The organism is Paraburkholderia gardini, assembly GCF_907164575.1.
Taxonomy (GTDB): Bacteria; Pseudomonadota; Gammaproteobacteria; order Burkholderiales; family Burkholderiaceae; genus Paraburkholderia; species Paraburkholderia gardini.
The window spans coordinates 1-56126 of the sequence record NZ_CAJQYY010000020.1 but is presented as its reverse complement, the minus strand read 5'-3'; the positions used below and the strand labels follow the sequence as shown (position 1 = coordinate 56126).

Here is a 56126-nt window from a genome sequence, read left to right as displayed (position 1 = left end):
GCTTGTACCACGCCGGCGCCGCCGTCTGCTTGACGCGCCAGTTCTTGCGTTTGGGTGTGGATGTGATCGTGCTGCGCCATGACGTGCCGTCGGTGGAAGCAGCGTCGTATCCGGTCGCGCCGCCGGCAATGCTCGACGATACCGACGTGCCGGCGTTCCACGCGTCGTTCAGCTCGGATTCGTGCTTGCGCAGATTGTCGTGAATCGTGCTCTCGACGCCACTGGCAGCCGACTCGAACTCCGTCTTCATGCGGCGCAGTTCGTCCAGCTCGATCTCACGCGTGACTTCGGACTTCACGTCGTTGATATAACGCTGCGCGCGCCCGAACAGCGCGCCAGCCGTGCGTGCGACGCGCGGCAGGCGCTCCGGCCCGAGCACGACCAGCGCGACGACGCCGATCAGCGCCATCTTGGTTAGACCGAGGTCCAGCATGGGATGAGCTTTCCGTCAGTGCGGGGCTGCCGCGGATTTAGCGGGAGTCGCCGGAATGCGGCGCTTTTTCCTTCGCGTCGACATCGACGGTGCCCGCGCGCGGCAGTTCGCGCGCCTGCGCATCGGCGGGCGTTTCGGCTTCCTTCATGCCTTCCTTGAAACCCTTCACCGCGCCGCCCAGATCGGTACCGATGTTGCGCAGTTTCTTCGTGCCGAACACCAGCGCCACAATCAGCAACACGATCAGCCAGTGCCAAATACTCAACGAACCCATGAAAACTCTCCTTAACCCCGTCGCCGCTTCTGTACGCTCATCCGCGGCGAACACCGTCTGCCTTGCGGCATGATTCGAAGCGTTCGCGCCCCATGTCTACGATACCGCCGAAAACCGCCGGCAACACGTACGCTTCATTATGAATGGATCAACACGCCCGCGTTATTACATTGCAACATGTTGATCGCCACTTTTGCCCATCCGCCATTGTGCGCGGTCAAAATCCCGCCGCGCAGCGCGATTGCAGCCGCGCTTGCGCCGCACCGGCTTCACCCCATGCGCTGCCACGGGCGCGGCCCCGCCAGAATGTGCGCGTGCAGGTGATACACCTCCTGCCCGCCGCCAGGCCCGGTATTGATGACCGTGCGAAAGCCGGTTTCGCCGCCGGTGTACGCCACGCCCAGTTTGTCGGCGAGACGCGCGACCAGTACAAGCATTCTACCAAGCAGGGCTGAGTCTTCCTGCGTGCAGTTCGACAGCGTGTCGATGTGCTTGCGGGGAATGACGAGCACATGGGTTTCGGCCGCCGGACGGATATCGCGAAACGCGACGAATTCGTCGTCCTCGTGCACTTTGGTCGACGGAATATCGCCAGCGGCGATCTTGCAGAACAGGCAACTAGAAGTGTCGTGGCTCATGGTCTCAGTGAAACGCTGACGCGGGTGGCCTCAAGACAGATACAGTCAGAACCACGCGCGCGGATTCATCAATGGCTTGTTGTCGTACAGATAAAGCCAGCCTTTGATAATACGGTACAACATCCAGATCGCGACAGCCCACAGGATCGGCACGCCGATCAGCACGATGAAAAGCGCTATTCCGATCACGTGACCGAGCAAACCCCACCAGAAGGTGCGGATCTGCCAGTTGAAGTGCGCTTCGAAGGGCGTTCCGGCCACATCGGGTCGTTTTACATAGTTAATGATGATCGCGACCAGCGCGGTCAGACCGCCGGTCAGCCAGTAGATCGCGTAGAGGCCGTACAGGATATGCGTGAGCGTGCGAAGACTCCGCTGCCGATCGATTTCGGTCGTGCTCTGGTAAGACGGAGGCGGGTATCCGCCCTGCGACTGTTCCATCTCTGCGTCTCCTTCTCAGTCCAACTGGCCAGCGCCGGCAATACCGCACGCGTGCTGCGGGTCTGACCGCGCCCCGCCTGCGGCTCCGTTGCCGCCCTAGTCGCCGTTCTGCTCGCGCTCGCGGCTTTTCCGCAGTGCTTTTTCCTCGATGCCCGAGGTGCCTTCCCGACGCTCGAGTTCAGCGAGCACTTCCGCCGGGCCCAGATCGAAGTGCGACAGCATCACAAGGCAATGAAACCACAGATCGGCCACTTCGCCGACCAGCGCCGTCGGCGCGCCGCCGTGACGCGTGTCCTTGGCCGCGAGCACGACTTCGGTCGCTTCCTCGCCGATTTTCTTCAGCACCGCGTCGTCGCCCTTGTGGAAGAGGCGTGAGACATACGACGTATCCGGGTCGCCGCCCTTGCGGCTGTCGATGATGGCAGCGAGGCGCAACAGCGTATCGGTCGTCGTGGGAGAGGATTGCGTGGATTGCGTCATTTGTAGATGTGTTCGGGGTCTTTCAGCACCGGTTCGACGGCAACCCATTCGCCGTCGTCAGCGGAGCCTTCGAATTTCTGGAAAAAACACGAGTGGCGGCCGGTGTGGCAAGCGATGCCCGACACCTGCTCGACCTTCAGCAGCACGACGTCTTCGTCGCAGTCGAGCCGCACTTCGTGCACGTTCTGGACGTGGCCGGACTCCTCACCCTTGAACCACAGGCGCTGGCGCGAGCGCGAGAAATACACGGCACGACCCAGTTCGATGGTTTTGGCGAGCGCTTCGCGATTCATCCACGCGAACATCAGCACGTCGTTCGTCGTGGCTTCCTGCGCGATGACCGGCACGAGGCCGTTCGCGTCCCATTTGACCCTGTCCAGCCAGTTTTTCGCAGACGCGTTCACGTCAACCTCACCGAAATGCCCTGATCGGCCATGAAGCGCTTGGCTTCACCGACAGTGTGCTCGCCATAATGAAAGATGCTGGCGGCCAGCACGGCGTCCGCGTGGCCTTCCGTGATGCCGTCGGCCAGATGCTGCAGCGAGCCGACGCCGCCCGAAGCGATCACCGAAACCGGCACCGCGTCCGATACCGCGCGTGTGAGCGCCAGATCGAAGCCGCTTTTCGTGCCGTCGCGATCCATGCTGGTCAGCAGGATCTCGCCCGCACCGAATTCGGCCATCTTGCGGGCCCATTCGATCGCGTCGAGCCCGGTGGCCTTGCGCCCGCCGTGTGTGAACACTTCCCAGCGCGGCGCCTCGCCTTCCGCCGACACGCGCTTCGCGTCGATCGCGACGACGATGCACTGCGAGCCGTATTTGTCCGTCGCATCGCGCACGAGCTGCGGGTTCGCGACCGCCGACGAATTCATGCCAATCTTGTCCGCGCCCGCGTTGAGCAGCCGCCGCACGTCCTCGACCGCGCGCACGCCGCCGCCGACCGTCAGCGGAATGAACACCTGCGACGCGACCGCCTCGATGATCGGCAGGATCAGGTCGCGCTGATCGGAGGTCGCGGTGATGTCGAGGAAGGTGAGTTCGTCGGCGCCCTGATCGTCGTAGCGACGCGCGATTTCGACCGGGTCGCCCGCATCGCGCAGCTCGACAAAATTGACGCCCTTGACCACGCGTCCAGCCGTGACGTCGAGACAGGGGATGATGCGTTTAGCTAGAGCCATGATCTTGCAAATTCTTGCCAGTGTCGCTGATGAAGCCGCTCGCCCCGAGCGGCTGGGTGCCCCGTTGCCGGATGCCGCGGCCGCGTGTTTCCGCCGTCCGCGCAGGCAGCGGCGCACGAAAGACGACGCGCCGCGTTTCAGGCGTCGTCGGATTCGCGCAGCCGGTCTGCATGCGTCTGCGCGGCCGTGAAATCGAGGTCGCCCGAGTAGATCGCACGCCCGCAGATCACGCCTTCGATGCCCTCGCCTTCAACTTCGCACAGCGATTCGATATCGGTGAGATTCGACAGGCCGCCGCTTGCGATCACCGGAATCTTCACTGCGCGCGCGAGGCGCACCGTCGCTTCGATATTGATGCCCTGGAGCATGCCGTCGCGGCCGATATCGGTGTAGATGATCGATTCGCAGCCGTAGTCTTCGAACTTGCGGCCCAGATCCACCACTTCGTGGCCGGTCAGTTTGCTCCAGCCGTCGGTGGCGACCTTGCCGTCCTTCGCATCCAGCCCGACGATGATATGGCCGCCGAACGCCGTGCAGGCGTCCTGCAGGAAGCCCGGATTCTTCACGGCCGCCGTACCGATGATGACGTAGGACAGACCGTCGTCGAGATAGCGTTCAATCGTATTCAGGTCGCGGATACCGCCGCCCAGCTGGACGGGAATCTCGCCGCCGACTTCCTCGATGATCGCGCGGATCGCGTCTTCGTTTCGCGGCTTGCCGGCGAACGCGCCGTTCAGGTCGACGAGATGCAGGCGCCGCGCGCCACGGTCGACCCAATGTCGGGCCATCGCCGCCGGCTCTTCGGAGAAAATCGTCGCCTGGTCCATATCGCCTTGTTTGAGGCGTACACACTGACCGTCTTTCAGGTCGATGGCCGGAATCAGCAGCATAGCAATCGGGTGTTATCAGGGAAGAAGTGGAATGTCAGCACCGGCCTGCAGGCAGGCATCAGCGCCGTCTCGCTAGTTTAGTACAAGTCTTTCGGCGCCCTTGCCGGCATCTGTGGGGTCCGCCCGATGCCGTGACGTCCGTGCCGCGTAAGGCGCAATGGACGGCCAGGAAGCCAGAACGCGTTCACGGGTTCCAGTGCACGAAGTTGCGGTACATGCGCAGACCCGCGTCGGCGCTCTTTTCCGGGTGAAACTGGGTCGCGAAAATGTTGTCCCGCGCCACCGCCGACGTAAAAGACACACCGTACACGGTTTCGCCCGACGTATGTGCGGCATCGTCCGGCACGACGTAATAGCTGTGCACGAAGTAGAAGAAGCTGTTGTCCGGCACGCCGTCCCACAACGGATGTGGCTGCGCCTGGCGCACGCGGTTCCAGCCCATCTGCGGCACCTTGAAGCGCGAGCCGTCGTCCTGCAGCTGGCCGTCCAGTTCGAAGCGCACGACCTTGCCCGGCATCAGCCCGAGCCCGCGCGTATCGCCCTCGGCGCTCCAGTCGAACAGCATCTGCTCGCCGACGCATACGCCCATCAACGGCTTCGCGCGCGACGCCTCGATCACGGCTTCCTGCAGGCCGGATTCTCCGAGCGAGCGCATGCAGTCGCGCATCGCGCCCTGGCCTGGCAGCACGACGCGGTCGGCCGAACGGATCGCTTCCGGCCGCTCGACGATCGCCACGTCCGCTTCGGGCGCGGCCTGTTTCAGCGCCTGCGCCACCGAGCGCAGGTTGCCCATGCCGTAATCCACAATTGCAATTGAAGTCTTCATCTCAAGTTCGGCAGCAATGCCTTTAATCCGTCGACGATGAATTCCACCGCCAGTGCCGACAACATCAACCCCATCAGCCGCGTACCGATATTGATGCCGGTGCGACCGACCCAGCGCGCGATCGGTTCGGCAAGCCGCAGCGAAAAGAAGCAGATCGCCGCGAGAACCGCGCCGATAGCCACCAGACTAACCCGGTCGTACCAGTGATGTGAACTGGCCGAATAGACGATGACCGTGCTGATTGCCCCCGGCCCGGTCAAGAGCGGAATCGCCAGCGGCACGACCGCGACGTTGTCCTTCTGCTCGGCTTCGTCGCGCTCTTCCGGTGTCGAGCGGCTGTTGCCGATCTGCGCGTTCAGCATGTTGATCGCCATCAGCAACATGATGATGCCGCCGCCCACTTCGAGCGAACCCACCGAGATTCCAAAAAAGCTGATGATCTGCTGCCCGAGCATCGTCGTCACGCCGATCACGCAGAACACCGAAATCGATGCGATACGGATCGTCCGACGCCGCTCGGCGTCCGACTGCTGCGACGTGAGGCTCAGAAAAAACGGGATGGCGCCGACCGGATTGATCAGCGCCAGCAGCGAAATAAACGACTTGGTGATATCCATCGCTAGCCGGCGCGCGGGGGCGCTGCCGGTCCGGTATGTCTTTTACAGACTTCCCTTGGTCGACGGAATCTGCCCCGCCGCGCGTTCGTCCATCTCGACGGCCATCCGCAGCGCCCGGCCAAAGGCCTTGAACACGGTTTCCATCTGATGATGGGCGTTCAGGCCGCGGAGGTTATCGATATGAAGTGTCACGCCCGCGTGGTTCACGAAGCCGCGGAAGAATTCGATGGAGAGATCGACGTCGAACGTGCCAATGCGCGCCCGCGTGAACGGCACGTGGAATTCGAGGCCGGGACGACCGGAAAAGTCGATCACGACACGCGACAGCGCTTCGTCGAGCGGCACGTACGCATGGCCGTAGCGGCGGATGCCCTTGCGGTCGCCGATCGCCTTCGCGACGGCCTGGCCGAGCGTGATGCCGGTATCTTCGACGGTGTGATGGTCGTCAATATGCAGGTCGCCATGCGCCTCGATGTCGAGATCGAACAACCCATGCCGCGCGATCTGGTCGAGCATGTGGTCGAGAAACGGGACGCCGGTGGCGAGCTTCTGCACGCCGGTGCCGTCCAGATCGATCTTCACACGGATCTGCGTTTCGCTGGTATTGCGAACGACTTCCGCCTGGCGCATGGGAATTCCTTGAATCGAGCTAGAAAAATGGATGCTGAAAATGCGTGCGCTGGACGCTGGCGGTCAATGCAGCACGAGCTTCAATGCGGCGAGCAACTGGGCGTTTTCTTCGGCCGATCCGACCGTCAAACGCACACAATTGGCCAGCAATGGGTGCATTTTACTCACGTTTTTGATCAATACCCGCGCTGTCAGCAGCGTCTCGAACAGGATTGACGCGTCCGGCACACGCACCAGCAGGAAATTGCCGGCGCTCGGGAACACTTCGGCGCCCGGCAGCGCGGCCACGGCCTCGGCCAGTTTCGTGCGCTGCGCGCGCAGTTCGGCGGCCTGCGAATCGAGCACGTCGATGTGATCGAGCAGGAAGCTCGCGGCCGCCTGCGTCAGCACGTTCACGTTATACGGCGGGCGCACCTTGTCGATCTCGTTCAACCACGTGGAGCGGCCAGCCAGGTAGCCCAGACGGATTCCGGCGAGACCGAGTTTCGATACCGTGCGCATCACGACGACGTTGTCGAACTGGTCCGCGCGCGGCAGCCAGCTTTGCTGCGCGAACGGCTGATAGGCCTCGTCGATCACCACGAGGCTTTTGTTCGCCGCCGTGATGATGCGCTCCATGTCGGCGTCGTCGTAGAGCGTGCCGGTCGGGTTGTTCGGGTAGGCCAGATAGACGATGGCCGGCTGATGTTCGGCGATGGCCGCGATCATCGCGTCGGCGTCGAGCGTGAAATCCGACTTCAACGGCACGCCGATGAAGTCCAGGTGCGCGAGTTTCGCCGACATCTGGTACATGACGAAGCCCGGCACCGGCGCCAGCACTTTCGCGCCGGGATTCGCGCACGCCATCGAGATCATGCTGATGATCTCGTCGGAACCGTTGCCGAGCAGCACGTCGCACGCAGCAGGCACGTTCATCACGCGCTTGATCTTTTCGATCAGCGCTTCCGGACGCGGCGCCGGATAACGGTTCAGCGCGACGCCTGCCAGATGCTCGCCGAGATGCGCAGCCAGCACCGGTGGCAATGGAAACGGGTTTTCCATCGCGTCCAGCTTGATGAAGCCGGCCGCGTCGGGCACGGGATAGCTTGTCATCGCGAGCACGTCGCGGCGGATGATGTCTTGTGGTGTCGTCATGATGGGGTGGGCCGGCGCGCACGGCGCGTCTGCCTGACACGGGCGGCATGTGCGCCGCCCTGGTTGGCCAGTGTTCTTGTTGTGTTACACGCGATTAATACGGTGTTGCGCTCAGCCGTTCTGCCTCATCCGGTACTCGGCGCTACGCGCATGGGCTGGAAGGCCTTCGCCGTATGCCAGTTCCGCCGCGATCTCGCCGAGCGTCTGCGCGCCTTCGGCGCTGACCTCGATCACGCTCGACCGCTTGAAGAAATCATAGACGCCGAGCGGCGACGAGAACCGTGCGGTACGAGACGTAGGCAGCACGTGATTGGGGCCCGCGCAGTAGTCGCCGAGACTTTCGCTGGTGTAGCGGCCAAGGAAAATCGCGCCGGCGTGGCGAATCAGCTTGCCCCATTGATGCGGTTCGAGCGCGGAGATTTCGAGATGCTCCGGCGCGATGTCGTTGGCGATCGCGCAGGCTTCCGCCATGTCGCGTACCTTGATCAGCGCGCCGCGCCCTTCGAGCGAAGCGCGAATCACGTCCTGACGCGGCATCGTGGGCAGGAGTTCCTCGATCGCTTCCTGCACACGGCGGATGAACGCGTCGTCCGGGCACAGCAGGATCGACTGCGCGAGCTCGTCGTGCTCGGCCTGCGAGAACAGGTCCATCGCGATCCAGCGCGGGTCGGTGGTGCCGTCGCACAGCACGAGGATTTCCGAGGGGCCGGCGATCATGTCGATGCCGACCGTGCCGAACACGCGACGCTTCGCCGAAGCGACGTACGCGTTGCCCGGGCCGCAGATCTTGTCGACGGCCGGCACGGTTTCGGTGCCGTACGCGAGTGCGGCCACGGCCTGCGCGCCACCGATCGTGAACACGCGATCGACGCCGCCCAGCAGCGCTGCCGCCAGTACAAGCGGATTTTTCACGCCGTCCGGCGTCGGCACGACCATGACAATCTCGCGCACGCCGGCGACGCGCGCCGGAATCGCGTTCATCAGCACCGACGACGGATACGCCGCCTTGCCGCCCGGCACATAGATACCCGCGCGATCGAGCGGCGTGATCTTCTGGCCGAGCACGGTGCCGTCGGCTTCCGTGTACTGCCAGCTATGGCTGCCGCATTCGATTTTCTGCTTCTCGTGATACCCGCGCACCCGGGCGGCGGCGGCTTCGAGCGCCGCGCGGCGCTTCGGCTCGAGGCCTTCGAGCGCTGCTTCGAGTTCCGACATCGGCAGTTCCAGCGCGTCGACGCTCTTCGCCTCCAGCCGGTCGAAGCGGTTCGTATAGTCGAGCACGGCGGCGTCGCCGCGCGACTTCACGTCGGCCAGAATCTGCGCGACCGAGCGCTCGATCGCTTCGTCCTCGCTCGCCTCGAACGCGAGCACCGCGTGCAGCGCCTGGCGGAAATCGGCGGCGCTGGAATCGAGTTTGCGAATCTTGATAGACATACGGGTATCCGTTTCGGTAAAGCGCGTACTGCTCGTGCGGGTTCTTCAGATGCTGCGCGGTGTTGCTCGTTACGTCATGTGTTGCGTGATGCGGTAACCGCCTGCCTCACGCGGCCGCGTGATGACTGCGCGACGCGCGTTCGAACGCATCGAGAATCGGACGCAGTGCCGCGCGCTTCAACTTGAGCGCGGCCTGATTCACAACGAGCCGCGACGAGATCTGCATGATCTCCTCGACTTCGACCAGGTTGTTCGCGCGCAACGTGCCGCCCGAACTCACCAGATCGACGATCGCATCGGCGAGGCCGACGAGCGGCGCCAGCTCCATCGACCCATACAGCTTGATCAGGTCGACGTGCACGCCCTTCGCCGCGAAATGCTCGCGCGCGGTTTCCACGTACTTCGTCGCGACGCGCAGCCGCGCGCCCTGGCGCACGGCGCTCGCGTAATCGAAGCCGCCCTTCACCGCGACCGACATCCGGCAACGCGCGATATCGAGATCGATCGGCTGGTACAGGCCGCCGCCGCCGTGTTCGAGCAGCACGTCCTTGCCGGCCACGCCGAAATCAGCGGCGCCGTATTCGACGTACGTCGGCACGTCGGTGGCGCGCACGACGATGACGCGCACGTTCGGATCGTTCGTCGGCAGGATCAGCTTGCGTGACGTTTCAGGATCCTCGGTGACCTCGATACCCGCTGCGGCAAGCAGCGGCACGGTTTCCTCGAAGATACGCCCTTTCGACAGCGCGAGCGTCAGCGGCGCGTTCACCGCCGGCGAAGACGACGTCTGCGGCACCGAACTCATGCCTGGCTCCCGTGAATACGGCTCACCTTCGCGCCGACGGCCGTCAGCTTCGTTTCCATCCGGTCGTAGCCGCGATCCAGGTGGTAAATGCGGTCGATCAGTGTTTCGCCATCGGCGCACAGGCCCGCGATCACGAGACTCGCCGACGCGCGCAGATCGGTCGCCATCACCTTCGCGCCCGACAGTTGCGTGACGCCGTTCACGAGCGCCGTGTTGCCGTCGATCGTGATGTTCGCGCCGAGGCGGTTCAGTTCCTGCACGTGCATGAAGCGGTTCTCGAAGATCGTTTCGACGACCTGCGAAGTGCCGTTCGCGATCGTATTGAGCGCCATGAACTGCGCCTGCATGTCGGTCGGGAACGCCGGGTATTCCGACGTGCGCACGCTCACGGCATGCGGCCGCTGGCTCATCTTCACGCGCATCCAGTCCTCGCCTTCCTCGATCGTGACGCCGGCTTCGCGCAGCTTGTCCGTCACCGCCTCGAGAATCAGCGGACGCACGTGGCGCAGCACCACATCGCCGCCCGCCGCCGCGACCGCGCACAGGAACGTGCCGGCTTCGATGCGGTCTGGAATGACCGTGTGCTTCGCGCCGTGCAGCTTCTCGACGCCCTGGATCACCAGACGGTCCGTACCGATGCCTTCGATCCGCGCGCCCATCGCGACGAGCAGTTGCGCGAGATCGCCGACTTCCGGTTCACGCGCGGCGTTTTCGATCACCGTTTCGCCTTCGGCCAGCACGGCGGCCATCAGCAGGTTTTCCGTGCCGGTGACCGTGATCATGTCCGTGACGATACGCGCGCCCTTCAGACGCTTCGCGCGCGCTTCGATAAAGCCGTGTTCGATGTTGATCTCGGCGCCCATCGCCTGCAGACCCTTGATGTGCTGGTCGACCGGACGCGCGCCGATGGCGCAGCCTCCCGGCAGCGACACCTTCGCTTCGCCGAAGCGCGCGAGCAGCGGCCCGAGCACGAGAATCGACGCACGCATCGTCTTCACGAGTTCGTACGGCGCGACCAGGTTGTCGACCTTCGATGCGTCGAGCGCGACCCGGCTGCCGCTCTCCTCGGTGCGCATGCCCATCTGGCGCAGCAGCTTCAGCATCGTGCGCACGTCCTGCAGGTCGGGCACGTTGTCGAGATGAACCGGATCGGCGCTCAGCAAGCCAGCGCACAGGATCGGCAACGCCGCGTTCTTTGCACCGGAGACAACGATCTCACCCGCGAGCCGCTGGCCCCCAACGATAACGAGTTTGTCCATGCCTGTCTGTTCCTGATCTGCCCGATTGAGGATGGCGGCGCTGCTACCGGCGCTGCGTGTTTCTTGAGTAATTCGCACTGATTTTCCAGATTACGCGTTTTGCCATTCGGCGGGCGTCAGCGTCTTCATGCTGAGCGCGTGAATTTCCTGTTTCATGCGATCGCCGAGCGCCGCATAAACGAGTTGATGGCGCTGGATCAGACGCTTGCCTTCGAAGCTGGGCGAAACGATCGTCGCAAAAAAATGCTGACCGTCGCCTTCGACTTCGAGGTGCTCGCACACGAGCCCATTGGCGATGTAGTTCTTGATCTGTTCGGGAGTCGGCAACATGGGATGCTCCTCGTCAGTGGCGCAGCTTGTAGCCGGTTGCGAGCATGCGCATCGCCAGCACGGCCAGCACCACAAAGAAACCGGTGACAATCGCAAGGCTCACGAGCGGATCGATATCCGACATCCCGAAGAAACCGAAGCGAAAGCCGTCGATCATGTAGAAAAAAGGATTCAGCCGCGATACTTCGCGCCACACCGGCGGCAGTGAATGCGTCGAGTAGAACACGCCCGAAAGGAACGTGAGCGGCGTGATCAGGAAATTCTGGAACGTCGCGAGCTGGTCGAATTTCTCCGCCCAGATGCCGGCGATCAGGCCGAGCGTGGCGAGAATCGCCGCGCCGAGCAACGCAAACGCAACGATATAGAACGGCGCCACGAAGCTGACCGGAATGAAACACACCGTCACGACGAATACGCCGAAGCCAACCGCGAGACCGCGCACGAGCGCGGCCAGCACGTAGGCGCCGAACATCTCGCCGTGCGAGAGCGGCGGGAGCAGCACGAACACGAGATTGCCGGTGATCTTCGACTGGATCAGCGAGGACGAACTGTTCGCGAACGCGTTCTGCAACACGCTCATCATCACGAGACCGGGAATCAGGAAGCTCGTGTAGCCGACGCCCGGATACACCTGCACGTGGCTGCTCAGCGCATGACCGAAGATCGTCAGATACAGCAGCGCGGTCACGACCGGCGCGAGCACGGTCTGAAACGCCACCTTCCAGAACCGCAGGATTTCCTTGTAGAACAAGGTACCGAATCCGCTATAGCCGCTCATGCCAGTCCCTCGATCACTTCCGGACCGTTCATCACCTGAACGAATACGTCTTCGAGATCGGCCTTGCGGACCTCGATTTCCTCGAACGTGCAGCCTGCCGCGCGGCACTGCGCGAGAATCTTCTCGACGTCGTCATAGCTCGCGAGCCGCAGCAGATGCTGGCGGCCCTGCACGTTGAGCGGATCGACTTCGAGCGACCGGAGGTCGGCCGGCAACACGCCCGCGGCAAACCGCACGAACAGTTGCAGGCCGGCGAACCGCTGCAGCAGCGTGCTCGTGCGATCGAGCGCCACTACCTCGCCGCGACGCAGCATCGCGATGCGGTCGCACAGCGATTCGGCTTCTTCCAGATAGTGCGTGGTGAGCACGATCGTGTGGCCATCGCGATTCAGGCGGGAGATGAACTTCCACAGCGTCTGACGCAGCTCGACGTCGACGCCGGCGGTCGGCTCGTCGAGGACGATCACGGGCGGACGGTGCACCAGCGCCTGCGCAACGAGGACGCGCCGCTTCATGCCGCCCGACAGCGCGCGCATGTTGGCGTCGGCTTTTTCGGTGAGATCGAGATTGGCCATCACCTCGTCGATCCACGCGTCGTTGTTGCGCAGGCCGTAGTAGCCAGACTGGATGCGCAGCGTCTCGCGCACGGTGAAGAACGGATCGAACACGAGTTCCTGCGGCACGACGCCGAGCGCGCGACGCGCTTCGCGGAAGTCGTCGACCACGTCGTGGCCGCGCACCGCGATGTTGCCTTCGTCGGCCCGGGCGAGGCCCGCGAGGATGCTGATGAGCGTCGTCTTGCCCGCGCCGTTCGGGCCGAGCAGCCCGAAAAACTCACCTTCTTCGACTGTGAAGTTGACGCCCTTGAGCGCCTGCAAATCCTTGTAGCGTTTCTTGACGTTACGAATTTCTATGGCTGGCATGACTGTGCGCCGCTTGAGTAACGGCGCCGTATAGGTGCTAAAGGATGCGGGGAGATGCGGAAATGGGGCCGGTTGAAAGCCCCAAAAAACGTTTGATTATAGGGCAAAGTCCGACCGGCCAACCTGGCCCTGCAGATGGGGATGCGACGCGTGGAGCGTCAATGTCGCGCGGACAGGAGGGTATCGACGCCGTAGGCTTGCGCGAGACTGGCGAGACCAGCCGGCAGATTGATGATGTCGAGCGGCGCGCCACGCTCGCTCGCCGCACGCTGCCATGCGAGCAGCACGGCAAGCGCGGAGGAGTCGAACTGGGCAAGCGGCGCGCAATCGACGCCAGTCGCGCCGCCCGCGATGCGGGCGAGGCCCGCCGCGAGCGCGGCTTTCGCGCTCGCGTGGGTCAGCGTCGTGCCGGTTTCGAAGCGGCTCGCCGTGCGGTTCGCGACGTCGCTCACGAGGTCTTGCCCGCGGCCAGTTGCTGGTTACGTTGCGTGAGGAACTGGATCAGGCCGTCCACGCCGTGCTGCTGGATCTGCTCGTTGAACTGCTGCTGGTACGCCTGGATCAGCCACGCGCCGAGCACGTTGATGTCATAGACGCGCCAGCCTTGCGGCGTCTTGTACAGACGATAGTCGAGTTCGATCGGCTGGCCGTTGTTCATCACGACCGAGCGCACCACGACGTCGGTATCCTCAGGATTGGCGCGGAACGGCTTGTACTGGATCTGCTGGTCCTTCACCTGGGCAAGTGCGCCCGAGTACGTGCGGATCAGCAGCATCTTGAACTGCTCGACTACCTGCGCCTGCTGCTCGGGCGTTGCCGTGCGCCAGTTGCGGCCCATCGCGAGTTGCGTCGTGCGGCGGAAGTCGGTGTACGGCAGGATCTTCTCGTTGACGAGCTTCGTGATGTGGCTGATATCGCCCGACTGGATCGACTTGTCGCTCCGCACGGCGTCGATCACCTGGTCGGTGACGGTCTTGATCATGCCGTCCGGCGAGCTGGTATCGACCGCTTGCGCAAACGCGCCCGTACTGAACGAAAAGAATGCGGCAAACAACGGAATCAGAAAGAATTTTTTCATTTCAAGCCCTGCGTTAAAAATTACGGCAACCTTTTGAGCCGACGATAGCACGCGAGTTCATCCGCAATCCATCGCGAAACTGCGAGAGTCGTTTCCAGGTGTTACGGGACTCGACTCGCACGGCCCGGCGCAACTCAGTGCAGCCGGAACGACGGGAAATTGAATTTCGGCGGCACGATCTGGTCGGCCGGCACCTGGGTTTCCTGACCGCCCGGCCCCTGATCTTCACCTTCCGCGCCAGACGCCGGCACAGCCGGCACAGGGCCCGGCGCGAGGCCGTTGAGCGCCGCGCCGCCTGCCGCTGCCGGCACACCCGATGACGGCGCAGCAGCACCGCTCGCCGGCGCCGGCGCCGGCGCCGCTGCGGCACCTGCCGCCGCACCTCCATCGACATCCTCGTATTTCGGCAGCGGCGCGCTGTCGCCATAATCCGGCAAGCCTGCACCTGCCGCCGATGAACCGTCCGAAATCTGATACCGGCGGCGCTGCAGATACGCATTACGCACGAACGAATACTTGTCGAGCGCGGCGCCCTCAAGCACGTCGCTCGCGCCCAGCAGGTTCGCACGCGTGCTGATGATGTTCAGACCGTACAGCGCCCAGCTCAGGCCATCCGGTTGAATGTACGACAGCGGATTCACATAGTAGTTACCAACCGTGCCGACCGCGTCACGCACTGTGCTCGGACCGAACAGCGGCAGCACCAGATACGGCCCCGGCGGCACGCCGTAGTGCCCCATCGTGAGCCCGAGGTCCTGGTTGTGCTTCGGCAGCTTCGCGAGCGTTGCCACGTCGAACAGGCCGCCGACGCCGAAAATCGTGTTGATCACGATCCGCATGATGTCTTCGACACCATCGGTGATCTTCAGCTGCAGCAGGTTGTTCGCAGCGGTGTACACATCGCCGATATTCGAGAAGAAGTTGGTGACGCTGTCGCGCACCGGCTGCGGCGTGATGTACACATAACCCTGTGCCACCGGCTTCAGCGCGTACTGGTCGACCTTGTCGTTGAACGTGAAGATCGTCCGGTTGAATCCTTCCAGCGGGTCTTCCTTCGTCGGCGTCTGAACAGTTGCACACCCCGTCAGCGTCGCCGCCGTCAGCGCAAGCGTGAGGGTGCGAGCGCGCATGGTCTTCATTTTTATTCTCCTTATTGGCCTGCGGCGCCGGAGGCGGGCAATGTCGGTGCCGCAGCAGGTCCGGGCACCGGCGCCGGAACAGCAGGGGCGGCGGGCATCGCCGGTGCGGGAGCCGCGGACGAACCGGCTTTCGACGCGCCGGAATCCGCTGCCTTGCTATACAGGAACTGTCCGATCAGGTTTTCCAGCACGATGGCCGACTGCGTCATCGTGATCGTATCGCCCGCCTTCAGCATTTCGCTGTCGCCGCCCGGTTCGAGCCCGATGTACTGCTCACCGAGCAGGCCCGACGTCAGGATCTTGGCGGAACTGTCCTTCGGAAACTGGTATTGACGGTCGATATCGATCGTGACGACGGCCTGATACGTGTTGCTGTCGAAGCCGATCGACTCCACCCGGCCGACGGTCACGCCCGCGCTTTTCACCGGCGCGCGCGGCTTCAATCCGCCGATATTGTCGAACTTGAGCTTGACGGGGTAAGTCGCCTGAAACGACAGCGAGCTCATGTTGCCGGCCTTCAGCGCGAGAAACAGCAGCGCCACGAAACCCAGCACCACGAACAGGCCGACCCAGAAGTCGATAGCAGTTTTTTTCATCGTCATCCCAAAGAGAATCCGCCGCTGCGTGGCGCATCCGCGCGGCACGGCGAACGCGCGCCGCCCCGCGGATGCAACCCGCGCGGTCTTAGCTGAACATCAGTGCGGTCAGCAGGAAATCGAGGCCGAGTACGGCGAGCGACCCGTACACGACGGTTTTTGTCGTCGCGCGGGAGACGCCTTCCGGAGTGGGCTGTGCTTCATAGCCCTGGAACAGCGCGATGAACGTCACCGCGAAACCGAACACGATACTCTTGATCACGCCATTGCCGACATCACGCCACACATCGACGCCGCCCTGCATCTGCGACCAGAACGCGCCGGAATCGACGCCGATCATCAGCACACCCACCACGTACCCGCCGATCACGCCAACCGCGCTGAAAATCGCGGCCAGCACCGGCATCGCGATGATGCCGGCCCACAGGCGCGGCGCGATGACGACCTTGAGCGGATCGACCGCCATCATTTCCATCGCGGTCAGTTGCTCACCGGCTTTCATGAGCCCGATCTCGGCGGTCAGCGACGTGCCCGCGCGCCCGGCGAACAGCAACGCGGTCACCACCGGTCCGAGTTCGCGCACGAGCGAAAGTGCGACGAGGAGCCCGAGCGCCTGCTCGGAGCCATAACGGTTCAGCGTGTAATAGCCCTGCAATCCCAGCACGAAGCCGACGAACAGCCCCGACACGCCAATGATCACCAGCGAATAGTTGCCGACGAAGTGGATCTGCTTCGTGACAAGCCGCGGACGACGCAGCAGCGGGAACAATTCGAGCACGAGACGCAGGAACATGCGCGTCGCGTAACCCGCGGTGCCAAGCCCGCCGATTACCGAGCGCCCAATCGCACTGATCATGGCTGACCTCCGCCGATGCCGAAGTCCGCCGCGAGGGGCGTTGTGCTCGGGTAGTGGAATTTGAACGGGCCGTCGGGCGCGCCGTCGATGAACTGGCGCACGGTCGGATCGTTCGACGCGCGCAGCTCGGCGGGCGTGCCTTCGGCATGCACGCCGCCGTTGGCGAGGAAGTAGACGTAATCGGCGATGGCGAACGATTCGGGCACGTCGTGCGTGACAAGAATCGACGTGGCGCCGAGCGCGCTGTTGAGTGCGCGAATCAGGTTGGCGGTGATGCCGAGCGAGATCGGATCGAGTCCGGCGAACGGCTCGTCGTACATCATCAGTTGTGGATCGAGCGCAATGGCGCGGGCAAGCGCGACGCGGCGCGCCATGCCGCCCGAAATCTCCGAAGGCGCGAGATCGCGTGCGCCGCGCAGGCCGACGGCATTGAGCTTCATCAGCACGAGGTCGCGAATCAGTTCGTCGGGGAGATCGGTGTGTTCGCGCAGCGCGAACGCGACGTTTTCGAACACCGACATGTCGGTGAAGAGCGCGCCGAACTGGAACAGCATGCCCATCTTGCGGCGCAGGGCGTACAGGCCGTCGCGCGTCTGCGCGCCGATATCCTGCCCGTGGAACAAAACCTGGCCGCGCGTCGCGCGTACGAGGCCGCCGATCAGGCGCAGCACCGTGGTCTTGCCGCACCCGGAGCCGCCCATGACTGCAACCACCTGACCGCGCTGAAAGCGCAGGTTCAGGCCGGACAGGACGAGCCGGTCGCCATAGCCGAAGTCGACGTCGCGAAGCTCGAGGAGGTTCCCGGAAGCGGAAAATGCGGAAAATGCGGAAGGCACGGAAGGCACGGAAGGCACGAAGCTGACAGTCCTTTTACGGGTATACAGAACGCCGGATTATAGGGCCATCGTGAAAAACCTGCCTTGACGTGCCCGGTCCCCGCTAAGGGTATCCCCGGATTATTGCAGAAAGGCGCGTTGCAGCGCAGAAACGGCCGCAGCCGGGTCGGCGGCGTCCGTGACGGCGCGCACGACGGCGGCGCTGCCGACGCCCGTCGCCAGCACGTCCGGCAGCACCTGTGCGTCGATGCCGCCAATCGCCACCAGCGGCACGACGCCGTCCAGCAGCTTCACGTAGCGCGCGAGCCGCGCAAGGCCTTGTGGCGCGGTCGGCAGGGTTTTGGTCGTGGTCGCGAACACCGCGCCGAACGCAAGATAGCTCGGGCGGAAATGCAGCGCGACCAGCATCTCGTAATAGCCGTGCGTCGACAGACCGACGCGGATGCCGGCGGCATTCAGCTTGTGCAGGTCGGCGGTGTGGAGATCCTCCTGACCGAGGTGAACGCCGTACGCGCCCGCGTCGATCGCGGCCTGCCAGTGATCGTTGACGAACATCTGCGCGTCGTGTTTGCGTCCCGCCGCGACGCTGCGGGCGATTTCGTCCGCGAGGCCGGCGTCGGCGGCCTTGTGACGCAACTGGACCGTCTTCACGCCGAAATCGAGCACGCGCTCGACCCATTCGGCGTCCGGCAGCACCGCATACAGGCCGAGCCGGTCGGGACAGCGCGGGAATGGCTGCGCCGGTGCCCGCGGCAGGCCCGGCACGCGAGGGAAACGCGACAGATCGACCGGCCACGCATCGGCGCTCGCTGTTTCGTCGCCGTCGCGCCATGCCATTGCAAGCACCAGCGCGTTGTGCGGCTCGAAACCGCAATCAAGGAATGCAGCGAGCGCGGCGATCCAGTCGTCAGAAAGATGGCCTTCGAGCGGATAGCGCTCGCCGCCCAGGTGCAGCGTGGCCGCGCTGTCGGACGCCTCGATCACGCCTGCGCCCCGCACCAGCCATTTCGCGACGTGCTCGCCGTGATGCTGGAGATCGGCGACGATGATCAGGTCGCCGCCGTTCGGCGCGTCCGGCGCTGTCAGGCAGAGGCGCCACGGCGCGTGAGTCGGCGGCCAGTCGCCGAGACGGGCACGGATACGTTCGGCCGCTTCGGTGAGTTCATCGGCCGGCGGCCAGAAAAGATCCCGGCCCGAGAGCGGCAGCGTCCGCGTCATGCGGCGCTCCCGTCCTGATGCCAGAACGGCATGCCGACGACCGGCGTGCTCGCGTGCGCCGTTTCGCGCTCAGCCATCGGACCCGCGACGTACGCGCCGCGCCCCGCTTCGACGCCAAGCGCGAACGCGCGCGCCATCGCTTCGGGATGCGTCGCCTGAGACACCGCCGTGTTGAGCAGCACGCCGTCGAAGCCCCACTCCATCACCTGGCACGCATGCGACGGCACGCCGAGCCCCGCGTCGACGATCAGCGGCACATCGGGCAGCCGTTCGCGCAGCACGCGCAGACCGTACGGATTCACGACGCCCTTGCCGGTGCCGATCGGCGCGCCCCACGGCATCAACGCCTCGCAGCCGGCGTCGAGCAGACGGCGGCCGATCACGAGATCCTCCGTGCAGTACGGCAGCACCTTGAAGCCATCCTTCACGAGCTGCGCGGCCGCTTCGATCAGACCGACCGGATCCGGCTGCAGCGTGTAGTCGTCGCCGATCAGTTCGAGCTTGATCCAGTCGGTCTCGAAGATTTCGCGCGCCATGTGCGCGGTCGCGATCGCCTCGCCGACCGTCTGGCAGCCGGCCGTGTTGGGCAAAAGCGGCACGCCGTGGCGCTTCAGCAGGTCGAAGAAGCCAGCTTCCGCACTGCCTTCATTCATTTGCCGGCGCAGCGCGACAGTGACCATGCCGGGCCGCGCAGCGTCAATCGAGTCCGACAGCGACTGCAGCGACGGATAGCGCGACGTGCCGAGCAGCACGCGGCTTGCGAAGGTCTGACCGTAGAGCGTGAGCGCGTCGACGGGTGCGGGAGCGAGAGAAAGCGAAGTCATGATGAAATCCTTGCGTCTGACGGATTGCGCGTGCGTTTGGCGCGTTTCGGGCGGCAGCACTGGCCAGCCGCCGGGCGACCCACTCAGCCGCCCGCGACCGGTTGCACGACGTCGAGCCGGTCGCCCGGCTGCAATGCGCGGGCCGCGTGCTGCGTACGCGCGACGAAATCGCCGTTCAGCGCCACCGCGAAGGGCGGCCGCGCGCCAAAGGCGGACAGCGCGTCAGCAACAGTTGCGCCTTCGGGCAACGAGAGCGGCTTCTGGTTGATGTGTATATCCATGATGTTCAGCGTCAGTCAGTGGCAGCGCGGCGTCGTTCACGCCAGCGCCTGCCGGGTATCCAGATGGAAAAGCTCGGTCCAGCGCTCGTCGCGCCGCCAGTCCTCGAAGGCATCGGTATCGGCGACGCGTCCGTCGAGCAGCGCGCCGGCGAAGCGCACGGCTTCTTCCGCGACTTCGGGCGCGATCATATAGCCGTGCCGGTACAGGCCGTTCACGCGCAGCATGCTGGCGCCGTCCCAGAGAAGCGCCGGACGGTGATCCGGCAAGGTCGGCCGGCATTGCGAATTCAGCTCCAGAATGCGCGCCTCGCCGAAGCCCGGATGCACCGAAAATGCGGCGCTCAGCAACTCCAGCGCCGAGCGCACGGTCACGGGCGACATGTCCTCGCCTTCGATCTCCGTTGCGCCGATCACATAGAGATCGTGCTCTTTCGGCGCGATATAAAGCGGGTAACGCGGATGCAGCAGCCGCACCGGACGCGTCAGCGCGATGCCCGGCGCGTGGATCCGCGCCACTTCGCCGCGAATGCCGCGCAGCGTCGACCATGCGGGCTTCGCGCCGAGCCCGCGGCAATCGATCGTCACGCGCGCGGCCGGCAAGGCATGATCGTCGACCGATGTATTCCAGTGCGTCTCGACGCCCCGTTCGGCGAGCCCGGCAGCGAGCGCCGACAGCACCTGGCGATTATCGAGTTGCCCTTCATGCGGCAGCAGCCAGCCCTGCGTGAAACGGCCAGCCAGCGCAGGTTCGGCCTCGCCGATCTGTGCGCCCGACAGCTTCACGAATCCGCCGTCGACGAGCTCCGCAGGCGCGTTCGCCCGCACGCGGCGCTCGAACAGCGGCGCCTCGTTACGATCCGAGTGATGCCAGACCACGAGCGTGCCGTTACGCTGGAAAAACACCGGCTCGGGCAATTCGGCCAGCAGGCGCGGCCACGCCGCCAGCGATGCCTCGCCGAGCCGGGTAATCAGCAATTCAGCACTGGCGGCTTCGGCGAGCGGCGCGAGCATCGCTGCCGCCACCCATGCGGCAGCACGCGTGCCTGCCGCATCGCCGCGTTCGTACAGCGCCACGCGATGCCCGGCGCCGGCCAGCCGCCACGCGACGAGGCGCCCGCACAGGCCGCCGCCGATGACGGCGAAATCGGGTTGTTGCGCGCGCGCGTTCATTGCCACACTCCCGGCGCGCACGAAGCGATGCCTTCAGGTGTGACGCGAATGAAGCTAAAAACTGAAGAATGAGCGGTCATCGAATCCTTTTCCGTACGGCAAAAAGCGCACGTACCCAAGGACGAAACCGGCGGGCGAGCCGGCCGGGCGTAAAGCCCATCCAGTGACGGATGGCGCCCGGCGGGGAATGGAAGAAATGGCAACTTCCGGAAACTTCCCGCGCCGGTATTACCCGGATCGGGTGCGAAGGGTGTCTCTCAGCCTCGCCACAACTCCATGGAAACCCATGCAGCCCGCACGCGAAGCACCCCTGTTTCGTCAAAAGTCATTAGACCATAAAAGGCGCGGCAGCCGCAAACCGGCCGGGCGGCCCGCAATCGCGGCAAATCCATACGGCCACGGGCACCGGTCTGGCACAATGGCGCGTCAACGGGGATGCGTGGTGCGTCACTACACGCCCTGCCCGCAGGGCTTACGTCAGGCAGCAGCGCCCCCGATCATTTAAGTTCAGGTTAAGCCAGGGTCAGGACAATCCGGCCCGGGAGCGAACGTGCGCGCTTCTCGTCACTGGACGTGCCCGCGCGTTGCGCCATTCCGTTTTAAAGGACGCTTATGACTGAAAAACCGACAGGCTCCGCGGATACCGATATCACCGCATGGGGTCTCATCAAGCCATACTGGGTGTCCGAGGATCGATGGCGCGCGCGCGGCCTTCTCGCGCTCGTGATCGCGATGAACATGACGATGGTCGCGGCCAACGTCTGGTTCAACAGCTGGCAGCGCACCTTCTTCGATGCGATCCAGCAATACGACTTCCCCGTCTTCAAACATTCGCTGCTGCAGTTCACCGTCATCGCGATGGCGCTGATCCTGCTCGGCTCGTACCGCACGTACTTCAGGCAGATGCTCGAGTTCCGCTGGCGACAGTGGCTCACCACGAAGTACCTGAACGACTGGCTCGGCGACCGCGCGTTTTACCGCATCGAGCGCGACCGTCTCGCGGACAACCCCGACCAGCGGGTATCCGTCGACCTGCAGGCGCTCGCGAGCGCAACGCTGAATCTCGCGCTCGGCCTGCTCTCCACCACGGTCACGCTGTTCTCGTTCATCGTGATCCTGTGGAACCTGTCGGGCGCGCTGGCGTTTCATCTGTTCGGCATCGGGTTCAACATTCCGGGCTATATGGTGTGGGCGGCGCTGGTCTATGCGGCGGTCGGCTCGTACGTGACGCACAAGGTCAACCATCCGCTGGTGTCGATCAACTACCAGCAGCAGCGCGTCGAAGCAGACTTCCGTTTCTCGCTGATCCGCATCCGCGAAAACGCCGACCAGATCGCGCTGTATCAGGGCGAGCCCGCGGAAGAGCGGGCGTTGAATGGCGTGTTCGGACACATCCGCGACAACTGGCGCCTCATCATGCGTTTCACGCGGCGCTTCAATATCGTCGTGATCAGTTACTCGCAACTGGCGATCGTGTTTCCGTATATCGCCGCTGCGCCCAAGTATTTCTCGAAGAGCATATCGCTTGGCGTCTACCAGCAGGTGACGGGCGCGTTCGGCACCGTCAGCGATTCGTTTTCGTGGTTCATCAACAATTACGATTCGCTCGCCGAATGGCGCGCTACCGTGAACCGTCTGCGGGAATTCCATCGCGTGATGGGCGACCAGCATCTGCGCGAATCGGTATCGGGCGGCACGTATCACGGCGGCATCAACGTTCACATGACGGACACGCAGACGCTCACCGTCGACGATCTGCAACTGCAGCATCCCGATGGCACGCCGCTGTCGAACATCGGCTCGTTCCGCATCGCGCCGAAGTCGCGCTGGCTCGTGCGCGGTCCTTCGGGTTCGGGCAAGAGCACGTTGATGCGCTCGCTCGCCGGCCTCTGGCCGTTCGGAGAAGGCACGATCGAAGCGCCCGCCGGCGCGAAGCTGATGTTCGTGCCGCAACGCAGCTATCTGCCGATCGGCACACTGAAGGCAGCGCTCACCTATCCGTCCGACGAGTCCGTTTTCACCGACGAAGCCTGTCGCGAAGCGCTCACGGTCTGCAACCTGCCGGAACTCGCCGGGCGTCTCGCCGAACATGGGCACTGGGAACGCACGCTGTCGCCGGGTGAGCAGCAGCGTCTCGCGGCCGCGCGCGTGCTGCTGCAGAAACCCGATTACCTGTTCCTCGACGAAGCCACGAGCGCGCTCGACCCCGACAACGAAACGTTAATCTACACCGTGCTCAACGAGCGTCTGCCTGAGACGGCGATTGTCAGCGTCGCGCACCGCAAGTCCCTCGAGGCGTTCCACAGCCAGACGATCCTCGTCGAGCGCGCGATGGAGCGGGCTGCGGCGTAAGAACCGCATCGTTCGATCGCGTCGTGCCGATCACCGGCACCGGTTCGGGTATCGGCACGACGCTCGCCACGGCGTGGCGGTTGCCCTAAGCCAGCGGCACGCTCGCGAGCGCGCTATACCGCGCGCCGTGTCGCGCGAGCGTGCTGGAGTACAACACCAGCGACTCGAAACGCGCGATGATCGCAGGCGCCACCGTGTGTACGTCGTCGATCGCCGCAGCCTCGCGACCGAAACGGGCCAGCGTGAGGTGCGGCCGGAATGCGCGGGCGTCGACGGATAAGCCCAGCTCCAGCATCAACGACCGGATGCGCCAGTCCAGCGCGACGAATTCATCCGACATCGCGAGCGTCGCCACGGTCAACCGCGGCCGGTTCGCGTTCGGCCAATGCTCCACACGCTCGATCGCAGCCGGCGCGAGCGGTACGGCTCGGGCCGTCAACGCACGGGCAAGCGCCTCGCCGTGCGCAGCCGACAGCGCGCCGATGAACGTCACCGTCAGATGCAACTGCTCGTACGGCACGCGCCGTGCCGTCGACGCGACCGGCACGGCCGCGAGCGCTTCGCGCGTCGCGGCGCTGGGCGCAAGTGCGATGAAGCAGCGTTGCCAGCCGTCGGTCATGGCGTGATCCGGTGTCAGGTATCGGGTGTCGTTGCAGCCAGGCGGGTCAGGTGCATTTTCCACTTTATCCCGCGCCGCCGCCGAACCTCCGGACGTAAAAAAACCGGGTCGCCCTTTCGGGCGCCCGGCTTTCCGTTACCGCTTTGTCGTCTCCACCTCTTCCTGCATAAACGCTGCGTCGACGCGATACCGCAGCATACCAGCCGCGCCGAAGTGGAAAAACTTAACGCGGCAGTTCCGAATGGCCCATCAGGAACGCGTCGACCGAACGCGCGCACTGACGGCCTTCACGGATCGCCCAGACGACGAGCGACTGGCCACGACGCATATCGCCCGCCGTGAACACCTTGTCCACCGACGTGTAATAGGCCTTGTCGCCTTCGGTCGAGGCACGCACGTTGCCGCGCGCATCCTTGTCGACGCCGAACGCCTCGAGCACCGGCGAAACCGGCTGCGTGAAGCCCATCGCGAGCAGCACGAGGTCGGCCTTCATTTCGAACTCGGAACCCGGCACTTCCTGCATCTTGCCGTCCCTCCATTCGACGCGCGCCGCGACGAGCTTCTCGATCTTGCCGTTCTTGCCTTCGAGACGCTTGGTGGCGACTGCCCAGTCGCGCTCGCAGCCTTCGTCATGCGACGACGACGTGCGCAGCTTGACCGGCCAGTACGGCCACACGAGCGGCTTGTTCTCTTCTTCCGGCGGCTGCGGCAGCAGTTCGAACTGCGTGACGCTCTTCGCGCCATGCCGGTTCGACGTACCGACGCAGTCCGAACCCGTATCGCCACCACCGATCACGATCACATGCTTGCCCTTCGCGAGCAGCTGGTTGGGAACCTTGTCGCCGGCGTTGACCTTGTTCTGCTGCGGCAGGAATTCCATCGCGTAATGAATGCCTTCGAGCTCGCGGCCCGGCACCGGCAAGTCGCGCGGCGTTTCCGAGCCGCCAGCGATCACGACCGCGTCGAACTGTTCTTTCAGCTCGTCCGGCGTAATGGTTTCTTTTGCCGTGTTGCCGATCCAGGCCGGCAGCGAGTCTTTCTTGCCGACGAACACGTTCGCGCGGAACGTCACGCCTTCGGCTTCCATCTGGCGCATGCGGCGGTCGATCAGCCACTTTTCCAGCTTGAAGTCAGGAATGCCGTAACGCAGCAGACCGCCGACGCGATCGTTCTTTTCGAACACGGTGACATCGTGCCCCGCACGCGCGAGCTGTTGCGCAACCGCCAGACCCGCGGGGCCGGAACCGACCACCGCGACCTTCTTGCCAGTCTTGTGCCTCGGCGGCTGCGGTGCGACCCAGCCTTCCGTCCAGGCCTTGTCGATGATCGCGTGTTCGATCGATTTGATGCCGACCGGATCGTCGTTGATACCGAGCGTGCACGCCGCCTCACACGGCGCCGGGCAGATGCGGCCCGTGAACTCCGGGAAGTTGTTCGTCGAGTGCAGCACTTCGATCGCGTTCTTCCAGTCCTGATGGAACACCAGGTCGTTGAAGTCCGGGATGATGTTGTTCACCGGGCAGCCGTTGTTGCAAAACGGAATGCCGCAGTCCATGCAACGTGCGCCCTGGATTTTGGCTTCATCGTCGGTCAAAGCCGCGACGAATTCCTTGTAGTGCTTCACACGCGTGAGCGGAGCTTCGTACGCCTCATGGCGGCGTTCGAACTCGAGAAAACCGGTTGCCTTGCCCATATGGTTCTCTTCTCTATCTTTATCAGGTGGGGTGATCCGCGTCCGCCACATCGAAGCGGCGGACGCCTGTTGCTGCTTTCGCAGTGCTGCTGGCCGTAACGCGGAAAGCTTTACGCGGCGAGTACTTCCTTCGCTGCCTTCTTCGCGCCCATTTCGCCCAGCGCGCGCTTGTATTCCGTCGGGAATACCTTCACGAACTGGCGTCGCGCGGCGTCCCAGTTTTCGAGCAGCGCCTTTGCACGCGGCGAGCCCGTGAACTGGAAGTGACGCTCGATGAGGCCCTTCAGCAATGCTTCGTCGGTCTGGTTCGCGTGCCACAGCGCACGGTCGACTGTGCGTTCCTGTTCGGCTGTTTGCAGCACCGGTTCGAGCGCGACCATCGACTTGTTGCACTTGCCGGCGAACAGGTTGTCCGGATCGAACACATACGCGATACCGCCCGACATGCCGGCCGCGAAGTTACGGCCCGTTTCGCCGAGCACGACCACCGTGCCGCCCGTCATGTATTCGCAGCCGTGGTCGCCCGTGCCTTCGACAACCGCCGTCGCACCCGAGTTACGCACGCAGAAGCGCTCGCCCGCGACGCCCCGGAAGAACGATTCGCCTTCGATCGCGCCGTACATCACCGTGTTGCCGCAGATGATGTTTTCCTCGGACTTGCCGCGGAAATCGTTCGTCGGACGGATGATGATGCGGCCACCCGACAGACCCTTGCCGACGTAGTCGTTGCCATCGCCAACGAGGTCCAGCGTGACACCCTTCGCGAGGAACGCGCCGAAGCTCTGGCCGGCCGTGCCCTTCAGCTGGATGTGAATCGTGTCGTCGGGCAGACCGTCGTGGCCGTACTTCTTCGCGATCATGCCGGAGAGCATCGCGCCGACCGTACGGTTCACGTTGCGCACCGGCTGGATGAACGAGACGTGCTCGCCCGTCTCGATCGCGGCCTTCGCCTTCTCGATCAGCGTGTGGTCGAGCGCGCGCTCAAGACCGTGGTCCTGAACGTCGACGTGCTTGCGCGCCACTTGCGCGGGGACCTGCGGCTGATAGAACACCCGCGAGAAATCGAGACCCTTCGCCTTCCAGTGCTCGACGCCCTTCTTCATGTCGAGCAGTTCGGCGTGACCGATCAGGTCGTCGAACTTGCGGATGCCCAGTTGCGCCATGATTTCGCGCGCTTCTTCAGCAACGAAGAAGAAAAAGTTGACGACGTGTTCCGGCTGGCCCTTGAACTTCGCGCGCAGCACCGGATCCTGCGTCGCAACGCCGACCGGGCACGTGTTCAGATGACACTTGCGCATCATGATGCAACCTTCGACGACGAGTGGCGCCGTCGCGAAGCCGAATTCGTCCGCGCCGAGCAGCGCGCCGATCACGACGTCGCGGCCGGTCTTCATCTGGCCGTCGGCCTGCACGCGGATACGGCCGCGCAACTGGTTCAGCACCAGCGTTTGCTGCGTTTCGGCGAGACCGAGTTCCCACGGCGTGCCAGCGTGCTTGATCGACGACAGCGGTGAAGCGCCCGTGCCGCCATCATGGCCCGCGATCACGACGTGATCGGCCTTCGCCTTGGCAACACCCGCCGCGACCGTACCGACGCCGGATTCCGACACCAGCTTCACCGAGATGCTTGCGGCGGAATTGGCGTTCTTCAGATCGTGGATCAGTTGCGCCAGATCTTCGATCGAGTAGATGTCGTGGTGCGGCGGCGGCGAGATCAAGCCCACGCCCGGCACCGAGTAACGCAGCTTGCCGATGTACTCGGACACCTTGTGACCCGGCAACTGGCCGCCTTCGCCCGGCTTCGCGCCCTGCGCCATCTTGATCTGGATCTGGTCGGCCGAGGCGAGGTATTCCGCCGTCACGCCGAAGCGGCCGGACGCCACCTGCTTGATCTTCGAGCGCAGCGAATCACCATCCTTCAACGGGATGTCGACGATCACTTCATCGCCGATCACGGACCTCATGGTGTCGCCGTTCCTGATCGGAATGCCGCGCAGTTCGTTGCGGTAACGGTTCACGTCCTCGCCGCCTTCGCCCGTGTTCGACTTGCCGCCGATGCGGTTCATCGCAACCGCCAGCGTGGCGTGCGCTTCCGTCGAGATCGAGCCGAGCGACATCGCACCCGTCGCGAAGCGCTTGACGATGTCTTTCGCGGATTCGACTTCGTCGAGCGGAATCGCTCTGGTCGGATCGAACTTGAATTCGAACAGGCCGCGGAACGTCATGTGACGCTTCGTCTGATCGTTGATCAGATGCGCGTATTCCTTGTACGTCTGGTACGAGTTGCTGCGCGCCGAGTGTTGCAGCTTGGCGATCGCATCCGGCGTCCACATGTGCTCTTCGCCGCGCACGCGATACGCGTATTCGCCGCCGGCGTCGAGCATCGTCGACAGCACCGGGTTGTCGCCGAACGCCTCGCGATGCAGGCGGATCGCTTCTTCAGCGACGTCAAAGAGGCCGATACCGCCGACCTTCGACGACGTGCCCTTGAAGTACTTCGCGACCAGATCCTCAGCCAGACCGACGGCTTCAAAAATCTGCGCGCCGGTGTAGGACATGTACGTCGAAATGCCCATCTTCGACATGACCTTCTGCAGGCCCTTGCCGACTGCCTTCGTGAAGTTGTAGATCGCCTTGTCCGCCGACAGGTCGCCCTTCATGCCAGCCGCGAGCTGCGCGAGCGTTTCCATCGCGAGGTACGGGTGCACGGCTTCCGCGCCGTAGCCCGCGAGCAGCGCGAAGTGATGCGTTTCACGCGCCGAACCCGTTTCGACGACCAGCCCCGTGCTCGTGCGCAAACCTTGCTGCACAAGGTGCGTGTGGATCGCCGACGTGGCCAGCAATGCGGGAATCGCGACGTTGTCGCGGTCGGTGCGGCGGTCGGACACGATCAGCATGTTGTAGCCGGACTTCACGGCGTCGACGGCTTCCGCGCACAGCGACGCGAGACGCGCCTCGATACCTTCCTTGCCCCAGGCCACCGGATAGCAGATGTTCAGTTCATACGAGCTGAACTTGCCGCCCGTGTACTGATCGATCGTGCGGATCTTCGCGATGTCGCGGAAGTCGAGCACCGGCTGCGACACTTCGAGACGCATCGGCGGGTTGATGTTGTTCGTGTCGAGCAGGTTCGGCTTCGGGCCGACGAACGACACCAGCGACATCACCATGTTTTCGCGGATCGGATCGATCGGCGGGTTCGTGACCTGCGCGAACAGCTGCTTGAAGTAGTGATAGAGCGTCTTGTTCTTGCTGGACATGACCGCCAGCGGCGAGTCGTTGCCCATCGAGCCGATCGCTTCCTCGCCCGCCTGCGCCATCGGCGCCATCAGGAACTTGAGGTCTTCCTGCGTGTAGCCGAACGCCTGCTGGCGATCGAGCAGCGCAGCCGCTTCGCGGCGTTCCGTGACGACGTCTTCCGCCTTCGGCTCGATCTCGTCGAGCTTGATGCGCACGGCGTCGATCCAGCTCTTGTACGGCTTCGCGTTCGCGAGGTTGTCCTTCAGTTCCTTGTCGTCGATGATGCGGCCGTGTTCCATGTCGATCAGGAACATCTTGCCCGGCTGCAGACGCCACTTCTTGACGATCTTCGACTCGGGAACAGGCAGCACGCCCGATTCCGACGCCATGATGACGAGGTCGTCGTCGGTGATCAGATAGCGCGCCGGACGCAGACCGTTACGGTCGAGCGTCGCGCCGATCTGACGGCCGTCGGTGAACGCGATGGCGGCGGGGCCGTCCCACGGCTCCATCATCGCGGCGTGATATTCGTAGAACGCGCGGCGATTGTCGTCCATCAGCGTGTGCTGTTCCCACGCTTCCGGAATCATCATCATCATCGCGTGGACGAGCGGGTAGCCGGCCATCACGAGCAGTTCGAGACAGTTGTCGAACGAGGCCGTATCCGATTGACCCGGGTAGATCAGCGGCCACAGCTTCGGCAGGTCGTCGCCGAGCACGTGCGACGCGATCGCGCCGGTACGGGCGTTCAGCCAGTTGACATTGCCCTTCACCGTGTTGATTTCGCCGTTGTGGGCGATCATCCGGTACGGGTGAGCCAGCTCCCATGCCGGGAACGTGTTCGTCGAGAAGCGCTGGTGCACGAGCGCGAGCGCCGACACCGTGCGGTCATCCTGCAGGTCGCGGTAGTACACGCCGACCTGCCCCGCCAGCAGCAGCCCCTTGTAGACGACCGTGCGCGCCGACATCGACGGCACGAAGTATTCCTTGCCGTGCTTGAGCTTGAGCGCCTGGATGCGGTGGCTCGCGGTCTTGCGGATCACGTACAGCTTCCGTTCGAGCGCGTCGGTGACCATGATGTCCTTGCCACGGCCGATGAAGATCTGGCGGATCAGCGGCTCGCTCGCCTTCACCGTGGGCGAAATCGGCATCGTGTGGTCGATCGGCACGTCGCGCCAGCCCAGCACGACCTGGCCTTCCGCTTTCACCGTACGTTCGAGTTCCTGCTCGCACGCGAGACGCGATGCATGTTCCTTCGGCAGGAAAATCATGCCGACGCCGTACTCGCCTTCCGGCGGCAGCGTCACGCCCTGCTTCGCCATTTCCTCGCGGTAGAAGCCGTCCGGCACCTGAATCAGGATGCCCGCGCCGTCGCCCATCAGCGGATCGGCGCCGACGGCGCCCCGGTGATCGAGGTTCTCGAGGATTTTCAGGCCCTGCTGGATGATCTCGTGGCTTTTCTTGCCCTTGATGTGGGCGACGAAGCCGACGCCACAGGCGTCATGTTCGTTTTGCGGGTCGTAGAGCCCTTGCTCGGCGGGAACCGAAGACATCGGTTGCAGGTGGTCGTTCATGGGGACACCGTCTGTAGGGGGCCGATCGGCCGTTGAACCATTTTTCTGTTGCCTGCGGCCAGCACTGCAACCGCGGGCAGGTCGAGTTTCCAGAATGCTGCACGCTCGGGAATCGCCGGAAATCGAAATATACGCGACGAATCAAATGAATAGCAAATAAAACACGATGGTACGACCCCGATTATCAGATTGGTGCATCGCGGTGAATTTTTATTAGTGCCGCATCAAATCGATGCAAAAGAAAACGGCATGCGAAGATGCCGTCGGTTTTGCAGCGCGTTGATCCGAAAAGGCTTATTGCGTCTGCGGCGTTTCACGGACCTTGCGCGGGCGGCCTCGCGGCAACGGCGACACGCGCCGGTTCGCGGCACGCGCCGCCCACTCGCGATAGGTCTCGCTACCGAGCACCCAGCCTTTCAGGGTGGCTTGCTGAAGCTGGTTTGTCTCGCGTTCGTCGAGCGGTTGTTCACAGAGTTCGCGATAGGCACGTTGCCGTTCGAACGGCGTGTTGCCGAGCGACCAGTACAACGGATGATCGGTGATGAGGCTGTCGAGCGTCAGGCCGATGTGATGCCGGTAACTCGACCAGCGATAGTCCTCCGGTGTGCTCACGAGCTGCATGCGCACCGGGCACATCTCCACGACGCGGCTCGCGAGCAGAAAGTACCGCTCGCCTTCGATCACGGTCGCGCGATAGCGCCCTTCCCACAGCGTGCCGCGTCGCGCATAGCGACGGTTGAAGTGCGCCACATAGCGACGCCCGACGGCCTGCATCGCCTTGGGCAGACTCGACTCTTCGGAGGGCGTGACAAGCAGTTGCACCGCGCCCGGCATCAGCACGTACGCGTGTATCGCCAGACGATGATCACGCGATGCTGCCTTGAGGCAATCGATGAAGAGCTCGTAGTCCTGGTCGTCGACAAATGCGGGCTGCTGGTCGAGTCCGCGCAGGATCACGTGCTGCGGCTGGTCGGGGACATAAAGACGTGCTAGCCGTGCCATGCTGGATTATCCAATAGACGCGTTAGTGATTACCCGAGGGGTCCGTAAAGCCATGCGGGCGCGAGGTCCGGTGCCGCCTGGCTTCGCCAGAAACCGCGCGGAGCTTAGGGAGAAGCCTCTAACTGGCGCGTGTGTTTGTTTGAAACGTTCTGGTCATAATGAGCGGGCTTTTTCAGGAGGAGCACAGATGAAATTAAAACAAGCCATTACAGGGATGGCTGCGCTGGCTTGCATCACGACAGCACATGCCCAGTCGGCCGGCACTTTTTACGTTACAACGGGCTGGTTTCACCTCGCCCCTCAAGACAGCAGTCATCCGCTTAAGGAAACAAGCGTCGGCGGCTCGCCCGTCAACATCGAAATTCCGAACACAGGCGCCAGTCTGAGCGACGCCGACACGGCAGGCTTCACCGCTGGTTACTTCGTCACCGACCACATCGCGACCGAACTCGTGATGGGCATTCCGCCCAAGTTCGACCTCAACGGTACCGGTCAGTTTGCATCGTTCGGCAAGCTCGGTGAAGCAAGACAGTGGAGCCCGACATTGCTTTTCAAGTACTACTTCCGCGCGCCTGAATCGAGGTTTCGTCCGTACCTCGGGCTCGGCGTGACCCGTACGTGGTTCACCGACGAGCAGATCACGAACAGCCAGTTCGAACAAGGCGTGCTGCATGGTCCGACATCGGTAACCACGGATAGTTCGTGGGCACCCGTGTTCAATCTCGGCTTTACGTTCGCCATCGACCAGCACTGGTTCGCAGGCGTGTCAGTGTCGTACGTGCCGCTGAGTACCACGGCCAAGCTCAATACTCAGGCGAACACGCCGGTCGGCACGCTCACGGTCGCTTCGGAAACGAAGATCAAGTTGAACCCGATCGTCACGTACATCAATGTCGGTTACCGCTTCTAGGCTAAGCGTAGTCGAGATTTGGGGGCTTGAACAAGAAACGCCGTCATGATTTATTCATCACGGCGTTTTGTTTTGTCCGGCGGACGGCCTGAGGGGTGCCCGATCAAGGTTTGTAATTTTGACCACCGCCGTGCAACGTCGCCGTGCTCGCTGGTACGGCAAATCGCTGCAATCGTCTGCGGGAAGGCGTTCCTGGGTTTGGCACCGAAGTTGCATGAGAACGTGTTTCCCGCACGATGACGCGGGATTTTTGCCAATCCATCATCGACGGAGCCACCATGAACGCACTACCGAATACACGCGACGCCATTGGAGATTCGCTGAATTCGACAGGCCGCCGGGCACGCCGCATTGCACGGCACGGTCGTCACGCTGCCGAAGACATTGGCACTGAATTGCGCTCGCTGATGTCGGAGCTTGAGGAAACACTGGCCGACGGCACGTCGGCGGATGCGGCCGCGCTGCGCGCACAGTTGCGCAAACGCCTCGACGCGGCACGCGCGCGGCTCGACGACACGCGCGTAGCCGTACGCGAACGCGCCGAAGTGGCGATGGCCGATGCCGATGACTACGTGCACGACAATCCGTGGAAAACCATCGCCATCGTTGGCGGGATCGCGCTCGTCGCCGGGGCGTTGCTTGGGCGGAACAATATGCGCTAGAGGCCGGTTTCGTGCCCGGCCGGAAGGCTCGCGGCGCTTGCTGGCGCGGGAGATGGCCCTGAGGGGAGGCGGTGCGTTTCGGCGCACTCGCCGTTTTGCCTTGCGTTGACGATTGAGGCGCCTCACGTGCTGATGGCTGCCCGACGTCATGGGGTGACGCTATGAGACGGGCGATACCCCTAGTTGTCGTCAATGACGAACAGTCGCCGGTATTCCTTCAATGCATACCGGTCCGTCATGCCAGCGATGTAGTGCGCGATCAGCCGTGGCTGCTGCGCTTCCTGATTCGACTGATAGCCTGGCGGCAGCAGACGCGGATCATCGGTGAACGCATCGAACAGACCCACGACAACGCGGCGCGCCTTGTTCGCCATCCGCATCACGCGATAGTGGCGATACAGGTTCTTGAAGAGGAAGCGCTTGAGCACCGCCGCCTGTGCGGCGACGTGTTCGCTGTGCGCAACGAGCGGCGGTGCGCCGCGCACGTCGTCGAGCGAACGGGGCGCATGTTCCGCGAGATTACGCGTCGTGGTGTCGATCAGATCGACAATCAGCGTGTTGATGATGCGCCGGACCGTTTCGTGGACGAGCCGTCGCCCTTCGATATCCGGATACTCGTCACGCGCCGCTTCGTGATGCGTTTGCCATAGCTCGACTTCGGCGAGTTGCGCGATCGTCAGGAGACCGGAGCGCAGACCATCGTCGACATCGTGATTGTTGTACGCGATCTCGTCGGCGACATTCGCGATCTGGGCTTCGAGCGACGGCTGACGCCCTTCGAGAAAACGTTCGCCGAGCGCGCCGAGCTTGCGCGCGTTCTCACGCGAACAGTGCTTCAGGATACCTTCGCGCGTTTCAAAGCAGAGGTTGAGTCCGTCGAAGCCGCCATAGTGCTCCTCCAGATCGTCGACAACGGTGAGGCTTTGCAGATTGTGTTCAAAGCCGCCGTGCTCACGCATGCATTCGTTGAGCGCATCCTGGCCCGCATGGCCAAACGGTGTATGCCCGAGGTCGTGCGCGAGCGAGATGGCTTCGACCAGATCCTCATTCACGCGCAGATTGCGCGCGACGGAGCGCGCGATCTGCGCGACTTCGAGACTGTGCGTGAGACGCGTGCGAAACAGGTCGCCTTCGTGGTTCACGAAAACCTGCGTCTTGTACTCGAGACGACGAAACGCCGTGGAATGAACGATGCGGTCCCGGTCGCGCTGAAATTCCGTGCGTGCGCTGGGCGGCCGCTCCGGATAACGGCGCCCGCGCGACTGCGCCGAATGCGCCGCGTAGGGCGCGAGATGCTGCTCGAGTGCGGCAAGCGGAGAAAGCGTCGCCACGCCCGGCGCCTGGCTACCGCGTGGATCGGTCGACATGTCGCTGCGCGTTTCGCTCACCGGTCTCTCCAGTTCATGGGCGACGCCGACGCAAGCACGCGCGGGCTGTGCTCAGACTGCCGCCGCGAGGGTTGCGCGAACGACGTCGTCAGGTGCCTCGCTGATCAGCGTGTCGCCGAAACGCTTCAACAGGATGAATTTGATTGCGCCGGCCTGTGCTTTCTTGTCGACCTTCATCAAGTCGATGTACCGCGAATCACCCAGCGTGGGCGCGCGCGTGGGCAGGTGTGCAGCCACGATGACGTCCACCAGACGCGTGCGCGCCGCCTCGTCGAGATGACCGAGACGCACCGACAGATCCGCCGCCATCACCATGCCGCAACCGACGGCTTCACCGTGCAGCCATTCGCCGTAACCGAGGCCCGCCTCGATCGCGTGTCCGAACGTGTGACCGAAATTGAGGATCGCCCGCAGTCCGCCTTCGCGCTCGTCAGCCGCGACCACCGACGCCTTGATCTCGCACGAACGCTTGACCGCCTCGGTGAGCGCCTGCGGCTCACAACGGTTGAGCGCTTCGATGTTTGCTTCGATCCAGTCGAAGAAAGCGGCATCGGCAATGGCGCCCGTCTTGATGACTTCGGCGACACCGGCCGAGAGTTCGCGCGCAGGAAGTGTACGTAACGCGCCGATGTCCGCGATCACCGCCTGCGGCTGGTAGAACGCGCCGATCATGTTCTTGCCGAGCGGATGGTTGATGCCCGTCTTGCCGCCCACCGACGAATCGACCTGCGACAGCAACGTTGTCGGCACCTGGATGAACGGCACACCGCGCATGTAGCATGCCGCGGCGAAACCGGTCATGTCGCCGATCACGCCGCCGCCGAGCGCGATGAGCGTCGTCTTGCGATCGGCGCGGGCGGTCAGCAGCGCATCGAAGATCAGGTTGAGCGTTTCCCAGTTCTTGTGCGCCTCGCCGTCCGGCAAGACGACCGTCGAAACCTGTTTGCCAAGCGGCGCCAGCGCGCGGCGCAGCACGTCGCCGTACAGCGGATCGACGGTGGAATTGGTGACGATCGTGACGGACGCGCCCGCGATATGCGGTGCGAACAGCGCGGTCTGGCCGATCAGATCGGCACCGATATGGATGGGATAGGCGCGTTCGCCCAGTTCGACGTTGACGGTAATCATGCCTGCCATTATGACGCAGGATGTCTGGCGACGCCGGCCATCTCGAGCTGCATCAGCACCATATTGACGAGCCCGTTGACCGACGGACGCCCGGTTTCGATGACGAAATCGGCGCATTCGCGGTAAAGCGGATCGCGCACCGAATACAGCGCTTCGAGCCGGCCTTTCGGATCTTCGGTTTGCAGCAGCGGGCGATTCTTGTCCCGGCGGGTGCGCAGCCAGAGATCATGTGGATTGGCCCGCAGATAGACGACGAGGCCGCGGCTGCTCAGCACTTCCCGGTTTTCGGGCCGCAGCACCGCGCCGCCGCCGGTCGCCAGCACGATTTTGTCGCGGCCGGTCAGATCGGCGATGGTGTGCGCTTCCCGGTCGCGGAAACCCGCCTCACCTTCGAGTTCGAAGATGGTGGCGATGCGCGCGCCCGTACGCGCCTCGATTTCATGGTCGGAATCGAAGAACGGGCGGTCCAGCCGGCGCGCCACCGCCCGGCCCACGGTGGTTTTACCCGCCCCCATGAGCCCTACAAAAAATACATTGGCGTTTGCGTCCCGCGGTTGCAACGGTGTCCTCTGGCTAATCCGGTATGGTTCGTGCCGCAGCTTAAAGGCAAAGCGACTGCCTTGTCGAGCCTGCAGCCGGACGCTGCGACCGGCCGTCAATTCGTCTGCACAACCCGTGGCGTGATGAAAACGACCAGTTCGCTGCGCTGGTCACGGTGCGCCGTATGGCGAAAAAGCGCGCCCAAAAGCGGTATTTTGCCCAGGAGCGGCACCCGCGTCACATCGTTACGGTCGTCGGAGGCGTAAATGCCGCCGATCGACACCGTCCCGCCGTCTTCCACCTCGACCCGCGTCTGCACATGTTTGGTGTTGATCGCCGGCCCAGCATCGGTTTGCTCTCCGACACTGTCCTTCGCCACGTCGAGGTCCAGGATCACCCGGCCGTCGGGCGTAATCTGCGGTTCGACCTCCAGTTTGAGCGTCGCGCGGCGAAACTGCACGCCGGAGACGCCCTGCCCGACCTTGGCCTGATACGGCAGCTCCGTACCCTGCTCGACGACCGCCTTCATGCGGTCGGCTGTCACGACCCGCGGGCTGGAAACGATCTGACCGTGCCCCTCGGCCTCCAGCGCGCTCAACTCGATGTTCAGGAGCCGCGTGGCGTGAGCCGCGAATAACGTCAGCCCGGCCGTCGCCGCGTCGAAGCCCGCAATGGGCCGTGCCGACAGATCGTAGACGGCGCCCTCCTTGCCGCCGCTCAATCCGCGCGAAGTGTCGTCGGTATTGGTGGCGCTCATCGACAGCCTCACGCCCAGATTGCGCGAAAACCCCTGCTCGCCTTCGATGATGCGCGCCTCGATCAGCACCTGGCGCGTCGGCCGGTCAAGCGACGCAAGCAGATCGGCAATCTGCGCGAGACGCCCCGCGATGTCGGTGACGAACAGCAGATTGGTCCGCGGATCGGCCATGACGGAACCGCGTTTGGACAGCACGCGCTGCGCGCCCGAGGCACCCAGCAGTTTCCGGATGTCCTCGGCGTGCGCATAGTGCAGCTCGAACATGCGGCTTGCGAGCGGCTCCAGATCGGCGGCCCGCGCATGGGCTTCAAAGCGCTGCTTCTCGCGCGCGGCGAGGTCCGCGATGGGGGCGACCCAGATCACGTTGTCGCGCCGCTCCATCGCAAGGCCGTTGACATCGAGCAACGTATCGAACGCGGCGCGCCAGGGTACCTTGTCGAGCCGCAATGAAACAAAGCCGCGCACCCGCTCGCTTGCGACGATATTGAGCCCCGTGAAGCGCGCGAACGCATCGAGAACCGCGCCAAGCTCCGCATGCTGGAAGTTGAGCGTGATTGGCCGGGCGGCGTCCTGTGTGTCGTCCGTTGCCGCGGGCGTCGGCTGACTCATTCGCTGCGGCGATGCAAGCGGGACTGGCGGCCCCTCCAGCACCGGCTGGGCACTTGCATCACCGCCGGGCGATTTCGATGGCGGGCCTCCGGTAGCCGCTGTTTCACCAGATGCCTCGCGGTCCTTCGGGATTTCACCCGAAGTGGGACCCGTTGCCGAGCCATCTCCCATATCCATGGACGATGCACGTTCCGCCGCCATGCCGTCGTCGAACGTGTTCGACGCGCCAGCATTGGCGCTACCGGGTAACGGCGGCAATCCGTAGGGAGCCAGTGCATCGTCCATCGGCATGTATTCGGGCAACGGCGGCAGCGACGCATGCACCAGCGTCGTACCGACGCTCAGGCAAAGACATAGCCAGCACAGCGTGCCGTAAAAACGTAGCGTCCCGGTCATGACGCCATCTCCGCGAACGTCAGCGTGCGTGTGCGGCCGTTTCCGGCGAGCCCGACGCCGGGCGCGTCGATACGCGTCACGTGCTCGACACCCAGATGATCGCCGACCGTCACTGCGGTAACGCCATCGGGTGTCTCAACCAGTGCAAGACCCCGTAGAGAATTGCGCAACAGGCCAACGAGACGCAGCGACGCATCTTCCGCCATCAGCGGTCTGTTCACGGGTGAAAACGGATCGAAGAAAAGGAAATCTTCGTCTGCATCAGCCGTCGACTCTCCAGTCTGCCGCGCAAACACGGGACGCAGTGCGGGAAACGTATCGAGCGTCGCGTTGATCGTCAGCATGTCGCCTTGCCGTTTGATCGTCACGTCGCCCGGCACGACAAGCGTCGGCAGATCTGACAGACCACGCAGAAATCCCAGCCACCCGGCGAAATCAGCGCGCGCCGTGAGGCGCAGAGGTCGCGTTGCCGTGATTCCAGTTCCGGTCAGCGGTTGCGGTTCCAGCGTCAACAATTCCACGCCGTGCTTGCCGGCTAGCTGCGATACCGCATGCAGATCGTCCGCGGACGTCCAGTTCGTTGCATCGCGCAGTGCGGGTGCGTTCGCAGCCGCGCTACGCAACGCAGGCAACCGCGTCGTCGCCTGCCGCGCCTCGCCCAGATTTTGTCGCGCCTGCTCGAGGAGTGAGCGGCTCAACCGCGCGCCGCCCAGATCCGCGCGTTGCCAGGCGTGGGCCCCAGCGAGAAAGACCGCGAGCGCAACCAGAAAAGCGAACGCGGATCGACGACGCCCACTCCACGCTTCAGGTGGAAGGCGGGCGTGGGCGAGCAATGTTGCAACGAGGCCGCTTCCATTCGCATTGGCCAGACGGCCGGCAACCGCACTGTTCATTTTTTACCTCTCATGTTGTCTGCCTGCGCGTTTGCGCTCACCGCGCCTGAGTTCGCCGGTACAGACGCTCTCGTTGAGTCACCCGGAACACCTGCCCAGCGCACACGCGCTGCGAATTCCACCGCTGCGCGTGCAGCCGGTGAGATGAGCGGCCCGTTTCCCGGCAACGTTCGATGCAGCTCTTTCATCTCCACGTTCTCCGAACCCGGCACCGTCGCCAGTCGCCTGAGCCACGCAGCGGGAGCGACGTGATTGACGGCCACCGCGCGAAATTCGGTTTCGTGCGGACGATGTCGCATTTCCTGCACAACGACGCCGTCGCTATCAGGCACATCGTCTTCGCTCAACGCTTCCATCAGATCGAGCAGATGCACAAGCGGTGCCGATGCAATCGCTGCCTGCGCCTCACGCGCTTCGCGTTCCCGCGCATCGCGAAGAAGCGCGCCCTGCTCCGCGAGCGGCGCCGCAAATTGCGCGAGCGCGCGTTCAACCGACGCGCGTTGTGCGTCGAGCCGCGCCCCCTCGAATGCGTGCCAGCCCGCCAGCATCAATGCCGCAACAGCACCTGCGGCGGCCGCACCGGACCACTCAAGCGCGCAGCGTCGTCGCGCAAGACGCCTGTCACGCTCGCGATACGGCAACAGGTTGAATCCGCCCGGCTTCCCGCATCGCGCGACAGGCTTACGCACAGCGAAGATCTGTAGAAATGGCACGCGCATCACTCCATGAGTCCGCGCAACGCGAGACCGAATGCAACGGCAAATGCGGGCTCATGCAGCAGATCGTCACGAAGCGGAAGGGTGTCGTCGCCTGGCGGCACACATTCGAACGGAAGCATCATGCAGCCGAGCACGTCGCCCAGATCAGCGGCCGTAAACCCAATGCTCTGGAGCAGTTCGACCTGGCCGCTCAGGACCGCACATCTCACGCCTTCGCCTGCAAGATCGCGAAGCGCCTCGACAAGATCGGCATGTTCGGGCGCGGGATAGTGCATTTCCGCGACGACCGATTCGTCAGCGACACGCCAGCCGTACACGCCTTCGTCGCCGACCCAGATCGCCGCGTAAGCATCGGACTCGTCGAGTTCGAGCGAAGCCGCATGACGCATCGCCCGCAATGCGGCGTGCGGTTCGCCATCGATCGCGGTGAGCGTGATGCCCGCGGCCGCCGCGCATTCCATGCGCGCTTCGAGGTGTGTTCTCGTGGTTGCCGCGATGGTCACGCAGCCACTGCGCTGCGGCGAATCGTCGATGAACCAGTCGACCGCGAGCGCATGCCGTTCGATACCCGCGACGCGCTCCGCTTCAGCCATGACGGCCGGCTCAAGCGCGGCGAGCGCGTGATCGCCCACGAAGGAACGATGGGGCGCAGCAAGGTTCGCCATGGGCACCGAGGTTGTCATCGTGGCCGACGCGGGCATGGCCATCGCGCACCGGAACAGATGCGACCTGATATCCCGCGGCAGTTGTGCAAAGAGCGCACGTAGCGCTGTACCCACCGCCGCGCGATTGACGATCTCCGCGCCCGCCAGTGCGCCCGCGAATAACGGCTCGACAGCGATGAACTCGAGCCGCACGGAACTGTCGCTTCCCGCACGCTGGCTCAACGCGACGAGCCTGATTTCCTGCTGACCGATATCGATGCCCGCTGCAAAACGGCGCACCACCGGCATCCACGTATTTCTGAGTGCCATGACGCCTCCTTTCAGAATCGCGTGCCGAACCATTCGGACGCGACGACAGGAAGAATTCTGCTCAGCGGCCACCTCACGCGATACTCGGCCGGATGGCTAACGTGGCCTCGCGCATGCCCCGCGCGCAGGCAAAACGGCTACAGTTAGATCATCCCCTGCGCGGCGCGCTGTCCGGGCGTAAGCACGTCGAAAGCTTACGGTTCGGGCAGCTATAATCGCGGGACTGTTTTTCTGGTATTCATATGCAATCTTCGTCGCCTGCGTCCCCGCCGCCTGTCCCGCCAAAGCGCAAACGTCCGCTTTGGCTCACGATCATCCTCGGCTTCGTGGGGCTCATCATTGCAGGCATCGTGAGCGCCGGGCTCGTGCTGGGCTATGCACTCGTCGTTGCAACACCTAACCTGCCTTCGCTCGACGCACTGACCGATTACCGGCCCAAGGTGCCGTTGCGCATCTACACGGCCGACCATGTGCTGATCGGTGAGTTCGGTGAGGAGCGGCGCGACATCGTGCACATTCAGGATGTGCCGGATAGTCTGAAGAAAGCGGTGCTCGCCATCGAAGACGCGCGCTTCTACGATCACGGCGGCGTCGATCTCGCGGGCATCGCGCGGGCGGGCTTCGTCGCGCTGTCGAACGGCCACGCCACGCAGGGCGCAAGCACGATCACGATGCAGGTCGCGCGCAACTTCTTTCTGTCGAGCGAGAAGACATACACGCGCAAGATTTACGAGATGCTGCTCGCCTACAAGATCGAGTCGAAACTCACGAAAGATCAGATTCTCGAGGTGTACATGAATCAGATCTATCTCGGTCAGCGTGCGTACGGGTTCGCGAGCGCGGCGCGCGTCTATTTCGGCAAGGATCTGAAAGACCTGTCGCTCGCCGAATCGGCGATGCTCGCAGGGCTGCCGAAAGCGCCGTCAGCGTATAACCCGGTCGTCAATCCGAAGCGCGCCAAGGTGCGGCAGGAATACATCCTCACGCGCATGCTGGAATTGCACTACATCACCCAGGAACAGTACGACGCCGCGGCAAGGCAACCGCTCATCGTGAAGGGCGCCGGCAGGGAATTCAGCGTGCACGCGGAATACGTCGCGGAAATGGTGCGGCAGATGATGTACGCGCAGTATCGCGAGGAAGCGTACACGCGTGGCTTCAACGTGGTGACCACAATCGATTCGGCCGATCAGGACCTCGCGTATCACGCCCTTCGCAAAGGGCTGATGGACTATGAGCGGCGCCACGGTTATCGCGGGCCGGAAGCGTTCATCGAACTGCCATCGGACGCCGACGACCGCGAACAGGCCATCGAAGACGCATTGATCGAGCATCCGGACAATGGCGAAATCATCGCGGCGGTCGTCACGTCGGCGAATCCGAAACAGGTGCAGGCCACGCTCATCGACGGCAACTCGATCACGATTCAGGGCGACAACCTGCGCTTCGCTTCGTTTGCGCTCGGCACGCGCGCGCAGCCGAACCAGCGTGTGCGCCCTGGCGCCATCATCCGCGTCGTGAGAAACGAAGACGACAGCTGGTCGATCACGCAGTTGCCACAGGTCGAAGGCGCATTCGTGTCGGTCGTTCCGCAGGATGGCGCGATCCGCGCGCTGGTCGGCGGTTTCGACTTCAACAAGAACAAGTTCAATCACGTGACGCAGGCATGGCGTCAGCCGGGGTCGAGCTTCAAGCCGTTCATCTATTCGGCTTCGCTCGAAAAAGGGCTGGGGCCGGCGACGATCATCAACGACGCACCGCTTTTCTTCACCGCCGCCGAAACCGGTGGCCAGGCGTGGGAGCCGAAGAACTACGGCGGCGGCTTCGACGGGCCGATGACCATGCGCACCGCGCTGCAGAAATCGAAGAACCTCGTGTCGATCCGCATCCTGAACCACATCGGCACAAAGTACGCGCAGCAGTACATCACGCGTTTCGGTTTCGACGCGGATCGTCATCCGGCCTATCTGCCGATGGCGCTCGGCGCCGGGCTCGTGACGCCATTGCAGATGGCCGGCGGTTTTTCGGTGTTTGCGAACGGCGGATACCGGATCAATCCGTATCTGATCGCAGAAGTGACCGATCAGCGCGGCGTGGTGGTGGCGCACGCCCAGCCGCTCGTCGCGGGGCAAAGCGCGCCGCATGCCATCGATCCGCGCAACGCTTACGTGATGAACAGCCTGCTCCTGAGCGTCGCGCAGCGCGGCACGGGCGCGAAAACAAACGTCCTGAAGCGCACCGATCTCGCCGGCAAGACGGGGACCACGAACGATTCACGCGACGCATGGTTCGCCGGCTACCAGCACACGCTGACCGCGATCGCATGGATCGGCTACGACAATCCACGCAGTCTCGGCGACAAGGAAACGGGCGGCGGCCTCGCGTTGCCGGTATGGGTCGACTACATGGGCCGCGCGCTAAAAGGCGTGCCCGAATACAAGATGCCGATGCCGGAAGACGTGGTATCGATCGGCGACGAACTGTACTTCGACGACTTCACGCCCGGACACGGATTTGTTTCGACGGTAGGCGTGAGTCAGGCGACGCTCGATGAAGCGAGTGGCGCATCGGCCGCCGCACCCGAGCAGGTGGGTGAACAGGAAAAGCAGGACATCATGAACCTGTTCAAGAGACATTGACGCGGGCGATTGCGTCCGGTCATTCACCGCCGTCAGCGTGTTCTTCTGGATGCCGCCAGCACCGAAAGGTGCGGCGGCTTTTTCATTTGCCGCATCGAACGCTCAGGGCTGGAACGTTACCGTCTCGCCCGCCTGCTGCGTCGCGTAGTCCGACAGCGCGGAGAAAAATTCAGTGCCGTTGCGCGTATCGCGCCACGCGTTGTCGGTGAAGCGGAAATGGAATCCGCCCGCTTTCGCGGCGATCCAGATTTCGCGCATCGGCGGCTGAAGATTCACGATGATCTTCGTCTTGTTCTCGAATTCGAGCGTCAAAACATTGCCGCTTCGTTCGAATTCGATATCGACATCGGTGTCGTCGATGGCGCGCTCCACAGCGGCCAGAACGGCCTCCGCGCGGGTCAGGTATTCACTGTCGGACATGCTAAACTCCAGCGATTAATCATTCAGGGACAGTCATGCGAGTCGCATTCAGGATGAGCGCGGCGGCGCCCCGCGCGATTGTAGCGGCTTTAGCCATTTTCGCAGGCGCGGTACTCGGCGGATGCGGCCAGCGCGGCGCGCTCTACTTGCCTACAGTACCGCCATTGCCGGCAAAACCCAACGAGCAGACGCAACCGCCGTCACCCGACGAAGTCCGTCCTGACGCAGAAACCGCTTCGAGCGACATGTCGGCGTCGAAGGGTGTGGCCGGCACCGTACCTGATACCTCGGGGACTCCGCTTTCGCTGTCGCCGGATAGCGAGCTTCGCACGGCACCCGGTACGGGTTCGTCGCCAGCAAAAGCGCTTCCGGCTTCCGGCACCTCTTCCGATCAATAAGACTCTCGCATGACTTCATCCGCATTTGCCTACGTCGATGGCGTACTCCACGCCGAGGGCGTCTCCGTCGTTTCGCTCGCCGAGCAGTTCGGCACGCCGCTTTACGTCTATTCCCGCGCCGCGCTCACCGGAACGTGGAACGCGTATACCAGCGCATGCACCGGACGCCGCGCGAAGGTTCACGTCGCGGTGAAAGCGAACAGCAATCTCGCCGTGCTCAACGTATTCGCACGCCTCGGCGCGGGCTTCGACATCGTGTCCGGCGGCGAACTCGCCCGCGTGCTCGCGGCGGGTGGCAAGGCTGCGAACGTGGTGTTTTCGGGCGTCGGCAAAAGCGCCGCCGAAATGCGCGAAGCACTCACGGCCGGCGTGAAATGCTTCAACGTCGAATCGATTCCTGAACTCGATCGCCTCAACGAGGTAGCCGGGTCGATGGGTAAAAAGGCGCCCGTGTCGCTGCGCGTGAACCCGGACGTCGACGCGAAAACACATCCGTACATTTCCACCGGTCTCAAGTCGAACAAATTCGGAGTGGCATTCGAAGACGCGCGCGCCACGTATCGCGCCGCCGCGGCGATGCCGAACCTCGAGGTGGTCGGCATCGACTGCCACATCGGCTCACAGATCGCCGAAATCGCACCGTATCTCGACGCAATCGACAAGCTTCTCGACCTCGTCGAGCAGATCGAATCGGACGGCATGACGATCCGTCACGTCGATGTGGGCGGCGGCCTCGGCATCGTCTACGACGACGAAACGCCGCCGGATATCGGCGACTTCGTGCGCACGCTGCTCGATCGCATCGAGCAACGCGGTCATGGTCATCGCGAAGTGTATTTCGAACCCGGCCGCTCGCTGGTCGGCAACGCGGGCGTGCTGCTCACGCGCATCGAATTCCTGAAGCCGGGCGCGGAAAAGAACTTCGCGATCGTCGATGCGGCGATGAACGATCTGGCACGTCCGGCGATGTACGAAGCGTTCCACCGGATCGAAGCCGCCGTACAGCGCGACGGCCAGCCGGTTCAGGTGTACGACGTCGTCGGCCCGGTCTGCGAAAGCGGCGACTGGCTCGGCCGCGACCGGCAACTTGCCGTCGAACCCGGCGATCTGCTAGTGATCCGCTCCGCCGGCGCCTACGGCTTTGCGATGAGTTCGAACTACAACACACGTCCTCGCGCGGCCGAAGTGATGGTCGACGGCGACAAGGTGCACGTCGCGCGTGCCCGTGAGGAAGTGACAGCGCTCTTCGCGGGCGAGTCGCTGCTGCAGGACTGATCGCGTCCGCGCGTCTGCATCTATCTGTCGTCCATAAAAAAATCGATACCTTGGCGGACATCGATTTTTTTTCGTTCACGCCATTCATTTAGCGGCGTCGTGGGACTTCCTGTTTTGTGAACCGCTCCCGCAGCCACACGAAGAGGCGCCAGCCGAGCAGCGCGATCACGATTGCGCCGTAAATCTTCGGCAGCAGCAGGTCGTGCTTGCCCGCCTTCATCCACCAGAAATGCAGGATCGCGAGCGCGGCAATCGCATAGATCGCGCGATGCAGTGTCTGCCAGCGACGTCCGAGCTTGCGCACCATCGCTTTCGGCGACGTGACCGCCAGTGGAATCAGCAGCACGAACGCAGCAAAACCGACAGTGATAAACGGTCGCTTGCCGATGTCCTTCAGGATCTCCGCGACGTCGAACCACTTGTCGAACCAGATGTAGGTCGTGAAATGCAGTGCACCGTAGAAAAACGCATAGAGGCCGAGCATGCGCCGAAAGCGCAGCAGTGCGTTCATACCCGTCAGCCGGCGCAGCGGCGTCACGGCCAGCGTGATGCACAGAAACACGAGCGTCCACAGGCCCGTCGAGCGTGTGATGAACTCGATCGGATTGGCGCCCAGCCGGTCCGTGAACCCGAAGAGCACGATCCGCGCAAGCGGATACCACGCCGCGATAAAAACAGCGATCTTCGCGGGCACGATCCAGCGATTTCCCGCCGCGACAGCCGGCCTGCGCGTCGCGCCCGAAGCCGAAGAAGCCGGAACCGGGGCGCGGCTGCGTCGCGTCGGGGAATCGGGTGAAATACCCTGCATGTCGGAAGCCATGTCGTCGATGCTCAGAAGTTCTTCCTGAGGTCCATGCCCTGATACAGCGACGCAACCTGGTCGCCGTAACCGTTGAACATCAGCGTCTTGCGCTTCGGCTGGAAGAAGCCGTCTTCACCGATACGCCGCTCGGTCGCCTGGCTCCAGCGCGGATGGTCGACGTTCGGATTCACGTTCGAATAGAAACCGTATTCCTTTGGCGCGTACGTGTTCCAGCTGGTCTTCGGTTGCGTGTCGACGAAACGGATCTTCACCAGCGACTTCGCGCTCTTGAAACCGTACTTCCACGGCACGATGACGCGCACCGGCGCGCCGTTCTGATTGGGCAGCACTTCACCGTAGACGCCCATCGTCAGAAGCGTCAGCGGATTCATCGCTTCGTCCATGCGCAGCCCTTCGGAATACGGCCAGTCGAGGATCGGCGTCGACAGGCCCGGCATCTGCGACGGATCAGCCAGCGAAACGAACTCCACGTATTTCGCGTTCCCGGTCGGCTGCGCGCGCCTGATCAGCTCGGCGAGCGGCACGCCGATCCACGGAATCACCATCGACCAGCCCTCGACGCAGCGCAGCCGGTACACGCGCTCTTCGAGCGGCGCGAGCTTCAGCAGTTCGTCGATATCGTAGACCTTCGCGTTCTTCACCTCGCCTTCCACGCTCACACGCCACGGACGTGGCCGCAACGTTCCCGCGTTGCGCGCAGGATCGCTCTTGTCGGTGCCGAATTCGTAGAAATTGTTGTACGTCGTGATGTCCTTGAACGGCGTGACCTTGTCGGGCACGACGAACTTTGCGTTCGTCATGACCTTGAGCTTCTGCGCCTTGCTGTCGGGCGCTGCGAATGCCGCCAGCGCTTCGCCGCTGACGCCGATCAGGCCGCCCATCGCAGCCACTCCAGCCGCCTGCAACACGCGCCGCCGGTTCTCGAATATCCGGCGCGGCGTGATTTCACTGCGCGGGATGTCGTCACCGCTGAGCTGAATTCTGTCGCTTCGCTTGATCCACATGTGCTGCTCCTCAATGGCCGTGCGGGCCACGTTCCTGATCGTTCGACCTGGCCTGCATATGCACTACTCAGACAAACAGTCCGGGTTCGCGAAAATTCCGTATCGCCATAAAAAAACCGCCGGTGCGGAGCATCCGGCGGTTATTCAGTCGGCAGAAATCCGGAAATCTTACAGCTTTCCGTAACTATGCAGTCCGGACAGGAACATGTTCACGCCGAGGAAGGCGAACGTCGTGACCAGCAGGCCCGTCAGCGCCCACCAGGCTGCGATCGCACCCCGCAGCCCCTTCATCAGGCGCATATGCAGCCAGGCAGCGTAGTTCAGCCAGACGATCAGCGCCCAGGTTTCCTTCGGGTCCCAGCTCCAGTAGCCGCCCCATGCCTGCGCCGCCCACAGCGCGCCGAGGATCGTGGCGATCGTGAAGAACGCGAAGCCGACGGCAATCGACTTGTACATCAGGTCGTCGAGCACTTCGAGCGGCGGCAGACGGTCAGCCAGCACGCCGCGCTCTTTCGCCAGATACGCGACGCCAACCATCGCGGACAGCGCAAAGCTGCCGTAGCCGATGAAATTCGCCGGCACGTGAATCTTCATCCACCAGCTTTGCAGCGCCGGCACGAGCGGCTGGATCTGCTGCGCATCGCGCGCGATCGAATACCACATCAGAAAGCCGACGGCCGCGCTGATCACGAGCAGCACGAACGCACCGAGCGCGCGCGTGTTGTAGTGCTTTTCGTAATACAGATAGAAGAGCGCCGTGATCAGGCTGAACAGCACGAACACTTCGTACAGGTTCGAGATGGGAATATGGCCGACATCCGCGCCGATCAGATACGACTCGTACCACCGCACCATCAGTCCCACGAAGCCCATCAGGACAGCGGCCCAGGTCATCTTCGAGCCGATCGCGGCGCCTGTCGGCGAGCGCGACAAAAGGCCAATCCAGTAGAACAGGGTGGCGAGCACGAAGAGCGCGCTCATCCACAGGATGGCCGACTGGCTCGACAGGAAATACTTGAGGAGGAACGCACTGTCGGCACGGGTCAGATCGCCGTGATAGAGCTGGATCGAGAACAGCGACAGCACGGCAATAGCCGCGATCAGCAGCCGCGCCGGCTTCCAGCGCCAGCCGAGGACGACGAAAACCGGCACCGCGCATACCAGCACCAGTTTGTCGTAGTAGTTCATGAACGGGTGATAGCGCGACAGCGCGAACCCCGCGCCCGCGACCATCGCCAGCGCAAACAGCCAGTCTACGGCGCCGAGGCGCTTCAGGAACGGTCGCTCGTCGAAGAGCGCGGCGTCGAACGCTGGATTGGCGGGCGCATGCTTGCGCGAGGAGGAGGGGGAAACCTGAGACAAGTCCATGATCTTACCGGGTCGAATCCTGTGAGCCTGCCGACTTGCGCGCGCCGGAAGAGCCGGCGGCGTCGGATGCATCGGTGGGTTTGACGCCCAGCACGGCGCCGACTGAGTCGCGCGTCTGGGCAAATTCCTTCTCGAAATCGAGAGTTTTGCGGGCGCTCGACATTGCCATCACGACATTCACGCCGTGCTCAGTATCTTTGAGCCAGAACCACAGGCGCCGTTCACGGACGTAGAACATCGAGAAGATGCCCAATACGAGGAGCAGGCTGCCAAGATACACGACTTTTTTGCCGGGCGCGCGCGCGAGCTGGAATACTGAAGCCTGGATCTGCTTGAACGAATCAAGCTGCAGATAGACCGGCGATCCGTACAGAAAGCTGTCCGAAAGCGCATTGATCGCGCTTTGTACGAAACGGCTGTTGTTCGCATCGGCCTTGACGTCGGCTTCGCCGGCCTGTTCGCGGGAAAGTTGCCACACGTCCCACATCGAGCCTTCCAGCATGCGCAACAGCAGCCCCGCGGCCTTTTCCTGCTCGCTTTTCGGCACGGAATGATCGATAAAGCCGGCGATCGCCTGGAAGCCACCGATCACCTGTCCGTTCGGCGCCTTGCCGTTCGCGTCGTCCGCACCTGAAAAGAGGGTCAGGACGCGCGATGCGCTTTCTTCAAGATGCTGCTGCAGTTCCTGATTCGAGCCGGGCACCGAACGCAGCGCGAAGCGATGCGCGGCTTCCGAACGGATGGCCGGGTTTTCGAGCGCCGCGCGCAGGTTCATCCACTCCTTGACCGTGCCGCCGGCGTCGGCGGGAATGCGCAGGTAGCGGAACGGATCGTCAGGATTCAGACGCATGCCGGCGAGGAACATGCGCTCGCCGTTTACGTCGACGGGCAGCATGTAGTTGTTGTACTCGCGCGCCTGACCGTCCTTGCCACGCACCTTGTACTGGACCGACGGGCCGACGTTATGCAGATTGACCGGCTTCGACGTCTTCGCGCCAGAACCGAGACGCTCGTCGAACGCTTCCTTGAGCGAGCGGTGCGCGGCGACGCCGCGCGCATCTGTCGCACCGTTGCCGTTCGATGTGTTTTCGACGTTGATCGCGCGGAAATCTGTAAATTCGATCGTTTCGCCATCCGCCCCCGGAATCGACGCCGTGAGTGGTGCCGTGCCCCCAATCGGTCCGCCGAACGGCGTGGTCTTCGTGGTATCGCCGGTCATCGGGAACGCGGTCATCTGCATCTGCGAGCCGCCGTCCTGGAAGCTCGACTGGAAGATCGACACGCCATCGTATTCAAACGGTTTGTTCACCTCGACCCGCGCCGGCACCCGTGCGCCCGTCTTGTGGTCGATCACGACGATATCGCTCGCGAAGAGCTTCGGCATGCCGGTCGAGTAGTAATCGACGATGAACTTCTTCAGCTCGATCGAGAACGGCAGATCCTGAATGAGCGAGCCGTCTGGCTGGTTCAGGATCGCCGTCGACACATGCTGGCCTTCCGGCACCCACGCATAACCGCGGAACGTCGGATTCGACTGCGAGAGCCGATGCTCTTCTGGAATGTCGTTGATGACGGTATTGCTGCGGATCGGCGTCTTGTCGAAGAGCCACATCTGCAGCTTGATCGGCAGATTGCTGTCGAGCAGTCCGCCGATACAGATCACGACAATGGCAACGTGCGCGGAGATGTAGCCGAGCTTCGTCATCGCACCGCGCTTGGCTGCGATCAGCGTCGCGCCTTCGGTCTCGCGCACAACGAATTTGTAGCCGAGCTTGCCGGACAGTTTCGCGAGCAGCGCGGCGGTCTGCGCGCGCGTGCCATGCACGGCGAATTCGCCCTTGTGATGGAACGCCCGCAGGCTGCCTTCGCGGACCTTGTCCTTCCAGCTCTTCATGTCGGCGATCATCTTCGGCGCGTTGCGGATCACGCACAGCGAGATCGATACGATCAGAAAGCCGAGGATCAGCATGAACCACCACGCGCTGTACACGGTGTACAGACTCAGCGAGCGGAAGATGTCTGCCCAGAACGGGCCGAACTGGTTGACGTAATTGGGATACGGATCGTCCTGCGTGAGGACCGTACCGATGATGCTCGCGATCGACAGGACGACGAGCAGTGCGATCGCAAAGCGCATCGAACTCAGCAACTCGACCGCACGACGCGTCGCGCGCTGACCCGACTTCAACTCCAGACCCGATGTGGTAACGCTCATTCATACTCCGACTGAACAGCAAAAAAGGGTGAAGGGCGATCGCCACGAGACGATGCCCCCACCCTTTTCTTGTTTTTCACCGGCCTCGACGGGCCGGCTGTACCTGCAAGCGGGCCGCTTGTTAATGCAGACCCGCGATGTAATCCGCTACTGCCTTGATCTCGCTATCCGACAAACGGTTCGCGATGGTGTGCATCGCCTCGTTGTTGTTGCGAGCGCCAGGCCCCTGCGTGAACGCGGTCAGCTGCGCCACGATGTAATCCGCCCACTGCCCCGACAGACGTGGATACTGCGACGGAATGCCCTGGCCTGTCGGACCGTGGCAGCTCGCGCACGCTGGAATGCCCTTGTCGGCAATTCCACCGCGATAAATCTTCTGCCCGAGCGGCACCGTGTTCTTGTTATGCGCGTAGCCGGGCTTTGGCACCTGCGTCGCGAAATACGCGGCTACGTTGATCATGTCCTGATCGGACAGGGCGGCAGCCATGCCCGCCATGATCGCATTGTTACGCGCCGGCTGCTTTGCACCGGGCTGCGTCTTGAAATCCTTGAGCTGCTTGACGAGGTACTCGGGGTGTTGACCAGCCAGCTTCGGATATGCGCCGCCAGCACTATTGCCGTCCGCACCGTGGCACGAAGCGCAAACCTGCGCTGCAATTGCCTGCCCCCGATTCACGTCCGGCTTTGCCGGATCCGCTGCTCTTGCCTCGACCACCCAACCTGAAAGACCTGCCGCAACTTGAAGCACCATCAGAGACTTGAACAGTCGATTCATTCGCACACCCTGTTTCGTCTTGTGGGAATTAGAGGTTCTGCAAAATACGACGGTGATGCTTTTACTGCGATTCTTTACTGTCGAGGCCATTGCCTGTAAGGCACGCTCCTTGCCTCGCCGGTCTTCAGTAAACCGCCGTATTGTACAATAACTCGCTAATCGCGAAGACGCCAGTCGGGCTTGTCCCGTCCCCACTCCGGGCTACCGGGCGTCTCACATCCTGGTTCCCCCATGTCCTTCCTGCTACACCAAGCCCGTTTTTTCACGACAGTGAATCACCTGCGTGATCTGCCGGCCACGTCTCAACCCGAAGTCGCCTTTGCCGGGCGCTCCAATGCAGGGAAGTCGACCGCGATCAACCTGCTGTGCAACCAGAAGCGGCTGGCCTTCGCCAGCAAGACACCCGGGCGCACGCAGCATATCAACTACTTCTCCGTGGGCCCCGCTGACGAGCCCGTCGCGCATCTCGTCGACCTGCCGGGCTACGGCTACGCCGAAGTGCCGGGCGCCGCGAAGGCCCACTGGGAAGCGCTGCTGTCGTCGTACCTGCAGTCGCGCGCGCAGCTGCGCGGCATGATCCTGATGATGGATTCGCGCCGTCCGCTCACCGATCTGGATCGGCGGATGATCGAATGGTTTGCGCCCACCGGCAAGCCGATCCACACGCTGCTCACGAAGTGCGACAAATTGACGCGCCAGGAAAGCGTCAACGCCTTGCGTTCGACTCAGAAAGGGCTCGCCGAGTACCGTGCAGCGGGTTACCAGGGTGAATTGACCGTGCAACTTTTTTCGGCGCTCAAGCGCGTCGGGCTGGATGAAGCACACGTACTGCTCGAAAGCTGGCTGATTCCAGCCGCGAGCGAAGGCGAAGCCCCGGCGGCGTAAGCCGTACCGTATTGGCCCGCCCACGTTTCGGCCGCCCATAAAAAAACCCGCCGCTAGAGACGGCGGGTCAAACAGCCTAATCGAAAAACGACAGGCACCCGCTCAGGGAGGAGAAGCGGGGAGGTCAGCGCATGGCGCCTTGCTCGATCGGTATGATATACCATTGTCTCAAAAAGGTTTGGCAACGCCGTGGGCAGGCATTTTTCGATATTCTCCACGCACGATACTGACATGAGCTTCTATCCGCATCACCGTCCGCGCCGCATGCGCCGTGACGACTTTTCGCGCCGTCTGATGCGCGAAAACATTCTCACCACCAATGATCTGATCTACCCGGTTTTCGTCGTCGAAGGCACAAACGTGCGGCAAGCCGTAGCGTCGATGCCTGGCGTCGAGCGTGTTTCGGTGGATTTGCTGATGGGCGTCGCTGAACAGTGTGTCGAGCTCGGCGTGCCTGTGATCTCGCTGTTCCCGGCGATCGAACCCTCGTTGAAGACGCCCGACGGGCGCGAGGCGACGAACGCAGCCGGGCTGATTCCGCGCGCGATCCGCGAACTGAAGAAGCGTTTCCCCGATCTTGGCGTGCTGGCCGACGTCGCGCTCGATCCGTACACGAGCCACGGGCAGGACGGCGTGCTCGACGAAACGGGTTACGTGATCAACGACCAGACGGTCGAAATCCTGCTGGAGCAGGCCCGCGCGCAGGCCGAGGCGGGTGTCGACATCGTCGCGCCGTCGGACATGATGGACGGCCGGATCGGCGCGATCCGCGAAATGCTCGAGAGCGAGGATCACATCCATACGCGGATCATGGCGTACGCAGCGAAGTTCGCTTCGGCGTTCTACGGCCCGTTCCGCGATGCCGTCGGTTCGGCGACGAACCTCGGCAAGAGCAACAAGATGCAGTATCAGATGGACCCGGCGAATTCCGACGAAGCTCTGCGCGAAGTGCGCATGGACATCGAGGAAGGCGCGGACATGGTGATGGTGAAGCCTGGGATGCCGTATCTCGACATCGTGCGTCGCGTGAAAGACGAGTTCCGGTTTCCGACATACGTGTATCAGGTGAGCGGCGAGTACGCGATGCTGAAGGCGGCGGCGCAAAACGGCTGGCTCGATCACGACAAGGCGATGATGGAATCGCTGCTGGCGTTCAGACGCGCCGGTGCAGATGGCGTGCTGACGTACTTCGCGCTCGATGCGGCGCGGATCTTGAGGTCGCAGAAGTAGGCGGTTTCAGCTGCACTGGAGCGGCCTTCATGTATGTAAAAAGCGCTTCGCGGCTGCGAAGCGCTTTTTTTTAGCCTTTCAGCCTGGATGACGGGTGCCGGCGGTTATGGATGTAGCGCGGTTGCATCGGCGACACGCCTCGCTAATCTTGCCGACGCACGCGCCCGCGTCCCCGCGTCGCATGGATTCGCTACGACTTCGCTGCCGCGGCACGCTCCAGACTGCGCAGGAACACGTCCGCCGACTCATAGCCGACGACTCGCAGCACTTCGTTACCACCTTGATCGAAGAAGATGATCCCGGGCGGGCCGAACAGCTTGAAGCGCTTGAGCAGCGTCTGGTCGTCGGGATTGTTGGCAGTCACGTCGGCGCGCAGCAGATTGAGCTGCTGTAGCCTCGCATGGACGCGCGGGTCGCTGAACGTGAACTTCTCCATCTCCTTGCAACTGACACACCAATCGGCATAGAAATCGAGCATCGCGGGCTGGGCAGCGGTTTTGACTGCCTGATCCAGCTGCTCCGATGACCGTACAGGTGCGAATGCCAACTGGCCTGCGGCGGCACCCGCAACCGGTGCGCCGCCGCGCGCTGCAAGCACCGCGAGCGGACGCAACGGATCGGTCGATCCGGCTGCGAGCCCCACCAGCAAGACGGCAGCCCAGATTGTCAACGCCGCGCCCACGCCGCGGCCAAGCCGACGCCACACCGAATTGCCACCCGCAGCCGGCGTGAACAGCCCCAGCGCAGCTGCGGCGATCAACAACCAGAGCGCACCCAGCAACATCTGTATGCTGGCGTCGAGCACCGGCCAGACGATCCATAAGGCGGCCGCCAGCAATACGACCCCGAAAAACACCTTCACGCCATCCATCCACACGCCCGCGCGAGGCAGCAGTGTTCCGGCGCCAAGACCGATGATCAGCAGCGGCACGCCGAGGCCGATTCCCATCGAAAACAGCGCGGCGCCACCCAGCAGCGCGTTGCCCGTGTGCGCGATAAACGCGAGAACGGCGAAGAGCGGTGCCGTCATGCACGCGCCCACCACCAGTGCGGACAGCGCGCCCATGCCTGCCACGGCGGCGAATTTGCCACCGGAAGGGCCTTGCGAAACACGTGTGGCGCCGTTCTGCCAGCGCTGCGGCAACGCGATATCGAAACCGGCGATCAACGTCAGGGCGAAGACAGCCAGCAGGACGCCAAATGCGCCGAGCACCCACGGGTTCTGAAGCCACGCGCCGAGGCCCTGCCCGACGAGCGCCGCAGCGATGCCCAGCGCGGTATAGACGAGCGCCATACCGACCACATACGCCAGCGACAGCGAGAATCCGCGCGCCCGCGTCACCCGCGCGCCCTCACCAATGATGATCGCCGACAGAATCGGGATCATCGGATACGAACACGGCAACAGGCTCAACACAACGCCCGCAACAAAATACAGGCCGACGATCGTGAAAAAGCCGCCGCCCTGAAGCAGTGACGCTGCGTAGTCGGCGCTGGTCGCCCGCTCGTACCACGACGTCTCACTGCCCTGGACCTGCTGCGAAGGCTGGGAGGCCCCCGCCCCCGCCGTAGCGCCTCCCGCCGCACCACCTGTGCCCGCCGCCTGCAGGGCCGCACCTTTCACGTGATAGACGCGCTCCATTGGCGGATAGCAGATGCCGGCGTCGGCACATCCCTGCGACGTCACCGCAATGTCGAACCCGCTTGCCGCTGACTTCACGGGAACGCGGATCGTCAAATCGCCCCGATACGTTTCGACGTTCTTCTGGAATGTCTCATCGAACTTGACGTGGCCCGCGGGGTAAACAGGTTCGCCGAGACTGGCTGTACCGTTGCGGGTCGAGAACGCAAAGCGCTCGCGGTACATGTAGTAACCATCGGCGACCTTGTAGTGCACGTCGACTTCGCCGGGCTGTTCGGTGGCGCTGAATTTGAAGGCCACGTCGGGATCGAGGAAATCGTCCGCGGCGACAGCCGGCCGTCCAAATGCCACGACGAACAGCAATAGCAACGACATGGCGACGGCGCGCAACGGACCGCGCGCGAGTCGGTTGGAACAGTTAAACATGTAGAGTGCGTTGAGTTTCAGCATTGACCCATTGACCGTAAGCCGCCGATGCAGTGACTTGCCACGAAAGGATTTCGGGGATGTCGTACGGATGATGAGTTTGAATGTATTGCTCGAGTTCCAGCGCCCTCGCGACGCTCGTCTTGAAGAGCAACTGGATCTCTTCGGCAGATTCGATCGAGTTCTGCCAGTGGTAGCTGGAGCGCACCGCGCCAAGTTGCGTCACGCACGCGGCGAGGCGCGCGTTCAGCACGCCCGACGCGAGTTTATCCGCCGATTCCGCGTCGGGCGCCGTCGTCAGCATCAAGGTCACGATTGCGCTCACAGCGTGCTCCAACAGGCAGGTGTCTCGATCGCGCTATCGTATCACCGCGACCCATAACCTCGCTGAACGCGCCCAACGCGGCATTCGGTCGCACAAATCGGCATAGGGGACGGCCATGAGGCCGTACCCCTGCCACACCACCCGGCATGCGGGTCCGCACCGGGCGGTTCGGGAAGTT

The 56126-nt window shown here is 63.3% G+C and carries 55 protein-coding genes and 1 riboswitch (1 of these 56 running past the window's edge); of the genes, 8 read left to right on the top strand and 47 right to left on the bottom strand.

The window, feature by feature from the left end; translation table 11 throughout:
- The 28 genes from tatB to LPA34_RS17230 form a co-directional block, all read right to left on the bottom strand.
- A protein-coding gene (tatB, locus tag LPA34_RS17365) for a Sec-independent protein translocase protein TatB (RefSeq protein WP_228980364.1) crosses the window boundary here: on the bottom strand, positions 1 to 433 show its 5' portion. 95 nt of this gene lie to the left of the window's left edge; the window shows 433 of its 528 coding nt (coding positions 1–433); its start codon is at positions 431 to 433; its stop codon lies off the left edge, out of view.
- Between the two features lie 37 nt (positions 434 to 470).
- The gene (gene tatA, locus LPA34_RS17360; protein WP_228980361.1) at positions 471 to 707 is read right to left on the bottom strand and encodes a Sec-independent protein translocase subunit TatA; all 237 of its coding nucleotides are present in this window, start codon (positions 705 to 707) and stop codon (positions 471 to 473) included.
- Positions 708 to 976: 269 nt separating this feature from the next.
- Positions 977 to 1345: a histidine triad nucleotide-binding protein gene (locus LPA34_RS17355; protein ID WP_228980360.1), complete on the bottom strand. Its 369-nt coding sequence runs from the start codon at positions 1343 to 1345 to the stop codon at positions 977 to 979.
- A gap of 45 nt (positions 1346 to 1390) precedes the next feature.
- The gene (locus LPA34_RS17350) at positions 1391 to 1786 is read right to left on the bottom strand and encodes a DUF4870 family protein (protein ID WP_228980358.1); all 396 of its coding nucleotides are present in this window, start codon (positions 1784 to 1786) and stop codon (positions 1391 to 1393) included.
- A gap of 96 nt (positions 1787 to 1882) precedes the next feature.
- Positions 1883 to 2266, bottom strand: a complete 384-nt coding sequence (locus tag LPA34_RS17345) for a phosphoribosyl-ATP diphosphatase (RefSeq protein ID WP_228980356.1) — start codon at positions 2264 to 2266, stop codon at positions 1883 to 1885.
- A complete protein-coding gene (gene hisI, locus LPA34_RS17340) occupies positions 2263 to 2670 on the bottom strand; it encodes a phosphoribosyl-AMP cyclohydrolase (protein ID WP_228980352.1) in 408 nt (135 codons plus the stop codon). Before hisI ends, LPA34_RS17345 begins: the two co-directional genes overlap by 4 nt.
- On the bottom strand, positions 2667 to 3443 hold the full coding sequence (gene hisF / locus LPA34_RS17335) for an imidazole glycerol phosphate synthase subunit HisF (protein ID WP_228980349.1): 777 nt from the start codon (positions 3441 to 3443) through the stop codon (positions 2667 to 2669). Before hisF ends, hisI begins: the two co-directional genes overlap by 4 nt.
- A gap of 137 nt (positions 3444 to 3580) precedes the next feature.
- The gene (gene hisA / locus LPA34_RS17330) at positions 3581 to 4333 is read right to left on the bottom strand and encodes a 1-(5-phosphoribosyl)-5-[(5-phosphoribosylamino)methylideneamino]imidazole-4-carboxamide isomerase (protein WP_228980347.1); all 753 of its coding nucleotides are present in this window, start codon (positions 4331 to 4333) and stop codon (positions 3581 to 3583) included.
- 184 nt (positions 4334 to 4517) lie between these two features.
- The gene (gene hisH, locus LPA34_RS17325) at positions 4518 to 5159 is read right to left on the bottom strand and encodes an imidazole glycerol phosphate synthase subunit HisH (RefSeq protein ID WP_228980344.1); all 642 of its coding nucleotides are present in this window, start codon (positions 5157 to 5159) and stop codon (positions 4518 to 4520) included.
- Positions 5156 to 5776, bottom strand: a complete 621-nt coding sequence (locus tag LPA34_RS17320; protein ID WP_228980342.1) for a YchE family NAAT transporter — start codon at positions 5774 to 5776, stop codon at positions 5156 to 5158. Before LPA34_RS17320 ends, hisH begins: the two co-directional genes overlap by 4 nt.
- A 42-nt stretch (positions 5777 to 5818) precedes the next feature.
- A complete protein-coding gene (gene hisB, locus LPA34_RS17315) occupies positions 5819 to 6406 on the bottom strand; it encodes an imidazoleglycerol-phosphate dehydratase HisB (RefSeq protein ID WP_228980340.1) in 588 nt (195 codons plus the stop codon).
- Between the two features lie 63 nt (positions 6407 to 6469).
- Positions 6470 to 7540, bottom strand: coding sequence for a histidinol-phosphate transaminase (gene hisC, locus LPA34_RS17310; protein WP_228980338.1), 1071 nt, complete (start codon positions 7538 to 7540; stop codon positions 6470 to 6472).
- A gap of 111 nt (positions 7541 to 7651) precedes the next feature.
- On the bottom strand, positions 7652 to 8974 hold the full coding sequence (hisD, locus tag LPA34_RS17305; protein ID WP_228980336.1) for a histidinol dehydrogenase: 1323 nt from the start codon (positions 8972 to 8974) through the stop codon (positions 7652 to 7654).
- Positions 8975 to 9080: 106 nt separating this feature from the next.
- Positions 9081 to 9779, bottom strand: coding sequence for an ATP phosphoribosyltransferase (gene hisG, locus LPA34_RS17300; RefSeq protein ID WP_228980334.1), 699 nt, complete (start codon positions 9777 to 9779; stop codon positions 9081 to 9083).
- Positions 9776 to 11038, bottom strand: coding sequence for a UDP-N-acetylglucosamine 1-carboxyvinyltransferase (murA, locus tag LPA34_RS17295; RefSeq protein WP_228980333.1), 1263 nt, complete (start codon positions 11036 to 11038; stop codon positions 9776 to 9778). Before murA ends, hisG begins: the two co-directional genes overlap by 4 nt.
- 90 nt (positions 11039 to 11128) lie before the next feature.
- On the bottom strand, positions 11129 to 11368 hold the full coding sequence (locus LPA34_RS17290) for a BolA family protein (RefSeq protein ID WP_228980330.1): 240 nt from the start codon (positions 11366 to 11368) through the stop codon (positions 11129 to 11131).
- Positions 11369 to 11381: 13 nt separating this feature from the next.
- On the bottom strand, positions 11382 to 12146 hold the full coding sequence (locus tag LPA34_RS17285; protein ID WP_228980328.1) for an ABC transporter permease: 765 nt from the start codon (positions 12144 to 12146) through the stop codon (positions 11382 to 11384).
- Positions 12143 to 13069, bottom strand: a complete 927-nt coding sequence (locus LPA34_RS17280; RefSeq protein WP_228980326.1) for an ABC transporter ATP-binding protein — start codon at positions 13067 to 13069, stop codon at positions 12143 to 12145. The genes LPA34_RS17285 and LPA34_RS17280 overlap by 4 nt, the downstream gene beginning before the upstream one ends.
- Before the next feature lie 158 nt (positions 13070 to 13227).
- Positions 13228 to 13521 carry an STAS domain-containing protein gene (locus LPA34_RS17275; RefSeq protein ID WP_228980324.1) on the bottom strand — a complete coding sequence of 98 codons (294 nt, stop codon included), beginning with the start codon at positions 13519 to 13521 and terminating at the stop codon, positions 13228 to 13230.
- Entirely contained in the window at positions 13518 to 14147 is a 630-nt protein-coding gene (locus LPA34_RS17270) for an MlaC/ttg2D family ABC transporter substrate-binding protein (RefSeq protein ID WP_228980321.1), read from the bottom strand. Before LPA34_RS17270 ends, LPA34_RS17275 begins: the two co-directional genes overlap by 4 nt.
- Before the next feature lie 134 nt (positions 14148 to 14281).
- Complete coding sequence (locus tag LPA34_RS17265; protein ID WP_228980319.1) at positions 14282 to 15286, bottom strand: MlaA family lipoprotein; 1005 nt, start codon at positions 15284 to 15286, stop codon at positions 14282 to 14284.
- Between the two features lie 11 nt (positions 15287 to 15297).
- Positions 15298 to 15882 carry an outer membrane lipid asymmetry maintenance protein MlaD gene (gene mlaD, locus LPA34_RS17260; RefSeq protein WP_228980318.1) on the bottom strand — a complete coding sequence of 195 codons (585 nt, stop codon included), beginning with the start codon at positions 15880 to 15882 and terminating at the stop codon, positions 15298 to 15300.
- Positions 15883 to 15970: 88 nt separating this feature from the next.
- The gene (gene mlaE / locus LPA34_RS17255; RefSeq protein ID WP_228980316.1) at positions 15971 to 16738 is read right to left on the bottom strand and encodes a lipid asymmetry maintenance ABC transporter permease subunit MlaE; all 768 of its coding nucleotides are present in this window, start codon (positions 16736 to 16738) and stop codon (positions 15971 to 15973) included.
- On the bottom strand, positions 16735 to 17574 hold the full coding sequence (locus tag LPA34_RS17250) for an ABC transporter ATP-binding protein (RefSeq protein ID WP_228980310.1): 840 nt from the start codon (positions 17572 to 17574) through the stop codon (positions 16735 to 16737). Before LPA34_RS17250 ends, mlaE begins: the two co-directional genes overlap by 4 nt.
- A gap of 120 nt (positions 17575 to 17694) precedes the next feature.
- A complete protein-coding gene (gene thiE / locus LPA34_RS17245) occupies positions 17695 to 18792 on the bottom strand; it encodes a thiamine phosphate synthase (protein WP_228980309.1) in 1098 nt (365 codons plus the stop codon).
- Positions 18789 to 19616: a thiazole synthase gene (locus LPA34_RS17240; protein ID WP_228980307.1), complete on the bottom strand. Its 828-nt coding sequence runs from the start codon at positions 19614 to 19616 to the stop codon at positions 18789 to 18791. The genes thiE and LPA34_RS17240 overlap by 4 nt, the downstream gene beginning before the upstream one ends.
- 83 nt (positions 19617 to 19699) lie before the next feature.
- On the bottom strand, positions 19700 to 19897 hold the full coding sequence (thiS, locus tag LPA34_RS17235; protein WP_228980305.1) for a sulfur carrier protein ThiS: 198 nt from the start codon (positions 19895 to 19897) through the stop codon (positions 19700 to 19702).
- Between the two features lie 36 nt (positions 19898 to 19933).
- On the bottom strand, positions 19934 to 21067 hold the full coding sequence (locus LPA34_RS17230) for an FAD-dependent oxidoreductase (protein ID WP_228980303.1): 1134 nt from the start codon (positions 21065 to 21067) through the stop codon (positions 19934 to 19936).
- Between the two features lie 197 nt (positions 21068 to 21264).
- A riboswitch (TPP riboswitch) is annotated at positions 21265 to 21389 on the bottom strand.
- A gap of 290 nt (positions 21390 to 21679) precedes the next feature.
- On the opposite strand from LPA34_RS17230, the gene LPA34_RS17225 reads away from it, so the two are divergent.
- Positions 21680 to 23419, top strand: a complete 1740-nt coding sequence (locus LPA34_RS17225) for an ABC transporter ATP-binding protein/permease (protein WP_228980301.1) — start codon at positions 21680 to 21682, stop codon at positions 23417 to 23419.
- A gap of 85 nt (positions 23420 to 23504) precedes the next feature.
- Here LPA34_RS17225 and thpR read toward each other — a convergent pair whose 3' ends face one another.
- The 4 genes from thpR to LPA34_RS17205 form a co-directional block, all read right to left on the bottom strand.
- Complete coding sequence (gene thpR / locus LPA34_RS17220) at positions 23505 to 24038, bottom strand: RNA 2',3'-cyclic phosphodiesterase (protein ID WP_228980299.1); 534 nt, start codon at positions 24036 to 24038, stop codon at positions 23505 to 23507.
- 223 nt (positions 24039 to 24261) lie between these two features.
- On the bottom strand, positions 24262 to 25731 hold the full coding sequence (locus LPA34_RS17215; protein WP_228980297.1) for a glutamate synthase subunit beta: 1470 nt from the start codon (positions 25729 to 25731) through the stop codon (positions 24262 to 24264).
- Positions 25732 to 25841: 110 nt separating this feature from the next.
- Complete coding sequence (locus LPA34_RS17210) at positions 25842 to 30545, bottom strand: glutamate synthase-related protein (RefSeq protein WP_228980289.1); 4704 nt, start codon at positions 30543 to 30545, stop codon at positions 25842 to 25844.
- 294 nt (positions 30546 to 30839) lie between these two features.
- Positions 30840 to 31547, bottom strand: coding sequence for a transposase (locus LPA34_RS17205; RefSeq protein ID WP_228980284.1), 708 nt, complete (start codon positions 31545 to 31547; stop codon positions 30840 to 30842).
- A 187-nt stretch (positions 31548 to 31734) separates the two neighbouring features.
- Here LPA34_RS17205 and LPA34_RS17200 point away from each other — a divergent pair, with 187 nt between their 5' ends.
- Positions 31735 to 32457 (top strand): OmpW/AlkL family protein, encoded by a 723-nt coding sequence (locus LPA34_RS17200; protein WP_228980282.1) that lies wholly within the window; start codon positions 31735 to 31737, stop codon positions 32455 to 32457.
- Positions 32458 to 32735: 278 nt separating this feature from the next.
- Positions 32736 to 33119, top strand: a complete 384-nt coding sequence (locus LPA34_RS17195; protein ID WP_228980280.1) for a DUF883 family protein — start codon at positions 32736 to 32738, stop codon at positions 33117 to 33119.
- 179 nt (positions 33120 to 33298) lie between these two features.
- Here the strand turns inward: LPA34_RS17195 and LPA34_RS17190 are convergent, their stop codons facing one another.
- The 7 genes from LPA34_RS17190 to pilM all read right to left on the bottom strand — a co-directional run bounded on the left by LPA34_RS17190 (position 33299) and on the right by pilM (position 40523).
- Positions 33299 to 34507 carry a deoxyguanosinetriphosphate triphosphohydrolase gene (locus LPA34_RS17190; RefSeq protein ID WP_407672608.1) on the bottom strand — a complete coding sequence of 403 codons (1209 nt, stop codon included), beginning with the start codon at positions 34505 to 34507 and terminating at the stop codon, positions 33299 to 33301.
- Between the two features lie 51 nt (positions 34508 to 34558).
- The gene (gene aroB, locus LPA34_RS17185) at positions 34559 to 35635 is read right to left on the bottom strand and encodes a 3-dehydroquinate synthase (protein WP_228980278.1); all 1077 of its coding nucleotides are present in this window, start codon (positions 35633 to 35635) and stop codon (positions 34559 to 34561) included.
- Between the two features lie 8 nt (positions 35636 to 35643).
- On the bottom strand, positions 35644 to 36195 hold the full coding sequence (locus LPA34_RS17180) for a shikimate kinase (protein WP_228882612.1): 552 nt from the start codon (positions 36193 to 36195) through the stop codon (positions 35644 to 35646).
- Positions 36196 to 36290: 95 nt separating this feature from the next.
- Positions 36291 to 37937, bottom strand: a complete 1647-nt coding sequence (locus LPA34_RS17175) for a type IV pilus secretin PilQ (RefSeq protein WP_228980276.1) — start codon at positions 37935 to 37937, stop codon at positions 36291 to 36293.
- Positions 37934 to 38830, bottom strand: coding sequence for a pilus assembly protein PilP (locus tag LPA34_RS17170; protein WP_228980274.1), 897 nt, complete (start codon positions 38828 to 38830; stop codon positions 37934 to 37936). Before LPA34_RS17170 ends, LPA34_RS17175 begins: the two co-directional genes overlap by 4 nt.
- A complete protein-coding gene (locus tag LPA34_RS17165; protein ID WP_228980272.1) occupies positions 38827 to 39543 on the bottom strand; it encodes a fimbrial assembly protein in 717 nt (238 codons plus the stop codon). Before LPA34_RS17165 ends, LPA34_RS17170 begins: the two co-directional genes overlap by 4 nt.
- Positions 39544 to 39548: 5 nt before the next feature.
- The gene (gene pilM / locus LPA34_RS17160) at positions 39549 to 40523 is read right to left on the bottom strand and encodes a type IV pilus biogenesis protein PilM (RefSeq protein WP_228980270.1); all 975 of its coding nucleotides are present in this window, start codon (positions 40521 to 40523) and stop codon (positions 39549 to 39551) included.
- A 242-nt stretch (positions 40524 to 40765) separates the two neighbouring features.
- Here pilM and LPA34_RS17155 point away from each other — a divergent pair, with 242 nt between their 5' ends.
- Positions 40766 to 43162, top strand: a complete 2397-nt coding sequence (locus LPA34_RS17155) for a penicillin-binding protein 1A (protein ID WP_228980268.1) — start codon at positions 40766 to 40768, stop codon at positions 43160 to 43162.
- A gap of 102 nt (positions 43163 to 43264) precedes the next feature.
- On the opposite strand, the gene cyaY is transcribed toward LPA34_RS17155, so the two are convergent.
- The gene (gene cyaY / locus LPA34_RS17150; protein WP_228980266.1) at positions 43265 to 43582 is read right to left on the bottom strand and encodes an iron donor protein CyaY; all 318 of its coding nucleotides are present in this window, start codon (positions 43580 to 43582) and stop codon (positions 43265 to 43267) included.
- A 35-nt stretch (positions 43583 to 43617) separates the two neighbouring features.
- On the opposite strand from cyaY, the gene lptM reads away from it, so the two are divergent.
- Positions 43618 to 43980, top strand: coding sequence for an LPS translocon maturation chaperone LptM (gene lptM / locus LPA34_RS17145; RefSeq protein ID WP_228980262.1), 363 nt, complete (start codon positions 43618 to 43620; stop codon positions 43978 to 43980).
- Between the two features lie 9 nt (positions 43981 to 43989).
- Positions 43990 to 45255 carry a diaminopimelate decarboxylase gene (gene lysA, locus LPA34_RS17140; protein WP_228980259.1) on the top strand — a complete coding sequence of 422 codons (1266 nt, stop codon included), beginning with the start codon at positions 43990 to 43992 and terminating at the stop codon, positions 45253 to 45255.
- A gap of 88 nt (positions 45256 to 45343) precedes the next feature.
- On the opposite strand, the gene msrQ is transcribed toward lysA, so the two are convergent.
- From msrQ to LPA34_RS17115, 5 genes are all read right to left on the bottom strand, one after another.
- Positions 45344 to 46075, bottom strand: coding sequence for a protein-methionine-sulfoxide reductase heme-binding subunit MsrQ (gene msrQ / locus LPA34_RS17135; protein ID WP_228980257.1), 732 nt, complete (start codon positions 46073 to 46075; stop codon positions 45344 to 45346).
- An 11-nt stretch (positions 46076 to 46086) separates the two neighbouring features.
- Positions 46087 to 47082, bottom strand: coding sequence for a protein-methionine-sulfoxide reductase catalytic subunit MsrP (gene msrP, locus LPA34_RS17130; RefSeq protein ID WP_228980255.1), 996 nt, complete (start codon positions 47080 to 47082; stop codon positions 46087 to 46089).
- A 168-nt stretch (positions 47083 to 47250) separates the two neighbouring features.
- On the bottom strand, positions 47251 to 48450 hold the full coding sequence (ccsB, locus tag LPA34_RS17125; RefSeq protein ID WP_228980253.1) for a c-type cytochrome biogenesis protein CcsB: 1200 nt from the start codon (positions 48448 to 48450) through the stop codon (positions 47251 to 47253).
- Between the two features lie 4 nt (positions 48451 to 48454).
- Positions 48455 to 50665, bottom strand: a complete 2211-nt coding sequence (locus LPA34_RS17120) for a cytochrome c biogenesis protein ResB (protein ID WP_228980252.1) — start codon at positions 50663 to 50665, stop codon at positions 48455 to 48457.
- Between the two features lie 121 nt (positions 50666 to 50786).
- Complete coding sequence (locus tag LPA34_RS17115) at positions 50787 to 51440, bottom strand: c-type cytochrome (RefSeq protein ID WP_228980249.1); 654 nt, start codon at positions 51438 to 51440, stop codon at positions 50787 to 50789.
- A 231-nt stretch (positions 51441 to 51671) separates the two neighbouring features.
- Between LPA34_RS17115 and yihA the strand changes: the two genes are divergently transcribed.
- Entirely contained in the window at positions 51672 to 52325 is a 654-nt protein-coding gene (gene yihA / locus LPA34_RS17110; RefSeq protein ID WP_228980247.1) for a ribosome biogenesis GTP-binding protein YihA/YsxC, read from the top strand.
- 231 nt (positions 52326 to 52556) lie between these two features.
- Positions 52557 to 53555: a porphobilinogen synthase gene (hemB, locus tag LPA34_RS17105; protein WP_228980245.1), complete on the top strand. Its 999-nt coding sequence runs from the start codon at positions 52557 to 52559 to the stop codon at positions 53553 to 53555.
- A 190-nt stretch (positions 53556 to 53745) separates the two neighbouring features.
- On the opposite strand, the gene dsbD is transcribed toward hemB, so the two are convergent.
- Both dsbD and cutA read right to left on the bottom strand, forming a co-directional pair.
- Positions 53746 to 55623, bottom strand: coding sequence for a protein-disulfide reductase DsbD (gene dsbD, locus LPA34_RS17100; protein WP_228980244.1), 1878 nt, complete (start codon positions 55621 to 55623; stop codon positions 53746 to 53748).
- Positions 55616 to 55927 (bottom strand): divalent-cation tolerance protein CutA, encoded by a 312-nt coding sequence (cutA, locus tag LPA34_RS17095; protein ID WP_228980498.1) that lies wholly within the window; start codon positions 55925 to 55927, stop codon positions 55616 to 55618. Before cutA ends, dsbD begins: the two co-directional genes overlap by 8 nt.
- Positions 55928 to 56126 lie beyond the last annotated feature (199 nt).

Bases quoted from the DNA above. Each gene is read 5' to 3' on its own strand.
- LPA34_RS17280 (WP_228980326.1), bottom strand. From the start codon at position 13,069: ATGCCAGCCATAGAAATTCGTAACGTCAAGAAACGCTACAAGGATTTG.
- LPA34_RS17210 (WP_228980289.1), bottom strand. From the start codon at position 30,545: ATGAACGACCACCTGCAACCGATGTCTTCGGTTCCCGCCGAGCAAGGG.
- LPA34_RS17200 (WP_228980282.1), top strand. From the start codon at position 31,735: ATGAAATTAAAACAAGCCATTACAGGGATGGCTGCGCTGGCTTGCATC.
- LPA34_RS17175 (WP_228980276.1), bottom strand. From the start codon at position 37,937: ATGACCGGGACGCTACGTTTTTACGGCACGCTGTGCTGGCTATGTCTT.
- LPA34_RS17225 (WP_228980301.1), top strand. From the start codon at position 21,680: ATGACTGAAAAACCGACAGGCTCCGCGGATACCGATATCACCGCATGG.
- LPA34_RS17270 (WP_228980321.1), bottom strand. From the start codon at position 14,147: ATGAAAAAATTCTTTCTGATTCCGTTGTTTGCCGCATTCTTTTCGTTC.
- hisC (WP_228980338.1), bottom strand. From the start codon at position 7,540: ATGACGACACCACAAGACATCATCCGCCGCGACGTGCTCGCGATGACA.
- lptM (WP_228980262.1), top strand. From the start codon at position 43,618: ATGCGAGTCGCATTCAGGATGAGCGCGGCGGCGCCCCGCGCGATTGTA.
- thpR (WP_228980299.1), bottom strand. From the start codon at position 24,038: ATGACCGACGGCTGGCAACGCTGCTTCATCGCACTTGCGCCCAGCGCC.
- mlaE (WP_228980316.1), bottom strand. From the start codon at position 16,738: ATGATCAGTGCGATTGGGCGCTCGGTAATCGGCGGGCTTGGCACCGCG.
- hisG (WP_228980334.1), bottom strand. From the start codon at position 9,779: ATGAGTTCGGTGCCGCAGACGTCGTCTTCGCCGGCGGTGAACGCGCCG.
- LPA34_RS17265 (WP_228980319.1), bottom strand. From the start codon at position 15,286: ATGAAGACCATGCGCGCTCGCACCCTCACGCTTGCGCTGACGGCGGCG.
- cutA (WP_228980498.1), bottom strand. From the start codon at position 55,927: ATGCTGACGACGGCGCCCGACGCGGAATCGGCGGATAAACTCGCGTCG.
- LPA34_RS17345 (WP_228980356.1), bottom strand. From the start codon at position 2,266: ATGACGCAATCCACGCAATCCTCTCCCACGACGACCGATACGCTGTTG.
- LPA34_RS17155 (WP_228980268.1), top strand. From the start codon at position 40,766: ATGCAATCTTCGTCGCCTGCGTCCCCGCCGCCTGTCCCGCCAAAGCGC.
- LPA34_RS17350 (WP_228980358.1), bottom strand. From the start codon at position 1,786: ATGGAACAGTCGCAGGGCGGATACCCGCCTCCGTCTTACCAGAGCACG.
- hisA (WP_228980347.1), bottom strand. From the start codon at position 4,333: ATGCTGCTGATTCCGGCCATCGACCTGAAAGACGGTCAGTGTGTACGC.
- msrQ (WP_228980257.1), bottom strand. From the start codon at position 46,075: ATGGCTTCCGACATGCAGGGTATTTCACCCGATTCCCCGACGCGACGC.
- LPA34_RS17355 (WP_228980360.1), bottom strand. From the start codon at position 1,345: ATGAGCCACGACACTTCTAGTTGCCTGTTCTGCAAGATCGCCGCTGGC.
- LPA34_RS17195 (WP_228980280.1), top strand. From the start codon at position 32,736: ATGAACGCACTACCGAATACACGCGACGCCATTGGAGATTCGCTGAAT.
- LPA34_RS17320 (WP_228980342.1), bottom strand. From the start codon at position 5,776: ATGGATATCACCAAGTCGTTTATTTCGCTGCTGGCGCTGATCAATCCG.
- thiE (WP_228980309.1), bottom strand. From the start codon at position 18,792: ATGACGCGGACGCTGCCGCTCTCGGGCCGGGATCTTTTCTGGCCGCCG.
- msrP (WP_228980255.1), bottom strand. From the start codon at position 47,082: ATGTGGATCAAGCGAAGCGACAGAATTCAGCTCAGCGGTGACGACATC.
- pilM (WP_228980270.1), bottom strand. From the start codon at position 40,523: ATGGCACTCAGAAATACGTGGATGCCGGTGGTGCGCCGTTTTGCAGCG.
- hisH (WP_228980344.1), bottom strand. From the start codon at position 5,159: ATGAAGACTTCAATTGCAATTGTGGATTACGGCATGGGCAACCTGCGC.
- cyaY (WP_228980266.1), bottom strand. From the start codon at position 43,582: ATGTCCGACAGTGAATACCTGACCCGCGCGGAGGCCGTTCTGGCCGCT.
- LPA34_RS17170 (WP_228980274.1), bottom strand. From the start codon at position 38,830: ATGAACAGTGCGGTTGCCGGCCGTCTGGCCAATGCGAATGGAAGCGGC.
- LPA34_RS17120 (WP_228980252.1), bottom strand. From the start codon at position 50,665: ATGAGCGTTACCACATCGGGTCTGGAGTTGAAGTCGGGTCAGCGCGCG.
- hisB (WP_228980340.1), bottom strand. From the start codon at position 6,406: ATGCGCCAGGCGGAAGTCGTTCGCAATACCAGCGAAACGCAGATCCGT.
- lysA (WP_228980259.1), top strand. From the start codon at position 43,990: ATGACTTCATCCGCATTTGCCTACGTCGATGGCGTACTCCACGCCGAG.
- LPA34_RS17240 (WP_228980307.1), bottom strand. From the start codon at position 19,616: ATGACTTCGCTTTCTCTCGCTCCCGCACCCGTCGACGCGCTCACGCTC.
- yihA (WP_228980247.1), top strand. From the start codon at position 51,672: ATGTCCTTCCTGCTACACCAAGCCCGTTTTTTCACGACAGTGAATCAC.
- LPA34_RS17215 (WP_228980297.1), bottom strand. From the start codon at position 25,731: ATGGGCAAGGCAACCGGTTTTCTCGAGTTCGAACGCCGCCATGAGGCG.
- LPA34_RS17290 (WP_228980330.1), bottom strand. From the start codon at position 11,368: ATGTTGCCGACTCCCGAACAGATCAAGAACTACATCGCCAATGGGCTC.
- LPA34_RS17285 (WP_228980328.1), bottom strand. From the start codon at position 12,146: ATGAGCGGCTATAGCGGATTCGGTACCTTGTTCTACAAGGAAATCCTG.
- aroB (WP_228980278.1), bottom strand. From the start codon at position 35,635: ATGATTACCGTCAACGTCGAACTGGGCGAACGCGCCTATCCCATCCAT.
- murA (WP_228980333.1), bottom strand. From the start codon at position 11,038: ATGGACAAACTCGTTATCGTTGGGGGCCAGCGGCTCGCGGGTGAGATC.
- hemB (WP_228980245.1), top strand. From the start codon at position 52,557: ATGAGCTTCTATCCGCATCACCGTCCGCGCCGCATGCGCCGTGACGAC.
- hisD (WP_228980336.1), bottom strand. From the start codon at position 8,974: ATGTCTATCAAGATTCGCAAACTCGATTCCAGCGCCGCCGATTTCCGC.
- LPA34_RS17115 (WP_228980249.1), bottom strand. From the start codon at position 51,440: ATGAATCGACTGTTCAAGTCTCTGATGGTGCTTCAAGTTGCGGCAGGT.
- thiS (WP_228980305.1), bottom strand. From the start codon at position 19,897: ATGGATATACACATCAACCAGAAGCCGCTCTCGTTGCCCGAAGGCGCA.
- LPA34_RS17205 (WP_228980284.1), bottom strand. From the start codon at position 31,547: ATGGCACGGCTAGCACGTCTTTATGTCCCCGACCAGCCGCAGCACGTG.
- ccsB (WP_228980253.1), bottom strand. From the start codon at position 48,450: ATGGACTTGTCTCAGGTTTCCCCCTCCTCCTCGCGCAAGCATGCGCCC.
- dsbD (WP_228980244.1), bottom strand. From the start codon at position 55,623: ATGTTTAACTGTTCCAACCGACTCGCGCGCGGTCCGTTGCGCGCCGTC.
- tatA (WP_228980361.1), bottom strand. From the start codon at position 707: ATGGGTTCGTTGAGTATTTGGCACTGGCTGATCGTGTTGCTGATTGTG.
- hisF (WP_228980349.1), bottom strand. From the start codon at position 3,443: ATGGCTCTAGCTAAACGCATCATCCCCTGTCTCGACGTCACGGCTGGA.
- mlaD (WP_228980318.1), bottom strand. From the start codon at position 15,882: ATGAAAAAAACTGCTATCGACTTCTGGGTCGGCCTGTTCGTGGTGCTG.
- LPA34_RS17230 (WP_228980303.1), bottom strand. From the start codon at position 21,067: ATGAACGCGCGCGCGCAACAACCCGATTTCGCCGTCATCGGCGGCGGC.